Here is a 50675-nt window from a genome sequence, read left to right as displayed (position 1 = left end):
AGGCACGGCTGACCCCACGGCTCCCGCCGGCCGGCCGGTAGGCGACGGGCGATCAGACCTGCTTCAAGAACCCCGAATCGACCGCGAAGTCAGCGCCCGTGGTACTCGCCGAGCGCGGCGAGACCAGCAGGGCGATCACATCCGCGACCTCCTGCGGATCGACAAGACGCCCGGTCGACAACTTCATCATCTCCGGCGCGACGGTGTTCATCACGGTGTCACGATCGGTACCCACCTGGGCGGCGATGATGTCGGCCGCGCCGCCCTCCTCGGTCCACCACGCCGTCCGCACAGGTCCGGGAGAGACGGTGTTCACCCGGATGCCCTGTGCCGCGTACTCCTCCGACAGGGCCTTGGTCAGGTTGTTCAGTCCCGCCTTGGCCGCGTTGTAGTCGACGTTCATGGGGGCGGGCAGCCGGGCGCTGCCCGAGGACACGTTGACGATCGAACCGCCGCCCCGCTGGAGAATCGCGGGGATGGCGGCGCGGATGGCGCGCACGACCGAGAACAGGTTGAACTCGAACATCGTGCGCCAGTCGTCGTCGGTGGGGGCCAGGAACGAGAAGCGCGGCAACGCTGTCCCGGGCGGCGGTCCCCCGGCGTTGTTCACCAGAATGTCGAGCCCGCCGAACTCCTCGACGGCCCTGGCGACGACCTGGCCGGGCGCCTCGGGGTCCATCAGGTCGGCGGCCACGTGCACGAGGCCGGTACCGCTGAGCGCGTCGAGCTCCGGCGTGCTCTTGCGCGAGACGGCGACCACGCGGGCGCCCTCGGCGAGCAGCGTGCGGGTGACGGCCAGGCCGATGCCCTTGGACGCGCCGGTGACGACCGCGACCCGGCCGGAAAGCTGCAGATCCATCAAAGTCCTCTCATCGCTGCGACCCACCCGATGGACGGGCGGGATCGGTCACGTGAGAAAACTACGACCCGGCCGCCCACCAGGTCCGGCGCGATTCGGACCAGCAGTTCCAGCCGATTTCGGCAGGCGCATCCGGCGTGCACCGAGGGTGCCACGAGGCCGCGACGCGTGATCACCCTCCCCCGAAGTGGGCGGCGCGGCCACCACCCCGGCGGGATGTGCGCCCGGCCGGGGAGCCCGACGCTGATGGGACGACCCACCAGCCTGGAGGCATCCATGCCCCTTCTCCGAACGGCCGCGCTCGCGGCCGGCGTCGCGGTGGCGCTCGGCGGGCTCACCGCCTGTTCCACCGGCGGCGCCGCCACGACCGCCACCACCTCGGCATCACCTTCACCCAACGCACAGCAGGTCGCCGCGCTCTACCGGCAACTCGCCCAATGCCTCCGTGAGAACGGAGCACCCAACTTCCCCGACCCCGTGCGCGACGCCCGCACCGGCGAGTGGGTACCACCGCGCGGCACCAAGGACCCGCCGCAGCGGGCGTTCACCGCCTGCCGGTCGATCAGCGACCGGATCCCCCGGCCGAAGGGCAAAGAGGATCGTCCCCCGACCGCCGCGGAGCTGGCGAAACTGCGGCAGTTCTCCACATGCATGCGAGAGCAGGGTTCGCGGGACTGGCCCGACCCCAATTCCGACGGGCGCTTCCCACTGCCCGAACGGCTCCAGCGCCTGGGCAAGAAGGCGTTCATGAAGGAGCTCCAGGCCTGCAGACACCTCATGCCCAAGACGTATCCGGGCATCCGCGTGCAGGGCGACGCCAAGGGGAAGGGATCCAATGGGAAGTAGGCGCCGTACGGCGGTGATCGCGTGCGGAGCCGTGACGCTCGTCGCGGCCGGTGCGGTGGCGTACGCCGCGGGCGGCACCGAGGGCTCCGGCCGGCCCACCGCCCCGAACCCGCCCGGCACCACGAGCTCACCCGTCGTACGGACCGACGTCGCCCAGCGCCAGCAGGTGACGGGGTCGCTGAGCCACGCCGGCGACTTCAATGTGACGGCGTCCGGCGGGCAGGGCGTCATCACCCGGCTCCCGGCGATCGGCGCCGTCATCAAGCGCGGCCAGACCGCCTACGAGGTGAACGGCGACCCCGTACCGCTGCTGTTCGGCGAGCGCCCGGTCTGGCGGCCGTTCGCGCTCGGCATGACCGACGGCCCGGACGTACGGCAGCTCGAACGCAATCTGGCCGCCCTGGGTCACGGCGCCGGGGTGACCGTCGACGGGCACTTCTCCAGCGCGACGTACTGGGCCGTACGCCGCTGGCAGCACGCCCGCGGTCTGCCGGTCACCGGGGACGTGCCGCTCGGGCAGGTCGTCTTCCTGCCGGGTGCGCTGCGGGTCACCGCACATGACGCGAAGCCCGGAACCCCGGTCCGCGCCGGTGCCGCCGTCGAGCACGGGACCAGCGCCAATCGTACGGTCGAGGTCGATCTCGATCCCGCGATGGCCCCTGAGGTGCGCAAGGGCGACCGGGTGGTCGTCACGATGCCGGACGGCGACGAGGCCACTGGCCGGGTCACCGACATCAGCCCCGTCGCCGTGGCCGGCGAGGAGGAGACCGGCGGTGGGCCGGCCGAGCAGCTCGTCCCCATCACCATCTCGCTGACCCGCGGTGGAGGCGGTCAGCTCGATCAGGCCCAGGTGCAGGTCGACATCACCTCCGAACTGCACCGCGACGTACTGGCGGTACCGATCACGGCGCTGCTCGCCCGGCCGGGCGGCGCCTACGAGGTGGTGGTGCTCGACGGAGGTGCGCGCAGGCGGGTGCCCGTGCGGACCGGCCTGTTCGACGAGAGCGAGGGCGTCGTCGAGGTGACGGGGCAGGGCCTCACCGAGGGACAGAACGTGGAGGTGCCGGCATCGTGAGCACGGGCATCGCACTCGAACTGCGCGACGTGCGCAAGGTCTACCCGGGCGACCCGCCGGTGGAATCCGTACGTGGGGTGAACCTGGAGGTACGTGACGGGGAGATGGTCGCCGTCCGCGGGCCCTCAGGGTCGGGCAAGTCGACTCTCCTGCACCTGATGGCGGCGCTCGACCACCCGACGTCCGGGGACGTACGCCTGGCGGGGAGCGCCGTCACGGGGATGTCCGACCGACGGCTGTCCGGTCTGCGGGCGCACCGGGTCGGTGTCGTCTTCCAGCAGTTCTTCCTGCTGGAGCACCTCAGCGCACTCGACAACGTGGCGCACGGGCTTCTCTACCGGGGCGTGCCGGCGGCCGAGCGGCGGCGCCGGGCGGCCGAGGCACTCCACCGCGTCGGCCTCGGCCACCGGTCGCGGCACCGGGCCGGAAAGCTGTCCGGCGGTGAGCGGCAGCGGGTCGCCATCGCACGGGCGATCGTCGGGCGGCCCGCCGTCGTGTTCGCCGACGAGCCCACCGGCAACCTCGACTCGGCGACGGGCGCGGAGATCCTGGCGCTGCTGCGCGGCCTGAACGCCGAGGGCACGACGTTGCTGATCGTCACCCATGAGGCCGAGGTCGCCAAGGCGTGTTCCCGTTCGATCGAGATGCGCGACGGTCAGGTGGTGGCGTGATGAGCGACAGGTCGACGCGTAGCGTGCTGCGGCCGGGGGATCTGCTTCCGGTGGGCACGCTCGGGCTGCGCACGCGCCGCCTGCGGGCCGTGCTGTCCGCCCTCGGCATCGCGATCGGCATCGCCTCGGTCGTGGGCGTGCTCGGCATCACCCGCTCCAGCCAGTCGCAGCTGCTGGCGCAGATCGACGAGCTGGGGACCAATCTGCTGACCGTGGTCAACGGCAGGGATCTCAGTGATCAGGAGGCACCGCTGCCGGTCACGGCCACACCGATGGTCCGCCGGCTCGAGGGCGTGCTGCACGTCGCCCCCACGGCGCAGCTGATGGAGGCCCAGGTCTACCGCAACGACCACGTGCCGTCCGGTCAGACGGGCGGGCTGGCCGTACGGGCCGGTGACGGCTCACTCCTCGCGGCGCTCGACGGGTCCATGGCCGGGGGCCGGTTCCTCAACGCGGCCACCGCCCGCCACCCCGTCACGGTGCTCGGCGCCGAGGCGGCGCGCACGCTCGGCGTCACCCGGCCGGACCCGGGCGCCCGCGTGTGGATCGGCGGGCACTGGTTCACCGTCGCCGGTGTCCTCGAACCGCTGCCGCTCGCGCCGGAGGTCGACCGGTCGGCGATCGTGGGCTTCCCGGTGGCCGAACGGCTGCTCGGCTACAACGGTCACCCGAGCCGCATCTACGTACGAGCGGACCAGGACCGGGTCACCGAGGTCGCGAACCTGCTCAACTCCACGGCCGACCCCATGAACCCGGAGCGGGTCGACGTCCGCCGGCCGTCCGACGCGCTCACCGCCCGGACGGCCGTGGCGGAGTCGTCGGCGGCCCTGTTCCTCGGACTCGGCGGCATCGCGCTGCTCGTCGGCGGCATCGGCATCGCCAACGTCATGGTCATCTCGGTACTGGAACGGCGCTCGGAGATCGGGTTGCGCCGGGCGCTCGGGGCGACCCGCGCGCACGTTGCGGCGCAGTTCCTCACCGAGTCGCTGGTGCTGGCGGCCTGCGGCGGCGTCGCAGGCGTCCTCATCGGCGCGGCGGTGACCACCGGCTTGTCGTACACGCGGGACTGGTCGGTGCTCATTCCGGGGGTGGCCGTGTGGAGCGGGCTCGGCGTCGCGATCGTGGTGGGCGGGCTCGCCGGCCTGTACCCGGCGTCGCGGGCCGCCAGGTTGTCGCCGACGGACGCCCTCAGGAGCGTCTAGAGCGGTCCGCCGCCGGGTCGGGCGCAGTGCCCAGTGCGCTCTCCAGCGGCACGAGGCCCTGCTGAAGGCCGAAGATGGCCGCCTGCGTACGGTCGGCCAGCCGGAGCTTGGCGAGGATGCTCGACACGTGCGACTTCACCGTCTCTTCACTGAGGGACAGCTCGCGGGCGATCTGCCGGTTGGATCGTCCGCGAGCGAGGCCCGCCAGCACTTCCCGCTCGCGCGGCGAGAGGACGTCGAGCGCCTGGGGACGTTCGCCCTCGCGGATCTGCCGCACCAGCAGTGCGGCGACACCCGGCTCCAGGACGCTGCCGCCCGAGGCGGCGGCCCGTACCGCCTCGACCACCCGCTCGACGGCGGTGGTCTTGGGCAGGTAGGACAGCGCCCCGGCGCGTACGGCCTCGACCACGCGCTCGTCCTCCTGAAAGGAGGTCAGGACCACCACGGCGGGCGGCTCGTCGCGGACGGCCGCCAGGACGGCCAGGCCGTCGAGGTCCGGCATGACCATGTCGAGCAGCACCACGTCGGGCCGCAGCGCGCGGATCGCCGTGATGGCCCGCCGCCCGTTCGAGCATTCCCCGACGACCTCGATGTCGGCCTCCTGTTCGAGGACGAAGCGCAATCCCTGCCGCACCACCTCGTGGTCATCGACGATGAGCACCCCGATCACGTGGTCCTCCCAGGCCCTGTTCCGGTGGTCGCGGCCTTCGCGGTTCCCATCGCCTCGGCGCCCTTCGGCCACCGCACCCGTACGGCGGTGCCCTCACCGGGGCTGCTGACGACCTCGAACGTGCCGCCCAGGTCGATCTCGGCCCGCTCGCGCATCAGAGCGAGGCCCATCCCGTGCCGCTGACCGGCCCGGGCGACCTCGAACCCCTGACCGTCGTCGCGTATCTCGACGCTGAGCCCGCCGTCGGCCTCCGCGAGCCGTACCTGGATCGTCTCGGGCCGGGCGTGCTTCACCGCGTTTCCGAGCGACTCCTGCACCACGCGCAGCACCGCGTGCTCGACCGGGGGATGCAGCCGTACGTCGGCCAGGCTGGCCTCGACCCGGATGCCGAGACGGGTCTCGTACGCCTTGCACAGTTCCTCGAGGGCGGGCACCAGACCCGCGTCCTCGAGGGCGACCGGGCGAAGCTCGAGGAGCAGTGCCTGCATCTCGCGCATGGTGCGGCCGGCCGTACGCTCCATCGTCTCGGCCTGGGTACGAAGCGTCGGATCCTCGGCCAGGGCCCTGCGCATGCCGCCGGCGAGGAGGCTGAGTGAGAACAGGTCCTGCGAGATCGAATCGTGCAGCTCGCGGGCGATCCGCGCGCGCTCGGACCGCCGGGCACCGGCCCCGGCGAGCCGGCGCTCGGCCTCCAGCGCGGCGTCCAGCTGCTCGGTCATCCGGTTGACGCTGTGCTCAAGGCGGCCCACCTCGTCGTCTCCGGACGCCGGCACGCGCGCCCGGAAATCGCCGTCCGCGACGGCGGCGGTGACCTCCGCGAGCCGGTAGACCCGGCGGATCAGCCGGCCCGTGCTCAGCAGGCCGAACACCAGGCCGACCGGGACGACGAGGAGCAGGACGACCCCGCCCGCGATCAGGAACGGGCTCAGCATCTCGCCGGTCGTCGGCGACGCCACCGAGACCGGCACCTGCACGTAGACGGCACCGAGCAGGAAGGGGCCCTTCGAGCGTGCCTCCTCCAGCGGATCCTCGGACCCGCCGGCCCGGTCCCGATCGGCGGCGGCCTTGAGCTCGCGGACCCGCTCCGGCGAGCCGACCATCAAGATCGGGCTCGCCGCCCACGCCACCCGGCGGCCGCCGACGGTGGCGATGGCACCTCCGCTGAACGCCTGCGGGGGCTTGTACATGAGCCGCGACATGGTCTCTTCATCGACCTTGGCCGTGCTCAACACGACGGCTCCGTCGGGCGCGAGCACCGCCTCGAAGCCCACGGCCTCGGCGTCGGCGTTCGCCGGGAATCTCAGTGCCTGTGCGTCGTGATCCCCGCCGATCGTCGCGCCGCTCAGCCCCGTCCGCGGGGCGCCCTGCTTCGCCGTCGAGTTCAGCAGATCACGCGGCGTCCAGTCCTTGAGGCCATTGGCGGCCACGGTCTTGCTGGTCTGCGCGGCGACGAGGCTCAGCGCCTCGGCGTCGCGTTCCGCCTGGGAACGCACGCGATCCACCGCGCCGGACCCGGTCAGCATCCGTGGCAACAGCAGGCCGAGCAGCACCGCCTCGACGACGAGCACCGCGGCGGCAGTGACGAGCACGTACGAGACGGCCATGCGGGCCCGCAGGCCGCGCCAGCGGGCCAACCGAGTCCGCAGACCGTGCGGGCGCATCAGCGGTGGCCGCTTCGGCGGTGCCGACGCATCAGCCGTACCGCCTCATGTGCCCGACCTCCGCTCGCCCGGAATGGTCCCAGCGTAAGGCGGCCGTCCGGCGCTGTCGTCCCCCGAATCGGTGACCTGCGTTCCCCCGGACGTACCGCGGGCCGGGGATCAGAGCCGGCGGTACATGATGTGCAGCCCGACGTATCCCTCGACCGGATGGCGGAAGCCCTCCGGCAGGGTCGCCAGCACCTCGAAACCGAGCGAGCGCCACAGCGCGACCGCGCGGGTGTTCGACTGCACGACCGCGTTGAACTGCATCGCGCGGAAGCCGTCCGCCCGGGCCTGGTCCAGGATGTGCTCGCCGAGCGCCCGCCCGACGCCGCGTTTCTGGTGGTCGGGGTCGACCATGAAGCTCGCACTGGCGATGTGCGACGCCGGGCCGCGGTGGTTGCGAACGCTGTTGGCGGTGCCGAGGACGGTGCCGTCGGAGTCGACGGCGACGACCGTACGGCCAGGCGGGTCCGGGAACCACATAACGCGGGCCTGCTCCTCGCTGACGTCACGGTCCCAGGTGAAAGTCTCGCCTGCGGCCACGATGCGTCGCATGAACGCCCACATCGCCGGCCAGTCGTCCGGTGTGGCGTCTCGAATCTGCATGTGCCAAGGATGGCCGAACGGCGTGGTCGATCAGTAATCGGTCCGCCCGGCCGGACATGGTCACCGGCGCCCACACCTCACCGTGCGGCCCGGTTGAGATAGAGCACCACCGCACCTCGCTCCTCGGCGCCGGAGGCCTCGGCGGCCGCGTCTCCGGGCACGTGCCCCGTCATGCGCACCGGCCGGTTCTCGCCGGTCGGCCCGGTCGGCCCGTTCAACGCCTGCGCCTGCTCGGCCGGCTGGTAGAGCAGCCCTCGGTAGGTCGCGCCCTTCGCGGCGATGCGGAACGGGACGAAGGTGGCCGGGTCGAGCGGGCAGAAGCCACCCATGATCACATCGTCGTAGAGAGAGGCGGACACGGCCAGAGCGAGGTCCTGGTCGGGGTGCTCCGCGAGGCGGCGCCGCAGCGGCCTGCCGTCCAGCAGCCGGCTCGCCACGATCGGCGCCTGACCCGCGTAGCCGAAGGGCCCCGGAGTGAGAGTGCCGTAATGCATGGCGAGACGGAGCCTGAGCCGTTCCGGTTCCGGCCGTCCGTGGTTGAGGTCGGCGAGCGCCACCTCCATCTGCCGGGTGAACTGGCCGACGGCGTGCGCGACGTCGATGTGCACGGGCAGAACGGCGAGTTCGCCGTCGCCGCGCGACTCGGTCTTCCAGTTCCCCCGGTCGAGCCCGGCGGCGGTCGCCGCGTCGGCCAGTACCTCGCTCAGTTCCGTCTGAGCGAGCAACTGCGCACGAGTGTCCCGCCGGCTGTACTTCTCGACGTCCACCGCCCACAGGAGGCGGTAGCCGAACTGGCCGGTGCCCTCCATTGATGCGCCCCCTCCGTACACCCCACAACCCCACGGCTCCACTCGGACATCCACCCGCTGCCCGATCCCGTCCCGTGTTCCGAGATGCGTTCCCGCTACCCAACTTGGACACCCGGGGACCGGCACAGGTTCCCTTGCCGCGACAGACCACGCGTTATGGACGGTGTCGTTGACTTGCGGCGTGTCGGGGTCCCGGACGCCGTGCCGGGCCCGACACGCCACGACTCAACGCAGTCAGGCCGGGCAGCGCTGCGGCGGTGGTGATGAACGTCCTTCTCCGCATGATCTCGATGCCCTTCAGCCGTGCCCCCATCACCTCCGCCGTGATCATGCAGTTGTGCGCCGATGCGGCGTGCACAACTGCATGATCACGGCGGAGTGCGGTGGTTGGCCACGGCGACGAGGTCCACCGGGCCGACCGTGCCGCTCTGCTCGGCGACGACGGCGAGGAGGACGGCGAATGATCTTCGGGTGATACCTCTCATGGCTGTGCTCCTTCCTGCGCCCACCTCTCCTCCCCGGGCGGGGGACGGAGAGGTGGGCGGGATGGGGAGGTGGGCGGTCAGCCGGTGAGGGCGAACGAGCTGAGCCGCAGGTCGCCGCCGAAGACCAGATAGACGTCCTGGCGGCCGGCGGCTCCGGTGACCGCCGCGGTGACGTCCCGATAGGCGTACGGATCGCCCGTCGACGGCACGTTCACGGTGCCGGCGAGCCGGCCGGTCGGGCCGCCGAGCCGGATCTGGATCGACGTGTCACCGGCGCCCGCCTTCGCGACCCGCGCGGTGAAGCGCTTCGGGGCCCGGGACAGGTCGGCGTCGGCGAACTTGATCCAGTCGCCCGCGTCGGTGCGGCCGACCGAGTCACCGCGGGCCTTGCTCTCGTCGACCAGCTCGATGCCCCGCTGGTCGTCGAAGTTCACGGCACGGGTCTCCTTGCCCAGGTCGCGCGGCGGGATGGTCTCGCCGCGGACCTTCAACGTGGCGCGCCCCCGGATGTCGGCCGACGAGGCGCCGAGCATGAGGTCGTGCTCCGCCGACTCCACGACCCACTTGTCGCGGGTCACGTCCCAGTGCGCCAGGTCGGCCGCTCGCAGCGTCATCCGGACCGTCCGCCGCTCACCGGGCTGGAGGTGCACCCGCTGGAAGCCGCGCAGTCGCTTGAGCGGCTGCTCGTCCCGCGAGGTCTTCTGGTGGGTGTAGAGCTGGACCACCTCGGCCCCGGCGGCGGTACCGGTGTTGGTCACGTCGACCGACACCGTCACCTCGCCGTTCCGAGCCACCGAGCCGCTGCTCAGCCTCGGCCGGCCGTACGCGAACGTGGTGTACGAAAGCCCGTGCCCGAAGGCGTAGAGAGGGTCGCCCCGGAAGTACTGGTAGGTCCGGTCGGCCTTGATGATGTCGTACTCGAGGATGTCGGGCAGGTCGCTCGCCGACCGGTACCACGTCTGCGGCAGCCGGCCCGAGGGATTGACGTCGCCGAACAGTACGTCGGCGATGGCGTGCCCGGTCTCGGCGCCCGCGTGCGAGGTCCACAGGATCGCCGGGACGTTCGCCTGCTCCCAGTTGATCGTGGTGGGGTAGCTGTTCTCCAGGACGACGATCGTGTTGGGGTTGGCCCTGCGCACCGCCTTCACGATCTCCTGCTGGCCCTCGGCCAGGTTCATGTCCGTACGGTCGTGGTCCTCACGGCCGTTGATGAACGGCATGCTGCCGACCACGACGACCGCGGCGTCGGCACCGGTGGCCGCCTTGACCGCCTCGTCGACGCCGGTGCTGACGGTCTCCTTGGCGAACCTGGTGGCGTGCTCCGCCGTCGCGGCACCCAGGATCAGGGTGCCGTCATCGCGCACGGTGACATAGTTGTTCGGCCCCTCCCAGTCGTTGGGCGTCTCGTAACCGGCGTACCGGATGACGTACTCACCGTCGCCGGCGTCCTCGAACTTGAACATCTGCTGGACGAACCAGCCGTTCGGCTGGTCCTGGGTGTTCGAGAAGGTCGACTCCGGGCTGTAGTCGGTGCGCCCGACGACCTTGCCGTTGGCCGCGCTGCGCAGGGTGAACACGCCCTGCCCCCAGTCGAAGACGTCAAGGCCCTGAGAGGCGCCGGACGAAGTGGCGGTCGCCGTGAGCGGCCCGCCGGCGCCGCCCGGCGCCGTGACGTACCTGCCGGTCTCGACGTCCTTGAGGGCGACCCGGTCGACGGCCTCGCTGCTCGTGACGGTCCCGCCGGCGCCCAGCCGTTCCTTGACGCCGTCCAGTGGGGTGACCTTGTACGGGAGCCTGCCGGAGTACCAATCGGTGTAGAGGGTCTGGCTCAGCGGCCCCACCACCGCGATCTTCTTGTCCTCGGCGGCGTCCAGCGGCAGGGCCCCGCCCTGGTTCTTCAGCAGCACCGCCGCCTTGCCGGCGGCCTCACGGGCGAGCCTGCGGTGCTCGGGACTGTCGACGACGCTCTTGGTGATCTTGGCGTACGGCCCGCCGTCCGGATCGAACTCGCCGAGCCGGAACCGAATGCTCAGGATGCGGCGTACGGCGGTGTCGATGTCGGACTGGGCGAGCAGCCCCTGCGACAGCGCCGCCCTGATCGAGTCGATCGTGGGCGAGGAGTTGGTGTCGTCGACGGTGAAGCTCTCCACGCCGGCCTTGAGCGTCGCCGCGTTGCCCTCGGCGAGGGTGGAGTAGTACTCCTGGCTGCGCACCAGGTTGTTCGGGCCTCCGGCGTCGGTGACGTTGAACAGTTCCTTGTCGGTCCACGTCCGGATCACGTCGTTCGCGTCGGCGTGGGCCGTGGCCGGCCGCCCGTTGATCAGGTTGTAGGCCATCATGACGCCGGTCGCCGCGTCGGCCGAGATCGCCGCCTTGAAGGCCGGTTCGTCGTACTCCTTCTTCACCCTCGGCCGCAGGCTGGAGGAGGTCCGGTCGCGCAGGATCTCGTTGTTGTTGGCCAGGTAGTGCTTCAGGACGGGCGCGGCCCTGAGGTACTTGGCGTCGTCGCCCTGGATGCCCCTGCCGTAGGCGGTGGAGATCTCGCCGGTCAGGTAGGGGTCCTCGGAGTAGCCCTCCTCGTTGCGGCCCCATCGCGGGTCGCGCAGCAGGTTGACCACCGGTGCCCACAGTTGCAGGCCCCAGACCTGCGGGTTCTCCGCGTTGAAGCCGCGCGCCTCGGTACCGACGACCGAGCCGACCCGCCGCATGAGCGCCGGATCCCAGGTCGCCCCGAGGCCGACGGACTGCGGGAACACCGTGGAGGTCGCGGTGACGACGTTGCCGGGCGGGGTGGAGTTGCGGTCGGTCGACCAGGCGATGCCGTGCAGCGCCTCGGTCCCGGTCTTGAAGGGCGCGATGCCGAGCCGGGGAATGGCCGGCTGGTACTGGTGCAGCAGCGAGATCTTCTCGTCCAGCGTGAGCCGGCCGAGGAGATCGTTCACGCGCGCGTCCAGGGAGAGCCGCGGGTTCTGGAAGGGATAGGTCTCACGCGCACTCGCCGGCGCCGCCAGGCCGAGCGCCGCCAGTAGCGCGACGACCAGAAGCGGGATCAGCCGCCGGCGATGACGGCCCGGCGACCGGGCGGGTCGATGGGTGGGATGCACTGGTCCTCCTCGAGCGTTTTCACGGAAAAGTCGGCCCCATTCCCCGATGTCCCGCCGATGGTCAGCGGCGCCCTACAGCATTAATCGAAGCGTTTCGATTGCGGCCGAAAATAATCTCGATCGCCTTTCCATTCGTCATTTCTCCTTAGTTCGCCGTTGGTCGGCCGGTGTCGGTACGCGGCGCCGTGCTGGCGCGCCTGGTCAGGCGTGGGGGCAAGAGCGTCGCTGCGGGCACCTCATTCCCTTCGAGCTTTTGCATGAGCAGTTCAACGGCCCGGTCGCCCACTTCTTCGGCCGGGATGGCGACCGAGGTCAGCGGTAGTTCGGCGTGCTCGGCGAGCTCGTCGGGGCAGATCGCGACGACGGACAGGTCCTCGGGGACCCGCCGCCCGGCCCGCCGGAACGCCTCGACGATCGGGGCGACGATCGGCTCGTTGTGCACCACCACGCCGGTCAGGTCGGGGTGCTCGTCGAGCAGCGTCGCGACCATCGCCCGGGCCGCCTCGGCGGTCGCTTCGCAGGGGTGCACCGTGGAGGTCAGGCCGTAGCGGCGCGCGGCGACCGTGAAGCCGTCGGCCGTGCGCTGGGCGAACCCGGTCTCGCGTTCGTAGACCTCGGGGGGTGAGCCGATCAGCCCGACGCACCGGTGGCCCAGTTCGGCGAGATGGTCGACGCACACCTCGCCGGCCGCCCTGAAGTCCAGGTCGATGCAGGTCAGACCGGCGGGCTCCTCGGGGAACCCGATGAGCACGGCGGGGCGGCCCAGGGTGCGCAGCAACGGGATGCGCGCGTCGTGCATCTGCACGTCCATCACGATCAGCGCGTCGACCAGGGAGCTGCCGGCCACCCGGCGCAGCCCCTCTTCGCCCTCCTCCTGGGTGAGCAGCAGGACATCGTGATCATGCCGCCGGGCGGTGGTCACCACCGAGACCGCGAACCGCATCACCACCGGGACGTGGATGCCGGTGCGCAGCGGGATCACGAGCGCGAGCACGTTGGAGCGGTTGCTGGCCAGCGCCCTGGCTCCGGCGTGCGGGCGGTAGCCGAGCTCGCGGATGCTCTCCTCGACCCGGCTGCGGGTCTCGGCCGAGATCGAGCGCTTGCCGCTCAGCACATACGAGACCGTGCTCGGCGACACTCCCGCATGCCGTGCCACGTCAGTGATCTTTACCACGAACCACCCCTATTTGAAGCGTTTCGATAATTAAATGCTAAACGCGTCACACCTCCGACACAATGGCGTTGGCGGAAATGACATCGCGATACCACAGGGCACTGTCCTTCCAAGTGCGCCGCTGCGTCGCATAGTCGACGTGGATGATGCCGAAACGCTTGGAGTAGCCATAGGACCACTCGAAGTTGTCGAGCAGAGACCACGCGAAATAGCCGCGCACATCCACCCCGGCGGCGATGGCCCGCGCCACCGCCGCGAGATGGTCGCGCAGATACGCGATCCGGCGGTCGTCGTGCACGTGCCCGTCCGGCGCGACCCGGTCGTCGAACGCGGCGCCGTTCTCGGTGATCATCAACGGCAGGCCGGGGTGGTCGCGGTGCAATCGCAGCAGCAGTTCCTCCATCCCCGTCGCGTCGATGCTCCAGCCCATCTCCGTGTAGGGCCCGGGCTGGCGTACGAACTCGACGTCGTCGGCACCGGGCCACGGTGACGCCGCGCCCTGGCGGTGCCCGTCGGCGGCGGCCCGCGACCCGTCGCCGTCCCCGTTCCACATCCGTACGAGCGTCGGCGAGTAGTAGTTCACGCCCAGCACGTCGAGGGGGGCGTCCGGCGTCGCGGCGATGGCGGCCTCGTCGCCGTCGCGCACGAACGACCAGTCGGTGAGGCCGGCCGTGTCCGCGAGCAGGTCTGCCGGGTAACACCCGTCCAGCAGCGGCCCGAGAAAGATCCGGTTCGCCACCGCGTCGATCTTGCGGGCCGCCTCGGGCTCACCGCGTACGTGGTGCAGGTTCAGCGTGATCGAGTGCTGCGCGGTGGGCGACACCACGCTCCGCAGCGCGCGGGTGGCCAGGCCGTGCGCCAGGTTGAGGTGATGGGCGGCGGCCAGCGAGGCGGCCGGGTCGGTACGGCCGGGCGCGTGCACGCCGGAGGCGTAGCCGAGGAAGGCCGTGCACCAGGGCTCGTTGAGCGTGGTCCACGTGTGCACCCGGTCGCCGAGCACCGCCCCGATCCGCTCCGCGTAGTCGGCGAACCGCAGGGCGGTGTCGCGGGCCGGCCAGCCGCCGGCCTCCTCCAGGCCCTGCGGCAGATCCCAGTGGTACAGCGTCGCGACGGGCGCGATCCCGCGGTCGAGGAGGCCGTCGACGAGCCGGGAGTAGAAGTCCACGCCCTTGCCGTTGAGGCCGGGCCCGCCCTCCGGCAGCACCCTCGGCCAGGAGATCGAGAACCGGTACGCGCCCAAGCCGAGGTCGGCCATCGACCGCAGGTCCTCGGGCCACCGGTGGTAGTGGTCGGTGGCCACGTCACCGGTGTCCCCGTCGAGGACCTTGCCCGGCGTACGGCTGTAGACGTCCCAGATGGACGGGGTCCGGCCGTCCTCGTCCGCCGCGCCCTCGATCTGGTACGCGGCGGTGGCGGCACCCCACAGAAAGCCCTCGGGAAACACCGTCCTCCGGTCAGTCATGAGATCCCCCTGATGGAGAGTGTGTCCTGCTCGGCCTGGACCAGCGTGCCCTGCTCGTGCTCGGTCGCCGTTCCTCCGCCGACCGACTCGACGGAACGTACACCGACGAGCAGCACCCGCCAGCCGGGTGGCGCACCTGCCGCCTCGACCCGCACCTCGCCGCCGTGGCGGGTGGTCGTGAACGTGGCGGCGCTCTCCCCGTCCGGTCCGGGGATGGCGGTCGTGACGGTCGCGCCGTCCGTCAGTTCGTACGCTCGCAGCGTGACGCCGGCGGCGTGGTCGTAGTCCGGCCGATCGTCGACCGCGCCCACCGGAACGACCGCGCCGGGCCGTACGAGCAGTGGCAGGCTGTCGAACCCGTGCCGCTCCCGTACCCACCGCGGGCCGGTCACGCGCCGGCCGGAGAGGTAGTGCGTCCACGTGCCCTCGGGCACGTAGTAGGAGACCTCGCCGTCGGCCGAGAACACCGGGGCGACGAGCAGGTCGTCGCCGAACATGTACTGCCGGTCCAGGTGCGCGCAGGCCGGGTCGTCGGGGAACTCGACCACCATGGCCCGCATCATCGGTATCCCCTCGGCGGACGCCTGCCGGGCGGCGCCGGAGAGGTACGGCATGAGGCTGAGCTTCAGCCGGGTGAACGACCGCAGGACATCGACCGCCTCGTCGTCGAACAGCCAGGGCACCCGGTACGAGTGGCTGCCGTGCAGCCGGCTGTGCGAGCTGAGCAGCCCGAACGCGATCCACCGCTTGAACAGCGCGGCGTCCGGCGTGCCCTCGAACCCGCCGATGTCATGGCTCCAGTAGCCGAACCCGGACATGCCGAGTGAGAGCCCGCCGCGCAGGCTCTCGGCCATCGCGGCGAAGGTCGACTCGCTGTCGCCGCCCCAGTGCACCGGGAACCGCTGGGTGCCGGCGGTGGCCGACCGGGCGAACACCACCGCCTCGGCCTCGCCCCGGCGCTTACGCAGCAGGTCGAAGACCGTCTGGTTGTAGAGGTGGGTGTAGTAGTTGTGCATCCGCTCCGGGTCGGAGCCGTCGAAGTACTCCACGTCGGTCGGCACGCGCTCGCCGAAGTCGGTCTTGAAGCAGTCGACGCCCATGTCGAGCAGCGCGTCCAGCTTCGAGGCGTACCACTCGCGCGCCTCGGGATTGGTGAAGTCGACCAGGCCCATGCCGGGCTGCCACAGGTCCCACTGCCACACGTCGCCGTTCGGCCGCTTGAGCAGGTAGCCCAGGGCCTTGCCCTCGGCGAACAGCGGCGAGCGCTGCGCGATGTACGGGTTGATCCACAGCGAGATCCGCAGCCCGCCGCGGTCCCGCCCCTGGCTTTTGAGCCGGTCCAGCATCGCGCGCGGCTCCGGGAAGGTGCGCGGATCCCACTCGAAGTCGCACCAGTTGTACTCGCGCATCCAGAAGCAGTCGAAGTGGAAGACGCTGAACGGCAGGTCACGCTCGGCCATGCCGTCGATGAACTCGGTGACCGTGGCCTCGTCGTAGGAGGTGGTGAACGAGGTGGACAGCCACAAGCCGTACGACCAGGCGGGCAGCCGTGCGGGCCGGCCGGTCAGGGCCGTGTACTTGCGGAGGATCTCCTTGGGCGTGGGCCCGTAGATGAGGAAGTACTCCATCGACTGGCCCTCGACGCTGAACTGCGTCCGCGACACCGCCTCGGAGGCCACCTCGAACGACACCGCGCCGGGGTGGTTGACGAAGACGCCGTAGCCGCCGTCGGTGAGGAGGAACGGGACGTTCTTGTACGCCTGCTCGCTCGCGGTGCCGCCGTCGGCGTTCCAGATGTCGACCGTCTGGCCGTTCTTGACCAGCGGGCCGAAGCGCTCGCCGAGGCCGTACACGTGGTGATCGACGCCGAGCTCCAGTTGCTCACGGATGTAGTGGCCGCCGTCGCCGGTCTCGAGGAAGGCGACGGCCTTCGGCCCGCTCGTGGTGAGCCTGCGGTCGCCCGCGAGGAAGTCCACCCGCCATTCCTCGCCCCGGTCGACGCGTACGGACAGCGCGCCCGAGGCGAGCACCGCCGCATCGTCGCCCACGGAGATCCGCGGATCCGCCGATCCGTCCTGGAGCTGGAACTCCGGCCGCTGCGGGGCCTCCCCCGCGAAATGCGTGATCTTGACGCCGATGACGTCGGGCATCGGGCTGGAGTACGCGATCGTCACCAACGGGCCCTTGAGCAGGTCGCCGCGGTGCCGGATCCGCTTGGTCGGCGCGTGGACCACGAGAGTCCTGGAGGCGACCGTGCAGTCGAGGACCTCGACCGGGTGAGCGGCGTGCACGCCCTTCCGCAGCATCCAGTAGCCATCGGTGAACTTCATGTACCGCTCGTACCTCTCAGACTCGGGCAGGGCCGGGCCGGGGTCATTTGATCGACCCCGCCGTGAGACCACGGGTGAGTGTGCGCTGGAAGATCAGAAAGAAGATGAGCGTCGGGAGGATGCCGAGCAGGGCCGAGGCGCTCGACATCGTGGCGTCCATGAGGCGCTGGCCATGGAGCACGCCGAGGGCGACCGAGACGGTCTGGTTGTCGTTGGAGATGAGGAACACGAGCGGTATCAGGAACTCGTTCCAGGTCCAGATGAAGAAGAACACCAGCAGCACCGACAGGGTCGGCCGGGTGACCGGGACGATGATCCGCCACAGCACCTGCCACTTGCTCGCCCCGTCCATGCGCGCCGCTTCGAGGAGGGGCCTGGGGAAGGCTCCGAGCACCGATGACAGCAGGTAGGTGCCGAAGGCACTCTGGATCACCGCGAACACGATGATCACGCTGAGTCTCGTGTCGTAGATGCCGAGTTGCTTCGACAGGTAGTAGAGCGGGTAGACCAGCGCCTCCTGCGGCAGCGTGTTGGCCATGAGCAGCAGCACGAGGATCCACAGTCGACCCTTGATCCGGCCGATGCCGAGGGCATAGGCGTTCAGCACCGACAGGATCACCGCCAGCACGGCGACCGAGCCGCTGATGATGATGCTGTTCAGAAGCTTGCGGCCGAAGTCCACGCGCTCCCAGAAGTCCTTGAGCCCCTGCAGGTAGAACCCCTCGGGCGGGGCGAGCGCGCCGTTCGCGCCGTACTCCTGCGGCGTCTTCAGCGCGTTGAACACGACGATGACGAAGGGCAGCAGCATGACGGCGGCGAGCACGATCAGCGCCACCAGGACCATGTGGCTCGAGGGGTCGCGCCGCCGTCGCGTTCTCACCCGCGGCTTGATCGGTGACTGCGCGGCGGTGGCGCTCATCGCTCCTCCAGGTCCTTGCTCTGCACCCGCAGGAAGACGACGGTCAGCGCCACGATGATCAGGGTGAGCACGGTGGCGATCGCCGAGCCGTAGCCGGCGTCGGTCTTTTCGAAGAAGTTCTGGTACGAGAAGTACGACGGCACGTTGGTGGCACCTCCCGGCCCGCCCTTGGTGAGCACGTAGATCGGCGCGAAGGCCTTCAGCGAGGCGATGGTGCACCACAGTAGGCAGACGAAGATCTCCGGCCGGATCTGCGGGATCGTGATGTGCCGGAACCGCCGCCACCACGAGGCCCCGTCGATCTCCGCCGCCTCGTAGAGAGAGGGATCGACCCGCTGGAGGCCGGACATGAAGATGACCAGCGGGAAGCCGATCTGGATCCAGACCATGACCACCATGACGGCGGCCATCGCGGTCTTCGGATCGCCGAGCCAGTCATGTGCGAGCGAGTCCAGGCCGACGGCCGCGAGGAGCTCGTTGACCGCCCCGTTCTCCGGAGCGAGGATCCAGCTCCAGACGATGCCTGCGATCGCGATCGGCAGCAGTTGGGGCAGGTAGACGCACGCCCGCAGCACGCTGGCCGTACGCCCGCCGAAGTTCTTGCCGATGAAGTCGGTCAACGCCGCGGCGAGCACGAGCCCGATGGCCGTCGGGATGATCGCCATCGCGATGATGAGGGCGACGTTGTGCCGGAACGAGGCCCAGAACTCGCCGTCCGAGAACAGCGTCTTGTAGTTGTCCAGGCCCACCCACCGGGGCGTCCCGACCCCGGACCACTCGGTGAGGCTCGTGCCGACGTTCATGACGAACGGCACCAGGATGACGCCGACGAACAGCAGCAGCCCGGGGAGCAGATACAGCAGGTACGCCGCGCGGTCGTGGGAGCGCCACCCGGCGCGGATGGGCCCCGGTGCGGCGGCCGGGCGCCGCACCGCCGGTGCCTCCGGGGCCGCGCTCGCTTGTCCTGTCATGGTCGCCGGTGACCGGCCGTCACTTGGGCAGGCCGCTGTCGTAGGCCTTCTGCAGGTCGCCCAGGACCCGGTCCGGCGGTGCGCTGCCGTTGATGAGCTTCTGGGTCTGCGCCACGAACGTGTCGTAGAAGCCCGCGACCGGCCAGTCCGGGTAGAACGCCAAGGCGTCGGTGCCGACCAGCGTGCCGAAGTTCTGGATCAGTTGTTTGTTCTTGGGGGAATTGACGACGGCCTCGTCGGCCGCCACCGGCACACCGCCGTTGTTGGCGAGCGTGTTCTGGATCCCCTTCTTCATCGTGATGTCGATGAAGTCGTAGGCGAGTCGCTTGTTCTTGGAGCCCTGCGGGACGACCCAGAGGTTCCCGCTGGATCCCAGCGTCAGCTTGGTCTCAGGCCACAGGAAGGTGTCCCATTCGAAGGCCTTGATGTCGCTCGCGAACCGGCCGTACCACCAGCTGCCGGAGAACAGCATCGGGACCTTGCCGGAGATGAACGCGGCGCCCGCGTCCTCGGCCTTGACCCCGACGGAGTTCTTGGCGATGTAGCCCTTCTTCACCCAGTCGGCGAAGGTGGTGGCGCCGTAGGTCCATGCGGCGTCGTGGAAGTCGACCTTGCTCGTGTAGCGCTCGAAGCCGTCGACCCAGGCCCGGTCGGCCTTGGTCAGGGCGAGCTGGTAGAGGTACTGCTGCGCCATGTACTCGGCGCCGCCGTTGCCCAGCGGCGTGATGCCCTTCTTGACGAAGGCGTCCATCGCTGCGGTGAACTCGGCGAACGTGGTGGGCACCTTGACGTCGTTCTCGTCGAACAGGTCCTTGTTGTAATAGACCATCAGGTACTCGGCGTAGTTGGGCACGCCGAACCACTTGTCCCCGCCCATGACGCCCTTGGCGTCGTACTTCGCGGTCGTCTGGACGCTCGGGCCGAGCAGCTTGTCCCATCCCCGCTTGGTGACCTCAGAGGTCATGTCCGTCAGCAGGCCCTGCTTGGACAGCAGTCCGGCCGTGGCGTTGCCCTTGTTGTACTCCATGACGTCGGGGGCGTCCTTGGAGTTGAGGACCATGGGCGCGGTCTTCTGGATCTGTTCGAAGCCCTTCTCCTCGAACTTCACCTTCACGCCCGGGTGGGTGGACTCGAACTCCTGGATGGCCTGCTTCCAGGCCACCCCCATGGCGCTGGTGGGACCCTCGTAGTGCCAGAGCCTGAGCTCCTTGCCGGCCGAGCCGGACGTATCGTCGCCGCCGCCACAGGCGGAGAGTGCCAGCGATCCCGCGGTGAGCGCGGCGAGCAGTGCGGCGCCCTTGCCTCTCTTGAACATCGGGTTCCTCCAGGACGGGGTGGAGCCTGGGTGTCGAACCGATTCGTCGAATCGCTTCGATGCGCGCGATGCTAACTACTTGTGATCCAGCACACAATGGATACAAGCCCGGCAATCCGCCGGAAGAAAACGATCAAGCCCCGACCAGCGGGATGTGCGTGGGCACGCTCCCACAAATTTCGGAGAACCCGGATGAACCCCCCGTTGAGTCGTGGCGTGTCGGGGTCTTCTAGCGGCATGAGGGCCCGACACGCCACGACTCAACGATGTCGTGACCCCCTACTGGACGACGGTGATGCGGTCCTGGGCGGGCGGCGCCAGCGGCGACGCGGCCGAGGAGTGCGCGGCCAGGTAGGCCGTGAACAGGTCCAGATCCGAGGGGCCGACCAGCTTGTTCTTGCCCTCGTCCCTGAAGACGGGGAAGCCGTCACCCCCGCCGCCGAGGAACTCGTTCATCGCCACCCGGTAGGTCGCCGCCGGGGCGAGGGGCGCGCCGTTCAGGCGTACCGAGTCGGCGACGATCCGGTCGGCGCCGGTCTTGGTCAGGTCGAGGGTGTAGGTGAGGCCCTTCGACACCTGGAGGATCTTTATCGAGGCCGCGTTGACACCGCTGACCTGCTGCTGCAGGACGGTGAGGATCTGCGCGCCGGTGAGATCCATAACGTTCATCATGTTCGTGAACGGCTGGACCGCGAAGGCCTCGCCATAGGTCACGACCCCGTTGCCCTCGTTACCGGAGGCGGCGTGCACCAGGTCGCCGCGGATGCCGCCGGGGTTCATGAACGCCAGCTGCGCTCCGCCCTTGTCGGCGGGCGCGAGCCCCTCGAGCTGGGCATCGGCGATCACATTGCCCAGCGGCTTCTCGTACGCCGTGCTGCGCCGGCCGTCGATGTCCGCGGTGATGTAGCCGAACGGGCGGTTCGCCACCGGGTCGGCCAGCTTCTTCCAGTCGGTGAGCAGCTGGGTGAGGTCGGTGGCCGCCTGGGTGCGGACGACGACGTGGTTGGCCGCCTTGACCGACGTACGGACGATGTCACCGGTCCGCCGGTCGTAGCGCATGTCCAGGTCGGTGTAGAGCCGTCCGAAGGACGAGGCGCTGGTGACCATGCGCGGCCGGCCCGACGGGTCCGGGATGGTGCAGACGTACGCCTGGTGGGTGTGGCCGGTGATGACCGCGTCGACCTCGGGGTCGATCCCCTTGGCGATGTCGACGATCGGCCCGGAGATCCCGTTCGGGGTTCCGTCGCAGTCGTAGTTGTACGCCGACGAGGCGGGCAGGCCGCCCTCGTGCACGAGCGCGACGATGGCCTTCACGCCCTGCTTCTTGAGAGCACGCGTGTAGGTGTTGATCGTCTCGACCTCGTCGCGGAACTCCAGGCCCTTGACGCCCTCGGCCGTGACGATGTTGGGCGTGCCCTCGAGCGTCACGCCGACGAAGCCGACCTTGACGCCCTGGCGCTCCTCGATCCAGTACGGCGCCAGGATCGGGCGCTTGGTCTTCTCCGACAGGACGTTCGCGGCGAGCAGCGGGAAGTCGGCGCCCTTGAACTCGCGTCCCTCGGTGTAGCAGCCGTCGACCGGGTGACAGCCGCCCTTCTCCAGGCGGAGCAGTTCGGCCGCCCCCTCGTCGAACTCGTGGTTGCCGACGCCCGCGACGTCGAGGCCGACCTTGTTCAGCGCCTCGATGGTTGGCTCGTCGTGGAAGAGCCCGGACAGCAGCGGGCTCGCGCCGACCATGTCACCGGCCGCCACGGTGATGGAGTTCTTGTTGCCGTTGCGCGCGTTGCGCAGCGAGGTCGCGAGGTATTCGACGCCCCCCGCCTTCACGGCCTTGGTGGTACCGGTGGCCGGGTCGAGCTCGGTCACCTCACCCGAGGAGCCCTGCGGCGGCTCGAGGTTGCCGTGGAAGTCGTTGATGGCCAGGAGTTGCAGGTCGACCGTACGGTTGTCACCGCCACTGTGGTGGCGGCCCGTGTCGTTGTGAGCCGTGCCACCGCTCGCCGCGGGGGTGGAGGCGGCGAACACACCGGCGGTGAAGGCCACGGCGACGGCCGAGGCGATCAGCCCGCGGCGCGTGCTGAGGGATCTGGCGAACATGGGGTCCTCTGGAGAGAAGTCGTAGAGACCGCCAGAGCCTAAGCCGCCCGTGCCGGATTTGTCAGCATCTGATTGGTGAACTATCAGTAAGTACGCCGGTCAGGTCCGCTGCCGTCCGGCGACCGAGGACGCGGCGCGAGAAATGAAAGCGCCTCCCGGCATTCCCACCCAGGATGGGGAGGGACCGCAGGGAGGCGCTCTCCTGATCTCTACAACGGGTTTCCGGCCGTCAGTTGAGCTTCGGCGCGCTCACCTTGGCCGACGGCCCGTGGTACATCGCGTTGAACAGCATCGTGATGGTGCCGCGCGACCAGGTCCGGTACGAGACCTGGGTTCCGGCGATCACGACGTTGCCCTTGCCGACCTCGAACGAGGCGACGTCCGTGAGCCCGTGCAGCTTGTCGGAGCCGGCGCCGTAGCCGCTCTGCACGATCTCACCCGAGGACGGGTACTTCGAGACCACCTTGGTCTTCGACGGGTCGGTCACCTCGAAGGCCGCGTCGTTGGTGTGGAACCACACCGGCCACTTCTCCGGCATTCCCCACGCCACCGGGTTGGTGGTGTCGAACTCCTGGTCCACGAGGGCCCCCGGCACGAAGAAGTCGTCGCTCGGGTCGGGCAGCGTGTCCTTGACCGGCAGGTTGAGCAGGTCGCGTGCCGTCGCCGACGCGTTGCCGAGGGCGACGAGCGTGCCACCGTCCTCGACGAAGTCACGCAGCTTCGCCAGGCCCTCCTCGCCGACTCCGGCCGCCCAGTGGAACCGCTCGGGCACCTCGGCCTTGGGCAGGCCGTTGACGATGGTGTTCCGCGTGATGCCCTGGGGCAGCACGATGGTGTCGTACGCGTCGTTCAGGTCGCCCTTGAAGTCGTCGGCGACCATGTTCTTCGAGTTGACGCCGTACTGCTCGAACAGCCACCAGAGCCAGCCGCCCGGCATGTTGTTGATGCCGCGGAACAGCCCGATCTTGGTGCCGGACTTGAGCTGGAAGCCCTCGACCTTCGGAGCCTTGTCGGCACCGTGCACGAGGATCCCGGTCTGCTGTGACAGACCGGTCAGCACCGAGCGGGCCTGCTCGGTCGGCGGCACGACGAGCGAACCCGGCGCGAACTTCGTGCCGCCGGAGGTGAACTCCTCGGCGGTACGGAAGGTCGGCACCCCGGCCTTCTGCAGACCCGCCAGGAACTTGCCGACGCCGTACGAGCTCGGCTGCACCAGGTAGGCACCACCCGGGGCCGGCGGCATCGGCGCGGCGGCGGGCTCCACCTTGGCGACCCGCTGCAGCGACGCGTTGAACGGCTGGCTCAGTTTGTCGACCTTCGCACCGAACAGCATCCACAGGGTGTGGCCGGTCACGTCGTACGGCCGGGTGATGGGACACGTCTCGCATGCTCTGATCTCGGGGTAGTCCCAGATCTTGAGCAGGCTGTCGGCCCACCGGCTGTACGGCTGGGTCATCCGGATCACGTGGCTGCCGGCCGCGTACTGCTTGCCGTTCGCGGTGAACGGCTGGGTGGCGCGCTCGATCTCGATCTGCCCGGTCTGCAGGATGTTGAGCAGCTCGTACGCCGCGTAGGGGTCCCGCTGGTCGGCGGGCACCACGTAGGCGTAGGGGTCGCCCTTCCACTTCAGGTTGTCCCGGCTGACCTGGTACATGTTGTACAGCAGGTCCTCGCCCTTCTTGCCGACGTTCTCGATGTTGGCGAACGTCGCCGTCTTGGCGTACGAGACGATCTGCTCCAGCGTCCAGGTGGCGCTGTCGTACGGCTCCACGCGGTTGGTCCGCTGGTCCTGCGGTCCGAGCGGCTTTCCGTCCGCGGAGGTGTTCGGGTAGGCGAGGTCACGCACGCTGGCGATCTCTGTCAGGACGTTCGGGATGCCGTGGTACGGCTCGTAGAACACCGACGGCAGCCACCAGTCGTAGGTGTTGCTCCAGGTCACGCCCTTCTTCCCATCACGGGTGAGGGCGCCGCCCATGCCGAGGCCGAATTCGCTGGTCGTCTGCACGACCCGCGGGTCGATGCTCGGGTCGAACGGGTCCTTGTACGGCGGGACGAAGATCCGGTCGTTGTTCGCCCCCATCTGGTGGAGGATGTGCACCAGCGACGGCCGGTACTTGGCGAGCAGGCCGATGTAGTAGCGCGGCTCCACCTGGGTGAACATGAACCAGTCACGGTTGTCGTCGTGGCCGGTGTACTTGTGGTAGAGGTCCGGGTAGGTGCGCCGGTACGAGGTGCCCGCCGTCTCGTTGAAGTAGTCGTTGACCAGCTTCTGGCCGTCGGGGTTCTGCGCGGGCACCACGATCAGGACGGCCCTGTCGAGCATCCCGTTGATGGTGTCGGACTGCTCGGTGGCCAGACGGTGCACCACGTCCATCAATGCCTGCGTGTTGCCGACCTCGGTCGAGTGGATCGCCGACTGGATCATCAGGAACGGCTTGCCCTGCTTGGCGAGGCTGCGCGCCTCGTCGTCGGAGAGCCCGCGGGGGTCCGACAGCCGCCGGTTGATCGCCGCGAGCCTGTCGACGTCGCGCAGGTTGTCCGGTGAACTGACCAGCAGGTACGGGTAGTCATTGCCCATCGTGGTCTTACCGGCCACGTAGTACTTGACCCGGTTGGACTTCTGCGACGTGAGCTTCAGATAGCTCATCATCTTGTCGTGCGTGGCCAGCTGTCCGGACGTCCCCATCGCGAAGCCGAAGTAGTTCTTGGGGGTGGGGATGGACTTGGCCGAGGACGAAAGGGACTTGTCGACGTTGGGGGCCGACGCCGAGACCGCGGGGCTGAACAACCCGAGGGCGACGACCACGGCGACGAGAAGTGAGAGAAATACGGGACGCCTAGAGGTCACGCGCATCATTACTCCTGTCAAAACATCAGAGACCGTCAGAGCGCATGGATCCAGGGGCAACGCCCTCCCAGATTGCAGGAGACGGACAGACCCCGATGAAACGACGGCGCTCGAGCGGCGGGGCCACACGACACCGTCCGGTGGACGACGACAGGTCATAGACGTTCGGCAGGACCGTGAACACCCGGAACCTCATGATCAGCCGGACCGGGCGAGATGATCATCCGCATGACAGGCATGAATGTCAATAGGCTGCTGACAGCCACCACGAAGCTCCGTACGTCCCCACGGTTCCCACCAGCCGAGGTCCTCATGCCAGGGCTCGATGTCGTCGGCGAGTTCAGGCCGGCGGCGGAGCAGCTCGGCGCGGAACGCCGGGGCGCGGATGACTTGGCCGCCTACCTCAAAGTGGAGGACTGCGGATATCCCACACATCAGGTGGTGAGTGCGCGATGCGCCCGCTGCGCGGGCCGTGTCTTCGTGATCGAATTGGATGAGTCTTCAACGTGCGCGCGCCGTACCTGCATCGCATGCGAGTACGGGCCATCGCGTCACCTGCTGGGCGCGGTTCAGAGAAGCCGGAAGCGATCTGGTCATCTACCGGCCGCGGGCCTCGTCCCATCGGGACAGTGACCGCTGTCCTGCCGCCGCAGCCGGTCGGCGCTGCCGGCCGACCGGCTGCGTTCTGCCGCCGCTTTAACGGAAGAGGAGCTTGGCGTTACGAAGGGTGTGCTCGGCCACCAGGCGGCCGAGGGTGACACCGGCCTTATCGGCGGACCGAGTGTGGATCCCGGACCAGACCCGCGCGTCGATGTTCTCCTGTGTCAGGGCGTGCCAGGTGGTGTAGGTACGAGTGACGCCGGGTGCGGTGGAGCTGGTGAGGTGGAATGGCGCGGTGCGGTGGCCCGCGAGGGCGGTCAGCACCTCCTCGGCCGCGCCCGAATAGGTGTTGTGCCCGCTCGGGTAGTCGGGGTGGGCCGGGGTGGTGTGCAGTGGTGTCCAGTCCGGATCGGGCGAGGTGGTGGGGTCTCCGTCGTTGTCGGCTGAACGGATGGCCGTGACAGGCCGCCAACGCAGGTAGGCGTACTTGCTGTCGGAGGTCGCGATCTGGGTGTCCACCAGCGCGATGTGGAAGAGCGCCACGAGCTTCGCCCGGTCCGCCGGCGATCGAGGTGATCGGGTCAGTGCGACTCGGAGCGGTTCGGTGTAGAGGGTGAATGAAGAGCCGAGCCAGAATGAGGCCGTCTCGGTCTGCTTGGGCGTACGTACCGTGCTGTCGGCGGCGCCGTACGCGAGCACTTCGGACAGGTCCGCCCGGTAGCGGGCTGAACCGAGCGCAGGCGGCGGATCGAGCCGGAACTGGTCGGCCCGTTCCAGCAGGAAGGGGCGGGCATTGCGGTTTCCCGCCTGGGCGGCCGGGGCGAATGAGGGCGGCGTCGGCTGCCAGACGCCCGGTTCGGGGGCGGGTACCGGGAACGGGGCGTTCACCGAGTCCGGGTCGAGCCCGTCGCCGTCGCGGGACGCCAGCACGATGCGTGCTTGGTCAGCGCCAGTCGCGACGCCCCGGTCCTCGGCTGGGCCGTCCGGGATCCGGGCCAGTGTGCGGCGCAGGGCGGTGTCCAGCTCCTGGGTACGGGCGGGGACCAGCGCTATCAGGGCCGAGTGCACCGCTCCGGCCAGCGCGGCGTCCTCGTAGTCGCGTCGGGGCACACCCGCTGGGACGGCTCGCAGCGCGCGGGCGGCCGCCAGCCAGCTGATCGCCCACGTGCGGCTGTTGGTGACCTGCGTCGCCGATCCGGCCGTCGTGATCGTCGCGGCCGTGGTGTCGTACCACTCCAGAGCTACGTCGGGACGTTCCTCGGAAGCCGCTGCCGCCTGGGCGGTCACCGCGGACAGCGCGATCATCATCGCGGCGGCGGCTGCCACAGTACGGCGGTCAGGGGTGATCCGGGAACGACCGGGCCGGGGCGGGGCCATGAGGGGTCGGGATCTCAACGAGCGCACACTGTCTCCTTCTGAGACGGGGGGGATTGAAACAAGGCCGAATGGCCGATGGCATGCATGGCGGACACGCGGAGCCGGATGAATCGGTCCACGTGTTCCGGATGGCGGAGGAGGGGGTGGGCTGGGTTAGCCGCGTTGCCTACAGCAGGCGCTGCACACGCGTAGGAGATCGATGTAGCGGCGCGTGATGAGCGCGCTTGCCGGGCGCATGGGCACAATGCTGGCATCCCTAATCCATATTGTCCATACCGGATTAATAGGAATACCTATCGGGGTACTCGCCCTCAGGTCTCCACGGTCACCAGCGACGCGGGCGTGAACGTGTGCACCTACCGGCCGATCGCCGAGGGATAGTTCGGGTCCGGGGCGATGTCACGTGCCCACGGTGCCGTCGATGGCCTCGCGAACGAGGTCAGCGTGGCCGTTGTGCCGCGCGTACTCGTGGATCATGTGCAGCATGACGAAGCGGAGCGAGACGTCCTGGTGCCAGCGGGGCTGGTGGACGACCAGATCAAAGGACGTGGCCGCGCGCTCGATGCGGCGGGCGTGCTCCACCTCGGTCTGCCAAGCGGCGAAGGCCTCCTCGCGGGTACAGCCGGACGGGTCGTAGGCGGTCTGGTAGTCGTCGGCGTGGGACCAGACATTGGGCAGGTCACGCTCGCCGTTCACTGTCTTACGGAACCAGGTGCGCTCCACCTCGGCCATGTGGCGGATCAGCCCGAGCAGCGAGAGCGTCGAAGGATTCGACGCCTGCGCGCGCAGCTCGTCGTCGTCCAGGTCGTCGCACTTCCAGGCGAGGGTGGCGCGGTGGAAGTCGAGGTGGGCGCGGAGCATCGCACGCTCGTCGGCGATCAGCGGTAGGTCAGGACGTTCAGTGGTCACCGACGGTAGCTTATGAGCGTCGAGAAGGGGTTTTACTCGGCGGGCCGTGGTCCGGGTCGGGTGGCGTAGCCGCCGCGAGCGATGCGGCGGAGCGAACCGGACGTGAGGCGCGTTTCAACGCTCGGCGGTCGTGATTGTCGCCGAACTCTGGAATAGCGGTGGTGATTCGTTCCGGCCGTTCGTAGGGCCAGCACCTTCGACTCCCGGTAGTACGCCGCCGCCCCTGGGTGCAGCCGGACCGGGAAGGTGGCCAGGGCGGCGCGCCGGTCCAGTCGCCGCGCCTCCGCGTGCGCGGCCACCAGCGTGGGTTTGGAGGCGAAGAGCAGGGCGGTGAGCGCCCTGGCGTCAGCGTCGCTCATGCTCCGGCGCACGACCAGGACATTCGGGATGCCCACGGTCGTGACCTCCTTGGCGAGACCGTAGAGGTTCACCGGGATCGATCGGGGCAGGTAGACGTCGCCGTACCTGCGATAGAGGTCGGCGGCCAGTTCGCCCACCGGCAGGAGCCGAATCGGGAACGTCCGGGCCAGTTCGTCCACCGCCGGGGTGGGCAGGCCTCCGGTGAAGAAGAACGCGTCGATCTGTCCGCTGCGGAGCGCCTCGGCCGAGTAGACGGCTGAGAGCCGGTGCCGGCTGATCCCCGTGTCGATGTCAATGCCGGCCGCCTTCAGCACCCTGTTCGCCACGACCTCGGTGCCCGATCCCACCGATCCGGTGGAAACGCGGCGCCCCCGCAGGTCACCGACCTCGTGGAGCGGCCCGTCAGCCCGTACGACGATCTGCAGGTAGTCGTCGTAGAGACCGGCCAGCGCGACGATCGGCAACGACTCGTCGAAGGGGCCCGAGCCCTCAATGGCCAACGCCGCGGAGTCCACCGTCGCGAATCCGACGTCCGCCTGGCCGCCGGCGACCAGCCGCAGATTCTCGATGGCCGCCGCAGTGGTCATGACGTCCGTCTCGGCGGACCAGCTTTTCCTGATGGCACCGGCGAAGGCCGTCCCGAGCGCGTGATACACACCGCCGACCCCGCCGCTGGCGATGACGACATGCGCCGGCGGGGATGTGGAGGACTCGCAGGCGGTGAGGGCGCCGACCAGCAGCAGGGCGGCGGCCAAGGCGATGGCGCGCGATCCCCTCATGAGCGGATGCCACCTTCCTCAACGGCCGCGGGCGTGGGCAGCCGGACGCTTACCTCCAGGCCGCGCGGGTCGGCCGCGAGCAACTCCAGGGTGCCGCCGCAGGCCGTGACCAGCGCGTGCGCGATGGTGACCCCGAGGCCGGACCCTTCGAGGTTCTGGTCCTTGGGGTGCCGCCAGAACGGCTCAATCGCCCGGCGGAGATCCTCTTCCGGCATCCCCGGGCCGTCGTCGATGACCCGGACGGCCACCTGGTCCGGTGCCGTCGCCTCCACCGCCACCGTGACCCGGCTGCCGACGCCGGCGAACTTGACGGCGTTCTCGATGAGGGCGTCGAGAACCTGGTCGATCGTGTCGGCCGCGGCGCTCGCGGTGGCCGAACGTTCACCGGTCCGGCACAGTACGACCCCGGCCTCCTCTGCCACCTCCGCCCAGCGAGCCACCCGGGTGTCGGCGATCTCGGCCAGGTCGACCGTGCCGACCTCGACGGAGGCGGCCTCGACCGATGCGTACGTCAGGAGCGCGTCGTAGAGGCGCGCCATCCGCTCGATCTCCTCCACCACCATCTGGTGATCGTCGCATCCAGCGGGGAGGACCGCGGGAGCGAGGTTGTCCATCGACAGCCGCAGCCTCGCCAGTGGCGTGCGCAGCTGATGGCCGGCGTAGGAGACGAACGCGCGCTGCCTGTCGATGAGCACCGAGAGCTGCTCGGCCATGGCGTCGAACGACTTGGTGAGCCGGCGCAGTTCCGGCGGCCCGGAGGTGATGCCGACCCGCTCCCCGAGGCGTCCCTCGGCCAGCGCGTGCGCCGTTCTGTCGAGCTGCCGCACCGGGCGCAGCAGCCAGCGGGTGAGCGGGAAGGCGGCGCCGGCCCCGATCAGCAGCACCGCCAGTCCCTGGGCCGCGAGCACGGCCCAGCCACGCAACATCGCCCCGCGCAGCCGGGCGGTCGGGGACAACGTCATTGCGGCACCGACGACCTCGCCGCCCCGTCCGACCGGTTCGATGACCACCAGTGGTTCATCGCTCCACGGCCAGATGATGTCCGCGGTGGCCGACCGGTTGCCCGAGAGTGCGTCGTCGACCGCATCGCGTATCCACGGCGCATTGAAATCGACCGGCGCCCCGCACACCAGGAGCAGACCGCCATCCCGACCGACGATGATCACACCGATGCCGTACAGCCCCTCGTACTGGCGAAGCTCCGCCTCAAGGGCGGACGTGTGCCCGGTACGCAGCGCCGTCTCCGCGAGCGAGGCGAACCGCACCGTGTCGTTGACCCGGTCCATGAACATCGTCTGGGTGTCCCGGGAGGCCGAAGTGATCGCCAGCTGCACGGTCAGCGCCATGAGCACGACGACCAGCAACGTCAGATACGTCGCGAGCAGACGACGTCTCATCCGGGATCCATCAGGGTCACCCGTACGACGGGTACGGGTACGTGAGGTACGGACCGTTCCCTGACCAGGCGGGCTCTTCCGCCTGGTCGAGTGCCCGCAACCGGTAGCCGACGGCGTGCACGGCCTCGACCCGGGCCGCGGCCCGCACCTTCGTGCGCAACGTGGAGACATGCACGTCAAGGGCACGGGACTTGCCTCGCCAAGAGGTCTGCCAGACCTCCCGGATCAGCTGCTCGCGCCTGACCACGACGCCCGTCTCACGTACCAGGACGGCGAGGACGGTGAACTCCTTCGGGGTCAGTTTCACGAGGGCGTCGTTCACATAGGCGAGGCGACCGTCCAGGTCGACCCGGAGCCCGCCGAGCACGCGCACTCCCGCCGCCCGCGGCCGGACCCGGCGGAGCACCGCGTCGAGCCTCGCCTGCAACTCGGCGATGCCGAACGGCTTGACCAGATAGTCGTCGGCGCCGGCGCGAAGGCCGTTCACCCTGTCGCGTTCGGTGCCGCGGGCGGACACCATGATGATGGCGACGTCACTGTGGGCGCGGAGCTTCCGGCATACGTCCAGGCCGTCGCCATCGGGCAGCGTGAGATCCAGGAGGAACACATCGCACAAAGGTGCGCGCATCGCCGCAGCGACGGTCGTGACATGCTCGACCTCGTACCCGCACTGGTGCAGCGACTTCGTCAACGCGGCCGCGAAACGGCGATCGTCCTCCACGAGCAGAACTCTCATGCGGCTCCCCATGAAGGATCTGTGCCAGAGGAATGGAACACAGCGGCCGGCCAACGTAAGTGCCGCTGGGTCGCGTTTCCTCGTCTGCAGCCGCAGATTAGATCGTTCTCTCACCGCCCATCGAGCGTTCGGAGGTCACAAGTTGATCACCGATGGCCCGGCCCCCGATGGAGCCCGTCACGCGTCGGTGACTTTCATTCCATAAGGGGCGCATATTCTCTTTACGCCTGCGACGTTCCTTTTATCACTTTCGGCGTGCCCAGGGCCGGCGGGCCACGGCCTGTGCGATGAGCGCCCGCGACCGAAGTCGAACAGGCGCTCATCGCAACCGTGTGGCTACTCCCTCGATCAGCTCACGCTGGGCGACCCGCCAAGTTCCCAGGTCTTCGTCCCTAGACCATCGAGATTGATGTTGAAGTTGACGATGCCGTCACCGGTCCATCCGCCGCTCACGGAAGAGCTGACCGTTGCGGTTCTGCACGTGAGACGGCCGTTCTGGTACCTGTTCATCGAGTCAGTGAAGTCGCACCACTTCGTGGCATAGTTGCCGTCATTCCGCTCAAGACGCGCGTGGACCTTGAACAGGTCCCAGTCCGTACCGCCGTAGGCGCGGGCCCATTCGACCAGGATGTACGCATAGCGCGAGCTCCCGCTCGCCACGACACACGTCTTGACTGCGACCTGGGTGACGACGGGTCCGGTTCGGTACTGGTAACCGGAGCACTTCGTCGTCGCGGCGGAGGCCGGGGGCGCGGTGACCGCGAGGGCCGCGGCCGTCACCAGCGGCACAGTGACGGCGGCTGCGATCTTCCGAGTGGACCTGTTGAGCTTCGAGGTCTTCCGCATTAAATACACTCCTCCTGAGTGGGCCTGACGGCCACGGGATGCGGGCCGTCTCGCCGTCCCCCCGACGCGGCGAGCGCAACTCCACTGAAACCTGAATTCGGCGTGGAGCCATCTCAGCGGCGCCAACCTTGACCAATCCCTAACATCTCGCCACCAGGCGCATTCTGGCGACCGCAAGGAGTTATTGCCGCTCTACGTACTCCATCTTCGGCCGGCGACACGTGTGCACCGTTCGAGGCGACGTCGATGGTGCCCTGGTAGACCTGCCGGCGTTTGTCTGAATCCAAGGTGATCGCTGGTAGGGTTCGTGCTCACCAAATCGACTGCGCAGATCTGATGCTCACCAGCGAGGGCGGCATGGAGTACTTCGTTTATTGCCGTGATAGGCCAGATTCTGGGGAGTTGCGTTCGGAATTGGCCGAAGCTCACTGGACCTTCATGGACCGGTACGCCGAAGCGATGATCGCGCGTGGCCCCACCCTGACCCCCGACGGCGCGGCCGCGACCGGCAGTATGCACATCGTCGACCTGCCCGACGTCCAGGCCGCGCAGGCGTTCGCGTTCGACGAGCCCAACTACAAGGCCGGCGTGTACGACGAGGTGCTGGTGCGCCGCTGGAGCAACACCCTGGGGCGCACCATGTGGCAGTACAGCGGGAGCACCGCCGGCTACCACCGCTTCCTGATCATGGCGCACGGCAGGCCGGGTGTGCTTGCGATCAGCGACGCTCTGAGCCAAGCGCACCGGCACTATCTCGACGAGGGCTACCACGAGCGCCTCATCGCATGCGGACCGCTGCTGTCCGACGATGGTGCCGAATGGCGCGGAACCGCGATACTGGCCGAGTTGCCGGACCGAAGCTCCGCTGAGGCTTTGATCGCGCAGGAGCCCTACGCCCGGGCCGGGCTGTACGAGAGCGTCGAGGTCCACGACTGGCGGTTTGGCGGGCGGCCGCAGCCATAGCCTCGGCTCTCCCGTGGACTGACCGACCAACGGTTGCGGTGTTCGTTGGCGGCCTCTCGATGGCCTACCAGCGGTCCCAGTGCAGGATCTGTTCGCGGGGGATGCGTCGGGCGGGCTTGAAGTCGGTCCCGATGGTGTACGCCAGGGGGATGAACGCGGCGAGCATGACCTCGTCGTGGGGGACGCCGAGCGTCCGGGCCAGTTCGTGTTCGAGGGGGCCTTGCGCGGTCGTCCACACCGTGCCGAGGCCGCGGGCGCGGGCGGCGAGCATGAAGCTCCACGTGGCGGGCAGGATCGAGCCCCATGCTCCGGCCTGGACGGCCACGGGGGCGCGGTCGGTGCGGCCCTCCACGGCCGGGATGACGAAGGCGGGCACCCGGTGGATGTTGTCGGCCAGGTGGCGCAGGCCGTCGAAGACGCGTTCGGTCGAGCCGGGGTGGTAGTTCATGCGCCAAAGGTCGCGCTTGGTCAGCGGCTGCCCGACCGCCAGCGGCAGGGCCCGCAGGAAGATGTCGGCCACGGCCCGCCGCTGGGCGGGCTCGGTGACGACCAGGAAGTGCCAGCGCTGCCGGTTGCGGCCGGTCGGCGCCTGGACGGCCAGGTCCACGCACTCCTCGATCAGCCTGCGGGGCACCGGCCGGGTGAAGTCGAGGCGCCTGCGCACCGCGCGAGTGGTGGACAGCAGCTCGTCGGGGGTGAGGTCCAGGGTCATGAGATGTGCCTCCAAGGCAGGACGATGATCAGGCTCGGGTCGTCACGCGTGTGGGCCCGGCCGCCGGGGCGCGTAGGCCGAGGTGGGCGACGAGGGCGCCGAGCAGCGAGAAGCTCCCGGCCGTCAGGAACGCCAGCCGGTAACCGGCCAGGGTGGAGTCGCCGAGGGCCATGACGGCGGCCAGGACCGCCACGCCGATGCCGGCGCCGATCTGGACCGCGGAGGTGACCAGGCCGGAGGCCAGGCCTTGCTGGTCGTTGGGCAGTCCGCCGACGGCGGCGATGTTGAGGCTGGGAAACGACAGCCCGTTGCCCGCTCCGTGTATGAGCAGCGCGGGCAGCAACACTGTGACGTAGTCGCCTGAGGTGCCGGCCCGCAGGAACAGCAGGATGCCTGCGGCCTGCAGCAGCAAACCGGCGGCGGCGACCCGGCCGAGGCCCCAGCGGCTGATCAGCCGTCCCGCCAGGTTGGCGGTCACCACGATGGCCAGGCCCATCGGGACGATCCCCAGCCCAGTGGTGAGCGCGGTGTAGCCCAGGACCTGCTGGAGGTAGAGGACGGCGACGAACTGCCAGCCGATGGTCGCGCACGCCCAGGCCAGCGCCGCGAGGTTGGCGGCGGTCAGCCTGCGGGACCGAAACACTCCCAGCGGGACCAGCGGGGTCCGTTGCCGGCGTTCGATGAAAATGAAGGCGCCCAGCAGACCCGCGGCCACGACGCCGGCCTGCCAACTGGTCTCGGTCAGCGCGTACACCAGCAGCAGCACGCCGCCGGTGACGGCCGCGGCACCGGCGGCGTCGAAACCACCGGCGGGCGCAGTCGGCCGGTCCCCGCGTGGCAGCACCAGCGGCGCGGTGACCAGCACCAGCAGCGAGATCGGGATCGGCAGGAAGAACACCAGCCGCCAGCTGATCTCGGTGAGCAGCCCGGAGGCGATCAGTCCCGCGCTGTAGCCCGTCGCGCCTGCCAGCGCGTAGACCCCCAGCGCCCGGTTGCGGCGCGGCCCCTCGGCGAATGTGGTGGTGATGAGCGACAGCGCGGCGGGGGCCGTCAGCGCGGCCGCCACGCCCTTGATCACCCGGGTGGCGACCAGCGGCCAGCCCGACGACAGCAGGCCGCCGGCGAGGCTCGCCGCCGCGAACACCGCCAGCGACAGCAGGAACATCCTGCGCCGCCCGACCAGGTCGGCCATGCGGCCGCCTAGCAGCAGGAATCCGCCGTAGGCGACGGCGTAGCCCGACATCAGCCACTGCAAGGTGCTCTCCGGCAGCGACAGGTCCGCGCCGATGGCGGGTAGTGCCACGCCCATCAAGGACAGGTCCATCGAGTCCAGGAACACCGCCGCGCACAACAACACCAAGGCCACCCGCTCACGGCCTACGGGATGCGTCATGACCATCCTCCATCTATGTGCAGACGATCTGTGATCAGATGATTCGGACCGTATGGCCGACAATCATCTGTTGTCAAACGATCGACATGAAGACGGATTTGGTAGGCTGGTCGCACCGCATACCGAGGGGATCCGATGCCGACGACGACCGACCGGCGGCCCATCAGGCCGACCTACTTCCCGCAACTGGCGGCCGAACGGCTGGACATCGCCCTGTGCCGGGCCTCGGCCTCGGTGGCGCGGGCGGCCGACGCCCACGCAGGCGCACAAGGGCTCGGCGTCGGCCAGCACCTGGTGCTGAAGATGCTCGCCGCCGTCGGCCCCTGCTCCCAACAGACACTCAGCGAGGAACTGCGCATCGACCGCAGTGTCATGGTCAGCGTCTGTGATGACCTCGAACGCGCGGGCCTTGCCCGGCGCGAGCGCAACCCCCGCGACCGGCGCTCCTACGCGGTGACCATCACCGACTCCGGCCGGCAACGACTCGCCGAGGCAGAGGAGTCAATCCCGGCATTCCTCGACGACACCTTCCAGTCCCTCAGCCTCCAGGAGCGCGACCAACTCACCGCACTCCTCGGCAAACTCCTGGGCGCCGGCACCTGACGGCAGCGCGAGAGCGGCCACACCACGGATGGCCGCGACCAATGGCGGGTATGCGGATGTCGCGCCGTGTGGCGGGACGGCCAAAGCGGCCTGCCGCGGATCTGGCGGCCCATCCGCGCCGCAGACCCGTCCCTGTGTACGACCCAAAGTACAAACCGTGGTCGTGGAACCGACACTAACGTGGCTACCGTGAGACACAGGGATGACGCACCGTAGTCGAGGATTTGCTCAGCAGCCATGCGCCTGAAACCGTGTCATGACACGTGCCGCCAGGCGTATGAATCGCGCGGTCGTCCAAACACGTTGCCGGATGCCACTCGCCGGGTTTCGCTGAGCGGCAAGCCCAGGTAGTCAGCCTGTAACGTGCGTGACACCTTAGCGCCGTGTGAGGATCGCTCACCGGCGAGAGGTGGAATCGTCATGTACAGCTTGGACGCGAGGAAGCCGCGCGCCGACGAAACAACGTCTGCCGGCGTTGGTGCGGATGGCCCGGACATCGCCTACTCCGCGCGCGATGTGTCGAAGGTCTTCTATGCCCCGGACCGATCAGTCACCGCGCTGGACGGTGTGTCTCTCGACGTCGAGGCGGGCTCGTTCACCTGCATCGTCGGGCCGTCAGGGTGCGGTAAGTCCACGCTCCTGCGCATCCTCGGCGGGCTCGAACAGGCGACGATTGGGCAGGTGACGGCTCCTGAACGCAAGTCGGCAGTCCCCGTCTCCGCGTTCGTGTTCCAGGAGCACGGGGTCTTCCCTTGGTTCACGGTGCTGGAGAACGTCGCGTTCGGACTGCGCATGGCTGGGTTCTCGCGCGAGGAACGCAACGCCACGGCTCGCACGTGGCTCGAGTATGTGGGCCTCAGTGAGTTCGCGAACAGCTACCCCCATCAGCTTTCGGGCGGAATGAAGCAGCGGACCGCGATCGCGCGCGCGTTCGCCACCGGATCGCCCTGTCTCCTGATGGACGAACCGCTCGGCGCCTTGGATGCCCAGACGCGCCGCCTGATGCAGGAGCAGCTGATCGAGCTCTGGGAGCGGGAACGAAAGACCGTGGTGCTAGTGACCCACGCGATCGAGGAGGCGCTACTCCTCGGGGACCGGATCATTCTCATGTCCGCGCGCCCGGGCCAGATCAAGGAAGACATCAAGGTGCCTTTCGATCACCCGCGAAACATCGACATCGAAAGCACTCCGGAGTTCGCAGACATGAAACACAACATCTGGGAATCCTTGCGTGACGAGGTCCAGAAGTCGGTGGTCTTCTCATGACGACCATGTCGAAACCCGCGCCGGTTTCTGCCCGAAGCGATTCGACGCCTGATCCGATGGCGGCGGCCCTGGAGTCGGAGCGCAAACGGACCCGCAGGCTGACCCGCCGGTACGCCCTGCTCGCCCTGGCCACCCCCACCGTCCTGCTGCTGGTGTGGCAGGCGCTTGGCAGCTTGGGCATCACCGACACCAGGATCTTCCCGCCTCCCAGCGACATCGCCCGGTACGCCGTGGACATGACCGCATCCGGCCAGCTTCCCGAGGCGGTCGGCATCACTGTGGCTCGGCTGATGGTGGGTTATGTGGCGGGTGCCATCGTGGGAATCGCCATGGGACTCGTCATGGGCGTGTGGAAGCCCCTCCAAGCGGCGTTCGATCCGTTGTTCTCGGCTCTGTACGCGCTTCCGAAGATCTCCATCCTGCCGATTCTGCTGCTGATCTTCGGCTTCACGGAAACACCCAGGGTGCTCCTCGTCATGATCGGAGTCTTCTTCATTCTCCAGATCAACACGCTGGCCGGGATACGCCAGATCGATCCCCGCGTCCTGGAGGCGGCAACGGCCTACGGTGCGACCGGCTGGCGTCTCTTCCGCTACGTGGTCCTGCCCGCCGTACTACCGTCGGTGTTCACGGGGCTGCGCGTGTCCGCCGGCATGGCGGTCACGATCATCACTTCCGTCGAGTTCGTTGCCGCTGACAACGGAGTCGGGTTCTTGATCTGGAACTCCTGGCAGATCTTCCAGCCTGGTCCTATGTATGTGGGAATGGCCTCCGTCGCGTTGCTCGGAGCGATCCTCACGGCACTCGTGCTCGGCCTCGAACGGATCCTCATTCCCTGGCGGTCCGTGTCAGGACGACGGTTCACCCTCCGGCGGCGACCCAGGCCAGCGGCCTGAGGGCCGAGAGCCTGATCAGTATCCCTCCGACTGCCGCACAGCGAAGACCCCGGGTGTGTGGAAGACGTCTTGTCTTCCACACACCCGGGGTTTCTGCCGATCCCCCGGCATTCGGGACGACGTATCGCCAGCAGAGGCCGGTCTGTGGCCGGCCATGAAGAAGCAGGACAAGTCCTGGACCAGTGCCCACCTGTCGGTAGGCGAACCTCACTTGGGCCAGATCGATGTGATGAACGATGTCCGGCTCGAACACGGGCCTCAACACTCCAGACGTTACTCATTAATCAGGTGGCGCGATTCGGCAACACGCACACCACCATTGACCGACCTGTTTCTAATCGACCAGATGCTCGACTCGATTCAAGGGGGGCGCGTTCGGCACCTCATCGGCCAGTTCTTCTCCTTCAGTGGAGGCTGGGGCTGATACCAGCAGGGGCCGAAGGCGATACGCCTTCGGCCCCTGCGACTAGGCTGCGACCCTTCAGTTGGACGCCTTCTTTGCGTTCTCGGAGAACTTCGTGTCGGTGAACTCGGACGTGGGAATGGGATCTCCGTAGGTCAACTGCTTCGCATCAAGCCACGTGCGCTGCATTGCTTCCAGCTGATCGGGCAAGGGAGCCAGATCGGGACGCCAGGTGAACGTTGGAAGGTTCATGATGACCGAGGACTCGACCTTCATCACCTTCGCCACCGGGTCGATGTTCTCCGGCGCACTCCGCGCGTCGCCCTGGAGCTCTTTGGCCGCACGGGCCAGAGCGTTGAAGAACGCCTGCGCCTGACCGGTCTTCGCGAACTTCTCGGAGTAGATGACCCCGGTGCTCGAACTGCCTGCCGGCGGGACGGCCAGCGCCTTCCCCGTTCCCGCCTTCTCGATGGCCTCCGTGAACGGCGCTGACGTCAGCGCCGCGTCGACAGACCCGCTCGACAAGGCAGCCGGCATGTCGGCGTTGGTGATGTTGGTGAGGGTCACGTCCTTGATCGAGATCCCCGCCTCGCGCAGCACTAGGTCCAGCAGATAGGCGCCCGAGCCGCCCGGTCCCCCGGCCACGGCGATCCGGCGACCCTTGAGGTCGGCCGGCGTACGGACGTCGCCACGGTCAACTAGCTTCGAGGCGACCTCGAGTGCCGACGGAGGGTCCTCAGAATTGCCGTCGCTGACCGACATGCTGCCGACGACCCGCAGGTCGAGACCGGAGTCGAGAGCGCTGAAGAACCCGGCCGCGAAGCCCGCGACGATGACGTCGATCTTTCCGCTGGACGCCAGGGGAACCGCGTCCTGACCGGACCCCACCGGATGGAGCTTCACCTTGATGCCTTCGGCCTCGAAGTAGCCTTTGGCCTCGGCGACGTACAAAGGCGTGAACAAGGGGGAGGCGACATGCGCGACGTCGACCGTCCCTCCGCCTTCATCACCTCCGGCCTGGATACCGCCGCCGCAGCCGACGCACGCCAACAACATCACCAGTAGAAGGACCGAACGCCTCACCTTGTACTCCTTGTTGCAGTCGAAGGCACTCGAGCAGATGTCGGTGCAGTTACCTCAGTGTTAAGTCCGGCGCAGCCACTGGCCACCAGCAAATCCCGCTCAGTGGTAAGTTCAGCGCAACCACCCGGGGGGATCCGACCAAGGATGTGAGGATGGCAGGCAACGCCGCCGAGCCCGGCCGGAGCACAGCTTCGCGGCTGCTCACACTCCTCGAGGTCTTCACCGTCCGTAACGAAGAACTGACGTTGGTGGAGATGGCTCAACGATCGGCCATACCGGTGGCGACGACCTATCGCCTCGCGCGCGAGCTGGCGACGTGGGGAGCACTGGAGCGACTCCCCGATCGGCGCTACCGCGTAGGCCTGCGCCTGTGGGAGATCGGGTCCTTGGCGCCTCGCCAGCGATACCTCCGCGAGCTCAGCCGCCCTTATATGCAGGACTTGTACGACGCCACGAAAGAGAACGTGCAGATCGGGGTGAGGGACGGTAACGAGGTCCTGATCGTCGAGATGGTGTCGGGACGGAGCGCCATCCCCTCCGCCACCCGCGTCGGCGGTCGTCTTCCGCTGCACGCGACAGCGGTCGGGAAAGTCACGCTGGCATTCTCGGAGCCGGAACTGATGGCGCTCACGGTGGCGGAAGGCCTTCCCAAGCTGGCGCCGAGGACCATCATCACGCCCGGCCAACTCAAACAGGCCGTGGAGCAGGTCAGGTCGACCGAGCTCGGCTTCGCCTACGAAGAGATGACCAAGGGAGCCTCGTCCGTCGCCTCGCCTGTCTTCGGCCCGGACGGTCGATTCGCAGCCGCCCTCGGGCTGGTCGTCCACGCCTCCACCGACGTCACCCGGCTCGCACCTGCCGTCAGAACCGCCGCCCTGGGACTCTCGCGAGAGCTTGCTCGCTGGTCGAACCTGAAACACTGAGCTGTCCGCTGAGCAGCACATTTCACTGGGTGAATACTCAAGCTGGACCCCTGGCGTCCACTCCTGTGACCGTGAACGCGTGACTTCGGAACTCTCAACAGGCCGGCCGACGCATGCCGATGACCGCGAGGCGCACCAGGTTCGCAAGGTCGTCGAGGACTGGGCGATCTTCCGCGACGCGGGCGACTGGGACGCCTTCGCGGGCGTCTGGCACACCGACGGATGGATGACTGCGACCTGGTTCCAAGGCCCCTACCGTGAGTTCATCGACGTCAGCCGCGAGGGGTTCGAACGCGGCATACAGATCTCTCACTTCCTGGGTGGCTTCACCTGCACCATCGAAAGCACCCGGGCGGTGGCCCAGACCAAAATGAAGATCGAACAGCGCGCGAAGGTGCATGGGGTGGAGGTCGACGTCACCTGCAGCGGCCGCTTCTACGATTTCCTCGAGCACCGCGACGGCACTTGGGGCATCGTCCGACGCCAGCCCGTGTACGAGCGCGACCGTCTCGATCTCGTCGACCCCACGTCGACACTCATCCTGGACCCCAACGTACTCACCTCCTACCCGTCCGGCTATCGGCATCTGGCCTACATCCAGAAGCACCTGGGGTACGACGTGATGTCCGATCTGCCCGGCCTCCGAGGACCGGCGATCGAGCAGCTCTACTCCGAAGGGACCGCGTGGCTGGACGGAGCATCCACCCCGGGCAGGTTGATCAGAAACACCGGTCGCTGACATGAAGAACACCGAGCGGCTCACCGCTGATGTCCTCAGCAGCTTCGGCTCCACACCTGACGACCGGCTCAGGACCCTGCTGCGCGGGCTGGTCGAGCATCTGCACGCCTATTTCGTCGAAAATGCCGTCACGGGCCAGGAGTGGCAAGCGGCCATCGACTTCCTGACGCAGGTCGGTCAGGCCTGCACCGAAGTCCGGCAGGAGGTCATCCTCCTGTCCGATGTCCTGGGTGTGTCGATGCTGACCGAGATCCTCAACGAGGACCTGCAGGACTCGCACGCCACCGAGGCGACGGTGTTGGGCCCGTTCCACCTGACCGATTCCCCGCGTCGGGAGCTGGGCGACTCCATCGACGAGGTGATGGCCGGCGACCCGCTGATCATCGAGGGCCGGCTGACCTCAACCGACGGGATCCCCCTGAGCGATGGGACGATCGACGTGTGGCAGTCCGACGAGAACGGCTTCTACGACGTACAGGTGCCCGATCTCCAGCCACAAGGCAACGGGCGCGGGTTCTTCCAGGTCGACCCGGACGGCAGGTTCTGGTTTCGGACGGTTGCGCCGGCGCCCTACCCGATCCCGACCGACGGGCCGGTCGGCCGGCTGCTCGCAGCCACGAAGCGTCATCCCTTCCGGCCGGCTCACATCCACTTCATCCTCAGCGCGCCCGGACATCGCCAGCTGACGACCCACGTCTTCATGGGCGACTCCCCTTACCTTGACTCCGACGCCGTCTTCGCGGTCCGTGATTCGCTCGTCGTACACAAGTCCGTCTGCGACGACGAAGATCTGGCCGCGAAGTGCGGAGTCGCCGTCCCCTTCGAGGTGTGCCGGGTCGACGTCGTGCTCGAACGGCTCGAGACCAACCAGTCGTGAAGCGCCTGCTTTCTCTGCATCATCTGACGATGCTCGATGCGGACCCCTTCGAGCTGGTCACTGCGGCCAGGGCCAGCGGATTCGACTGTTGCGGTATCAAAGCTCGGAACATCACCGGCGAAGTGCTTCACGTCGCAGCCGGCATGCAGCTCGCGCCCGTGATCTCGATCTGACGAAGCATCTACACCGGTCCCAGGTCGCACAACCAGGACGACACGTCACTGAGGAAGCGAGCGGAATCCTCGTGGTGGAGCCAGTGTCCGGACCCGGGATAGATGATGACCCTGTCTCCGGGCTTCACTGCGAAGGCATGCCCGCCCGCTGCCCTCGCCTCATTGCGGTAGAAGGCGAGCAACGGGATCCTCCGCGAGTCCTCGTGGAAGCGATCGGTCTCCGGCCGGAAGTGAAAGCTGCCGGGGCCGAAGGCGAAGTCGTGGAAGACGGCCGTGATGGCCTCGGGAAGGGAGTTGACGACACGGCCCGCATGGGCTTGCGTGACGGCCGCCGGCGTTCGTTCACCGTCGAGTGCGCGGAAATAGCCGAGCGCCACGGCGCTCGGGTCACCGGCCGCGAGCTCGTGTGACACCTGCGCAATCCTCACTCGGTCCTCGGAGGCGAAACCGTAGGCCGGATCGACGACGATGGCGGCACTCACCCGTTGCGGTTCGAGCGCGGCAGCCATCAGAGCCACCTCGGAACCCGCCGAGTGTCCCACCATGACGGCGTGATTGACGTGGAGGTGACGCAGCAGCTGGACGACGTCACCGCTCAGGGTCGTCAGAGCGTACCCCTGCGAACTGGCGTCGGAACCGCCGTGGCCGCGCAGGTCAACGCTGACGACCCGGCCGTGGTCCTGAAGCGGGCCGACCAGGTCTGCCCAGTCACGCGAGTCGCACGGCCACCCGTGGATGAGCACGAAGACGAGAGGTGCCCGCGAAGTAGCCCGACCGGGGTGGTCCTCGAAGTGAATGCGAGAACCCGGGACGGAAAGGTAGGGCACGGCTACTGAACCTCTCTTCTGGAACATGTCACCGCTCGAGCCTCCAGCTGATTGTGCGCCACGAACAGGTAGCTGACACCCAGATCGTGCTGGAGTTGCTTGAGCAGATTGAGCACCCGCAAAACCGCCGATCAGGTCAGTCGGGCGCCGACGGCCGCGGCGGTCACCGCACCGAGCCCGCTGACGCGCCAGGCCATGATGCCTCCGGTATCCCGGACAGGACAGCTGCGTTGAACCTGAGCGTTGCGACCGGGTCCCGCTCAGTGGACAGATCTTCGAGAGACACCCACCCTGTGTATCCGTGGTCGTCCAACAGGCCCAGCACCTCGGCGACCGGAACCATGCCGGCGTCCAGCGGCGACCAGGCGTGGCCCCACTTCGCGCCAGGTGCAGATCTGGCCACGGTGGCGTTCTTCAGGTGAACGTGATGCAGGTACGGGCCCAGGATCTGGAACGCCATCCGAGGGTTCTCGTACCCCTCCCAGACGACGTTGCCCGCGTCGTAGATGACGCCGATCCTGGCCGGATCCAGCTTCGAGACCAGCGCGAAGGCGAGGGAGGCGCTCGGCGCGATGGTGTCGTGATGCATCTCGAGGACCACCCGTACACCGGTCGTCGCGGCGAGGTCCTCGGCGAACGCCAGGTACTGCCTCGTCTCCTCCGCCAGTTTCGGGTAGTCGAAAGTGCCGGACGTGGTGCGAGGGGCCTGCAGACGCACCTGTGACGCACCAAGGTCGGAGGCCAGCAGCATCATCCGTTGCAGGCCGTCTTCGTCTCCGACGGCGAGGTACGGCCCCAGGCCCACGATGGTGAGTCCCGCAGCCTCGCAGGCATCCCTGATCTCTTTCCTGTCGGTCGAGTCGGGATCGAGTGTGCACTTGTTGTTCTTCAGGAAGCTGAACGCCGACGTGCTGCTCATGGCGTGCGGGGCCTCCCCCACCTTCCACTCGACACCGCGATAGCCGGATCGGCTGAGTTCCTCGATCGCCTGGAGCGGGGTGAGGGTGGGAAGAGCGATGGTCGCGTAAGAGAAACGCATGGCTGCCCGATCGTCAAGGTGGACTTAGGCGTCGATGTGGCAGGAGGAGCTACGGAGCGGGTGCGAGCTGGGATCCCCCGCAGACATGCAGGACTTCCCCGGTGATGAAGCTCGCCTGCGGCGAGGCGAGAAAAGCCACCGCTTCGGCAACATCCTCCGGCGTCGCCATCCGCTGGATCAGTGGCAGCCGGCGATGGCGCTCGATGTGCCGCTGGAACTCTTCCTCGGTACGACCGCTCCGTACGAAGGGTGTCTCGACCGTGCTGGGAGCGACCGCGTTCACGGTCACGTTGAGAGGCGCGAGCTCCACCGCCAGAGCACGGGTAAGACCGACAAGGCCCGCCTTGGAGGAGACGTACGAGAGCGGGCCACCGGACAGCCAGGTCCGGGAGGAGATGTTGACGACAGCGCCGCCGCCGGAGGTCTTCCAGAGACCGGCCGCGGCTTGGCACAGGGATGCCGGTCCCCACAGGTTGACTTCCATGACCTGCTGCCATTCCTCGGCACCGATCTCGCCGAACCGGCTGCGCTGACTCAACGCGGCGTTGTTCACCAGCTGATCGAGGCGGCCGAACGACTCGTGGATCCGGTCGACCAGCTGTCGGTTCTGGGAGTCCGAGGAGATGTCGGACTCCCAGGCGAGGACCCGACCTGACGGCTCCTCCGCAATCGCCTTGATCGCCGACTCCGCCGCTTCTCCGTCGCGGTCGACGATGACGATGGTGCTGCCTCTTGCCGCCAAAGCTCCGGCGATCGCCACTCCGAGAACGCCCGCGCCTCCGGTGACAACCGCCACAGGCGCTGTCGCGGCAGCCTTCATGAGTTCCCCCGATCCGCTGCTGGTTTGGTCTCCGACCCGACGAAGCCGACATTCGCAAATGCGGGGTCCGCTGGCATCTTCTTCCATCCACTGAGTGGAAGGCCCTCGCAGCCACTGACGGAAGGCCGCAGATCTCAGGATGCCAAGCTCCTGTCTGAGTGACCTTTTTGCTGAGTGGCTGTCCGAGAGCCGGCCGGAGGCACGATCTGGGGCATCATCGGTGCGCCGACGAGAGGGAGGCCACAGTGAGCCTTGAGTTTGTCCACGACGCCTTGCCAGGACGAGTTGTGTTCGCCCGGGGCGCACGGCGACGACTGGTGGACGAGGTGACGAGGCTGGGTCTGCGGCGGCTCATGGTGATCACCTCGGAACGTCAGCTCGACCTTGCTCGCGCGCTGACCGACGGACTGCAGGATCGCCTTGCCGTGTCCTTCACCCGCGTCCTGCCGCACGTGCCCGACTCGGTCGCACGGGAGGCCCGCACCCTGGCCGAAGAGCACAGCGTCGACGGTCTGCTGTCCGTGGGCGGCGGCTCGATCACCGGCACCGCCAAGATCGTGGCTCTTACCAGCGGACTACCGATCGTCTCGGTCCCGACGACCTACGCGGGTTCGGAGCTGACGCCTGTCTGGGGCATGACCACCGGCGGGCGTAAAGAGACCGGTCGATCTCCGATGGTTCTGCCCAAGGTCGTGATCTACGACCCTCAGCTGGTCGAAGGCCTTCCGCGGAAGGTGGCGACATCGTCCGCTCTCAACGCGATGGCTCATTGCATCGAGGCGTTGTGGATGTCGACCGCCACGCCTGTCACGACCCTGATGGCTCTCGAAGGCGTCCGGGTGCTGCGGCAAGGACTGGACGAGCTGGTAACGGACCTCACCCCGGCCGCCTTCGAGAATCTGGTCCTCGGCGCTTACCTCGCAGGAGCATCCTTCGCGGTCGCTGGCTCGGGGCTGCACCACAAGATCTGTCATGCGCTAGGTGGCGCCTTCGACCTTCCCCATGCGGAGACGCACGCGGTTGTGCTGCCGCACGCGTTGGACTTCAACATCGTGGCGATGCGCGCGGATTCGGCTACCCGGCTGACTTCGGCCCTGGGCGGCACCGACGCGGTCGAGTCGTTGCGGGACCTGTACCGACGCGTCGGCGCGCCGGTGAGCCTGGCCGGGCTCGGCCTGACCGCAGAACAACTGAGGGTGGCGATTCAGGTCGTCATCGAGAAGTTGCCGATCGAGAATCCCCGCCCGGTCGACGCGGATGCCGTCCGAGCCATCCTGACAGCGGCCTACCGGCCGAAGCCATGACTCCGGTCGGCCGCCGACTCGCTCGCGTGCCGCATCGCGGAGATGGAGACGTCTACGTCTGTCAGGTCAGGGTCCGACCAGATCGCCCAGGTTTCGATGACAGCATTGGGTTCGGACTCGGCCAGAGGTATCCAGCGCCAGGTGGTGAAGTCCTTGGCGGCGGAGGCTTCGCTGACGAGGACGGCGTCGGCGTCCGAGGTCTCGGCGATCAACTGCCCGTGCTGCGAGAACCTCCGGAACATCCAGTGCACGTCTGAGCCGGCTGCGTCCGCGGCTGCCCTCAGGCGCACTTCTTCGCCAGGGGTCTCCGCGGCCGAGTGGGCCATGACTCGCAGGCCGGTGAGGTCGGCGAACGTGAGCGTCTTGGCGTCGCGCAGAACGTCCGGGTCGCGGATGCAGCATCCGAACTGCTGGGACATGATCAAAGCGGAGTGGATCCCCTGCGGCTCGGCGTGCACGAGGCCGACATCGATCATTCCAATCTGCACGAGCCTGCGCTGCTCGTCGCTCGTTGCCTCATGCAACGACAGCCTGACTCTCGGCTCCAACCTACGCAGCTGGGCCTCGAATCGGGAGAACCAGGCGTGCGGGATACCGGCCGGGATACCCACCTGAAGGGTCCGTTCGGCCTCGCTGCAGACCCGTAGCACCTCGGGAATCCGGTCGACATGATGGAAGATGATCTTGGCGTGCTCATGCAGCCCCTTCCCGGCCGGGGTCAGGGACGTCCCGCGTGCGCTGCGGCGAAGCAGCTCGTAGCCGAGGGTTCGTTCCAGCTGGGCGATCTGTCGGCTGAGCGTCGGCTGGGTCATGTGTAGAGCTGTCGCCGCCTTCGCGATGGAGCCGAGCTCGGCGACCGCGTTGAAGTAGCTCAGATGCCGAAGTTCAACCATCTGCCTATGCTGTCGAGGCATAGGTGGTGAGCGCAATAAGCAGTTCATGTTCAGCTGCTTTTCGAGACGGCCATGCCGAAACCACCGGCACACTGCGCGGCCGGTGCGCGACCGCCGACACCCCACGGCCGGTTGTTCTTCGCTGGTCGCCTCATACAGGGAGATCTTGGCCCGGGGCGCGGCCACGCGGAGCGACTCTCGGAATCGGTCGAAGCACTCGTGGCAGCCCGGCGGTACCCCGACGTGCACCAGCGTTTCGGCTTGGTCGAAGGTTCGAAGGACGTCCGGGATCCGGTCGACCTGCGCCAGCACCTCGCGAGCCTGCTCGCTCGGCCCCTCCCCCGCTGGAGTCAGGTGATGCCGCGCGTCGTTCGACGCATCGGCTGGTAACCGACGCTGTACTCGAGCTGGGCGATCTGACGGCTCAGCGCCGCGGTCGCTTTAGCCACTGATCCCAGCTCAGCGACCGCGCGAAAGTACGCAAGCCCAGCTCGAGCATGTATACGGGATATGCCCTGCGAGCATAACGGACTAGCCCAATGAGCATTTTGAACATCGACGATTAGGCGTGAGGATTCTCCCTGACGTCTTGGACGTCATCACTCAACGGCCTACGTCAGGAAGGGCAGGTGTTGCGTGGTGGGTGAATCGGCCGAGTTCGACGTCGTCGTCGTTGGAGGCGCCGCTGCGGGTGTGGCTGCCGCCGGCGCCGCGCGGCTCGGCGCGCGGACCTGCCTGATCGAACGGCACGGCTATCTGGGAGGAACCGCGTTTGCGGCCGGCCACGCTGCCGGGGTCGCCGCGGCACTGACCGCACACAAGGGCAGCAGCGACCGCGCTGACGTGGGGGCCGCCCTGCGCAGGCAAGGCGCGCTGCTGTGACGACCCGGGCGATCCACGGTGACGCGGCCCGCTCGGCAGGGGCGGGAGGTGACTGGTGTGTCGGGTAACGCTCGTGAACCCGGCCGGTCAACGGTCCACCGGCTACTGACCCTGCTCGACGTCTTCGACGGCACCGACCTGTCCCTGGCCGACGTCGCCGAACGCTCCCAACTTCCCCTCACCACGGCACACCGCATGCTGGCCGCACTTGAAACCTGGGGCGGCGTCGAACGCACCCCCACCGGCCGCTACCGCATCGGCCTGCACCTCTGGAAACTCGGCAACCGCGCCACCAGCGCCACCACCCTGCGCGAAACCGCCCTACCCCTCATGCAAGACCTCTACGAATCCACCCACGAAAACGTCCAACTCGCCATCCGAGACGGACACCACGCCCTCATCATCGAACGCCTCACCGGCCTACGCGCCGTCCCCACCCTCACCGAAGTCGGCGGCCACCTCCCCCTGCACGCCACCGGCGTCGGCAAGCTCCTGCTCGCCCACGTCCACCCCGAACTCCTCGCCGAACTCCACGCCCGCGGCCTACGCCGTTACACCGCCTACACCCTCACCATGCCCGGCCGCCTCGCCGCCTCCCTCGCCACCACCCGAACCACCGGAATCGCCACCGCCCGCGAAGAAATGACCCTCGGCAGCGCCAGCATCGCCGCTCCCATCACCGACGCCACCGGCACCGTCCAAGCAGCCCTCAGCATCGTCGTCCACGCCACTACCGACCTCACCCGCTACACCCCGGCCCTCCACACCGCCGCGAAGGAGATTTCGCGTCGGCTGGCTGCAACTGGTGGCAGAGTGCGTTCACGCTCTCGCCTAGACAGGCTCAGCGTGGCTTCCGGTCACATATAGGTGCTCGCGTTCTGCCCTACCCGAACCGGATTCCGTCGGGAGAACGGTCAGCTAGCGAGATTCACCATCGCCTGCGCAACACCGAGATTCTGCGCTGGATTGGACGTGCGGGCGATATCGATCCCGACCACCGATCCCGGTCCCCCACAGCCAGGATCACCACGAGCATCCTGTCGGATGCGACCTGACGGCGTAGGACAGCGACCTGATGCCAGAGCAGGAGAATCTCGGATTCCTTGCTCCGGTCTCCACGCACCAGCAGGAGCAAGAGCCGGAGAACGTGGCCGAGGACGAGGTAGGGGAAGGGCCAGAACACAACCAGTCAGGATGGCCGTTCCCCCACCACGCTCAAGCCATCAACCTGCAGGTCAGCAGCACCGACTCACTTTCCGCACCCCACAGGCGCGTGACAGCCGGGCGTTGCCTGGTGCGGCACCAGCTCTGGAGGCTTCGGCACGTATTCGGCACAGGCACCCGCCGCGGATCGACGACGGCCGGACAGAGCCGGACCGTGGCGATCAACAAAACAAGGCACCCACCTGCACGGATGCAGGTGGGTGCCGTTGCGTCTGAGTCACTCCTTGGTGGAGATGAGGGGATTCGAACCCCTGACCCCCTCGATGCGAACGAGGTGCGCTACCGGACTGCGCTACATCCCCAAGGACTCAGCAAGGTTAGCAAAGGTTGGCGGATGTTCGCGCATCGGTTTCCGCCCGGACGGCGCCGGCGGACGATCAGTCGCCGACGGCGCGTGCGACGTCGCCCTCGTCGCCCTCCCGCTTGGCATGCTGATCGAACACGTCGCGGGCCCGGGCGCGCTCGGCCAGATCGATGATCTGCGCCTGGGCGGCCTCTTGGGCGAGCCTCGCCTGCTCGGCGGCGCGCGCCTCGGCCCGGGCCTCGGCTCGGGCCCGCTGCAGCCGCTCGTTGCGTGCGGCGTCCATGCCGACGGCGACCCGCAGCAGCGCCAGGTGGAACACGAGCAGACCCACCGGTGGGAGCGACACCCACCAGGGGGCGAGGCCGCCGGCCACGATGCCGACCCCGGTGAGGTTCATCACCGTGAGCAGGAACGTACGGCGCCGGCGCCGGGCGATGACCGTGGCGCGGCGCACGCCGCGGCGGCCGGGGCCGTCCAGATCCTCGTCGAAGATCTCCTCGGACGCAGAACGATCACGCGGATAGGGCTCGTAGTGCCGGTCCGCGTCGCCGTCGGGCCGGTCACCGGCCGTCGTCTCGGTCATGGTGCTGGTCACGGTCTCGGTGAGCGTGCCGCCCGTGGCCGTGTCCATGCCCGGCTCGGCCATGCCCGACCGGCGGTGCAGCAGCCGGGAGATGCCGGCCGTGTCGTTGTCGCGCCGGAGGTACATGGGCACGAGGACGACCGCCCACACCGCGACGATGGCGAGATAGAGGAGGGTGCTGCTCACGGGCCCACCTCTTGGGCGCGCCAAGGACGCGAGTTGACCTTGGGCGCACGTAGGCTCACGTCCCGCACGGTAGGACCCGGTGTCAGCAGTTGACGAGCATAAGGGGCGGTGTGTCGCGAGATAGGGCGCAAGGTGACCCGTTGTTTACCAAATCTCTGTTGATCGCAGAAGTTCACGGAGATGAAGAGGACCGCGGAAATGCCTGCCGGGAGTCACCGAGCCAGCGTGCCCGCAGGCCGCCGGGAACGTCCTCGACGGTGAGCGCGTAACAGATGTGATCTCGCCAGGCGCCGTCGATGTGGAGCTGCCGGCGCCTAATTCCCTCTTCCCGGAACCCGAGCTTTTCCACCACGCGGCGGCTCGCGGTGTTCTCGGGCCGGATATTGGCCTCGACGCGATGCAGGCCGACGGTGAAGAAGCAGTGATCGACCG

45 protein-coding genes and 1 tRNA gene (1 of these 46 only partly in view) are annotated in these 50675 nt (G+C 68.3%); 16 read left to right on the top strand and 30 right to left on the bottom strand.

Going from position 1 to position 50675, the window contains the following annotated elements:
• Nucleotides 1-52: 52 nt before the first annotated feature.
• On the bottom strand, nucleotides 53-859 hold the full coding sequence (locus tag HKK74_RS09985) for an SDR family NAD(P)-dependent oxidoreductase (RefSeq protein WP_187242820.1): 807 nt from the start codon (nucleotides 857-859) through the stop codon (nucleotides 53-55).
• Between the two features lie 276 nt (nucleotides 860-1135).
• Between HKK74_RS09985 and HKK74_RS09980 the strand changes: the two genes are divergently transcribed.
• Genes HKK74_RS09980 through HKK74_RS09965 form a run of 4 tightly spaced genes read left to right on the top strand, consistent with a single transcriptional unit; the run spans nucleotide 1136 to nucleotide 4653 of the window.
• Nucleotides 1136-1705, top strand: coding sequence for a hypothetical protein (locus HKK74_RS09980; RefSeq protein ID WP_187242819.1), 570 nt, complete (start codon nucleotides 1136-1138; stop codon nucleotides 1703-1705).
• Nucleotides 1695-2780, top strand: coding sequence for a peptidoglycan-binding protein (locus HKK74_RS09975; protein WP_187242818.1), 1086 nt, complete (start codon nucleotides 1695-1697; stop codon nucleotides 2778-2780). The genes HKK74_RS09980 and HKK74_RS09975 overlap by 11 nt, the downstream gene beginning before the upstream one ends.
• Nucleotides 2777-3451: an ABC transporter ATP-binding protein gene (locus HKK74_RS09970; RefSeq protein WP_312881387.1), complete on the top strand. Its 675-nt coding sequence runs from the start codon at nucleotides 2777-2779 to the stop codon at nucleotides 3449-3451. The genes HKK74_RS09975 and HKK74_RS09970 overlap by 4 nt, the downstream gene beginning before the upstream one ends.
• Nucleotides 3451-4653: an ABC transporter permease gene (locus HKK74_RS09965; protein WP_187242817.1), complete on the top strand. Its 1203-nt coding sequence runs from the start codon at nucleotides 3451-3453 to the stop codon at nucleotides 4651-4653. The genes HKK74_RS09970 and HKK74_RS09965 overlap by 1 nt, the downstream gene beginning before the upstream one ends.
• On the opposite strand, the gene HKK74_RS41335 is transcribed toward HKK74_RS09965, so the two are convergent.
• From HKK74_RS41335 to HKK74_RS09870, 19 genes are all read right to left on the bottom strand, one after another.
• Nucleotides 4640-5323: a response regulator gene (locus HKK74_RS41335; protein ID WP_312881386.1), complete on the bottom strand. Its 684-nt coding sequence runs from the start codon at nucleotides 5321-5323 to the stop codon at nucleotides 4640-4642. The two genes, HKK74_RS09965 and HKK74_RS41335, sit on opposite strands and share 14 nt — an antisense overlap.
• On the bottom strand, nucleotides 5320-6957 hold the full coding sequence (locus HKK74_RS09955; protein ID WP_187242816.1) for a HAMP domain-containing sensor histidine kinase: 1638 nt from the start codon (nucleotides 6955-6957) through the stop codon (nucleotides 5320-5322). Before HKK74_RS09955 ends, HKK74_RS41335 begins: the two co-directional genes overlap by 4 nt.
• 186 nt (nucleotides 6958-7143) lie before the next feature.
• The gene (locus HKK74_RS09950) at nucleotides 7144-7632 is read right to left on the bottom strand and encodes a GNAT family N-acetyltransferase (RefSeq protein WP_187242815.1); all 489 of its coding nucleotides are present in this window, start codon (nucleotides 7630-7632) and stop codon (nucleotides 7144-7146) included.
• A 77-nt stretch (nucleotides 7633-7709) separates the two neighbouring features.
• Nucleotides 7710-8441, bottom strand: a complete 732-nt coding sequence (locus tag HKK74_RS09945) for a hypothetical protein (protein WP_187242814.1) — start codon at nucleotides 8439-8441, stop codon at nucleotides 7710-7712.
• 562 nt (nucleotides 8442-9003) lie between these two features.
• Nucleotides 9004-12030 carry a glycoside hydrolase family 3 C-terminal domain-containing protein gene (locus tag HKK74_RS09940; protein ID WP_312881385.1) on the bottom strand — a complete coding sequence of 1009 codons (3027 nt, stop codon included), beginning with the start codon at nucleotides 12028-12030 and terminating at the stop codon, nucleotides 9004-9006.
• A gap of 145 nt (nucleotides 12031-12175) precedes the next feature.
• Nucleotides 12176-13204 (bottom strand): LacI family DNA-binding transcriptional regulator, encoded by a 1029-nt coding sequence (locus HKK74_RS09935; protein WP_187242813.1) that lies wholly within the window; start codon nucleotides 13202-13204, stop codon nucleotides 12176-12178.
• A 46-nt stretch (nucleotides 13205-13250) separates the two neighbouring features.
• A complete protein-coding gene (locus tag HKK74_RS09930; protein WP_187242812.1) occupies nucleotides 13251-14666 on the bottom strand; it encodes a GH1 family beta-glucosidase in 1416 nt (471 codons plus the stop codon).
• On the bottom strand, nucleotides 14663-16996 hold the full coding sequence (gene yicI / locus HKK74_RS09925; RefSeq protein WP_187242811.1) for an alpha-xylosidase: 2334 nt from the start codon (nucleotides 16994-16996) through the stop codon (nucleotides 14663-14665). The genes HKK74_RS09930 and yicI overlap by 4 nt, the downstream gene beginning before the upstream one ends.
• A 43-nt stretch (nucleotides 16997-17039) precedes the next feature.
• Nucleotides 17040-17915 carry a carbohydrate ABC transporter permease gene (locus tag HKK74_RS09920; protein WP_187242810.1) on the bottom strand — a complete coding sequence of 292 codons (876 nt, stop codon included), beginning with the start codon at nucleotides 17913-17915 and terminating at the stop codon, nucleotides 17040-17042.
• Entirely contained in the window at nucleotides 17912-18886 is a 975-nt protein-coding gene (locus tag HKK74_RS09915; protein ID WP_187242809.1) for a carbohydrate ABC transporter permease, read from the bottom strand. The genes HKK74_RS09920 and HKK74_RS09915 overlap by 4 nt, the downstream gene beginning before the upstream one ends.
• A 19-nt stretch (nucleotides 18887-18905) precedes the next feature.
• On the bottom strand, nucleotides 18906-20201 hold the full coding sequence (locus HKK74_RS09910) for an ABC transporter substrate-binding protein (RefSeq protein WP_187242808.1): 1296 nt from the start codon (nucleotides 20199-20201) through the stop codon (nucleotides 18906-18908).
• 279 nt (nucleotides 20202-20480) lie between these two features.
• The gene (locus HKK74_RS09905) at nucleotides 20481-22298 is read right to left on the bottom strand and encodes a bifunctional metallophosphatase/5'-nucleotidase (protein WP_222722076.1); all 1818 of its coding nucleotides are present in this window, start codon (nucleotides 22296-22298) and stop codon (nucleotides 20481-20483) included.
• A 229-nt stretch (nucleotides 22299-22527) separates the two neighbouring features.
• Nucleotides 22528-25146, bottom strand: coding sequence for a M14 family zinc carboxypeptidase (locus HKK74_RS09900; RefSeq protein ID WP_187242807.1), 2619 nt, complete (start codon nucleotides 25144-25146; stop codon nucleotides 22528-22530).
• A 696-nt stretch (nucleotides 25147-25842) separates the two neighbouring features.
• Complete coding sequence (locus HKK74_RS09895) at nucleotides 25843-27072, bottom strand: vanadium-dependent haloperoxidase (RefSeq protein WP_222722075.1); 1230 nt, start codon at nucleotides 27070-27072, stop codon at nucleotides 25843-25845.
• 450 nt (nucleotides 27073-27522) lie between these two features.
• Nucleotides 27523-28032: a DinB family protein gene (locus tag HKK74_RS09890; RefSeq protein ID WP_187242806.1), complete on the bottom strand. Its 510-nt coding sequence runs from the start codon at nucleotides 28030-28032 to the stop codon at nucleotides 27523-27525.
• Nucleotides 28033-28064: 32 nt separating this feature from the next.
• Nucleotides 28065-29171: a TAXI family TRAP transporter solute-binding subunit gene (locus HKK74_RS09885; protein WP_187242805.1), complete on the bottom strand. Its 1107-nt coding sequence runs from the start codon at nucleotides 29169-29171 to the stop codon at nucleotides 28065-28067.
• On the bottom strand, nucleotides 29168-30568 hold the full coding sequence (locus HKK74_RS09880; protein WP_187242804.1) for a sensor histidine kinase: 1401 nt from the start codon (nucleotides 30566-30568) through the stop codon (nucleotides 29168-29170). The genes HKK74_RS09885 and HKK74_RS09880 overlap by 4 nt, the downstream gene beginning before the upstream one ends.
• A 16-nt stretch (nucleotides 30569-30584) precedes the next feature.
• Nucleotides 30585-31304 carry a response regulator transcription factor gene (locus tag HKK74_RS09875; RefSeq protein WP_187242803.1) on the bottom strand — a complete coding sequence of 240 codons (720 nt, stop codon included), beginning with the start codon at nucleotides 31302-31304 and terminating at the stop codon, nucleotides 30585-30587.
• Between the two features lie 348 nt (nucleotides 31305-31652).
• On the bottom strand, nucleotides 31653-32150 hold the full coding sequence (locus tag HKK74_RS09870) for a hypothetical protein (RefSeq protein WP_187242802.1): 498 nt from the start codon (nucleotides 32148-32150) through the stop codon (nucleotides 31653-31655).
• Between the two features lie 336 nt (nucleotides 32151-32486).
• Between HKK74_RS09870 and HKK74_RS09865 the strand changes: the two genes are divergently transcribed.
• Complete coding sequence (locus HKK74_RS09865) at nucleotides 32487-33113, top strand: YciI family protein (RefSeq protein WP_312881384.1); 627 nt, start codon at nucleotides 32487-32489, stop codon at nucleotides 33111-33113.
• A 64-nt stretch (nucleotides 33114-33177) separates the two neighbouring features.
• Here the strand turns inward: HKK74_RS09865 and HKK74_RS09860 are convergent, their stop codons facing one another.
• Together HKK74_RS09860 and HKK74_RS09855 are read right to left on the bottom strand one after the other, a co-directional pair.
• Entirely contained in the window at nucleotides 33178-33840 is a 663-nt protein-coding gene (locus HKK74_RS09860) for a nitroreductase family protein (RefSeq protein ID WP_246491376.1), read from the bottom strand.
• A gap of 13 nt (nucleotides 33841-33853) precedes the next feature.
• A complete protein-coding gene (locus HKK74_RS09855) occupies nucleotides 33854-35218 on the bottom strand; it encodes an MFS transporter (protein WP_187242801.1) in 1365 nt (454 codons plus the stop codon).
• A 135-nt stretch (nucleotides 35219-35353) separates the two neighbouring features.
• On the opposite strand from HKK74_RS09855, the gene HKK74_RS09850 reads away from it, so the two are divergent.
• The 4 genes from HKK74_RS09850 (at nucleotide 35354) to HKK74_RS09835 (ending at nucleotide 38407) form a co-directional block, all read left to right on the top strand.
• Complete coding sequence (locus HKK74_RS09850) at nucleotides 35354-35821, top strand: MarR family winged helix-turn-helix transcriptional regulator (RefSeq protein ID WP_187242800.1); 468 nt, start codon at nucleotides 35354-35356, stop codon at nucleotides 35819-35821.
• 420 nt (nucleotides 35822-36241) lie between these two features.
• Complete coding sequence (locus HKK74_RS09845) at nucleotides 36242-37087, top strand: ABC transporter ATP-binding protein (protein WP_187242799.1); 846 nt, start codon at nucleotides 36242-36244, stop codon at nucleotides 37085-37087.
• Between the two features lie 56 nt (nucleotides 37088-37143).
• Nucleotides 37144-37983, top strand: coding sequence for an ABC transporter permease (locus tag HKK74_RS09840; RefSeq protein ID WP_187242798.1), 840 nt, complete (start codon nucleotides 37144-37146; stop codon nucleotides 37981-37983).
• Nucleotides 37984-38137: 154 nt separating this feature from the next.
• Nucleotides 38138-38407, top strand: a complete 270-nt coding sequence (locus HKK74_RS09835; RefSeq protein WP_187242797.1) for a hypothetical protein — start codon at nucleotides 38138-38140, stop codon at nucleotides 38405-38407.
• 57 nt (nucleotides 38408-38464) lie between these two features.
• Here HKK74_RS09835 and HKK74_RS09830 read toward each other — a convergent pair whose 3' ends face one another.
• Nucleotides 38465-39469 carry an ABC transporter substrate-binding protein gene (locus tag HKK74_RS09830; protein WP_187242796.1) on the bottom strand — a complete coding sequence of 335 codons (1005 nt, stop codon included), beginning with the start codon at nucleotides 39467-39469 and terminating at the stop codon, nucleotides 38465-38467.
• Nucleotides 39470-39621: 152 nt separating this feature from the next.
• On the opposite strand from HKK74_RS09830, the gene HKK74_RS09825 reads away from it, so the two are divergent.
• The 4 genes from HKK74_RS09825 to HKK74_RS09810 all read left to right on the top strand — a co-directional run bounded on the left by HKK74_RS09825 (nucleotide 39622) and on the right by HKK74_RS09810 (nucleotide 42181).
• Nucleotides 39622-40392 (top strand): IclR family transcriptional regulator, encoded by a 771-nt coding sequence (locus HKK74_RS09825; RefSeq protein WP_187242795.1) that lies wholly within the window; start codon nucleotides 39622-39624, stop codon nucleotides 40390-40392.
• Between the two features lie 79 nt (nucleotides 40393-40471).
• The gene (locus HKK74_RS09820; protein WP_187242794.1) at nucleotides 40472-41131 is read left to right on the top strand and encodes a nuclear transport factor 2 family protein; all 660 of its coding nucleotides are present in this window, start codon (nucleotides 40472-40474) and stop codon (nucleotides 41129-41131) included.
• 1 nt (nucleotide 41132) lies between these two features.
• On the top strand, nucleotides 41133-42008 hold the full coding sequence (locus HKK74_RS09815) for a dioxygenase family protein (protein WP_187242793.1): 876 nt from the start codon (nucleotides 41133-41135) through the stop codon (nucleotides 42006-42008).
• Nucleotides 42005-42181 carry a hypothetical protein gene (locus HKK74_RS09810; protein ID WP_187242792.1) on the top strand — a complete coding sequence of 59 codons (177 nt, stop codon included), beginning with the start codon at nucleotides 42005-42007 and terminating at the stop codon, nucleotides 42179-42181. The genes HKK74_RS09815 and HKK74_RS09810 overlap by 4 nt, the downstream gene beginning before the upstream one ends.
• An 8-nt stretch (nucleotides 42182-42189) precedes the next feature.
• Here HKK74_RS09810 and HKK74_RS09805 read toward each other — a convergent pair whose 3' ends face one another.
• The 3 genes from HKK74_RS09805 to HKK74_RS09795 all read right to left on the bottom strand — a co-directional run bounded on the left by HKK74_RS09805 (nucleotide 42190) and on the right by HKK74_RS09795 (nucleotide 44867).
• On the bottom strand, nucleotides 42190-42924 hold the full coding sequence (locus HKK74_RS09805; RefSeq protein WP_187242791.1) for an alpha/beta fold hydrolase: 735 nt from the start codon (nucleotides 42922-42924) through the stop codon (nucleotides 42190-42192).
• Nucleotides 42925-43171: 247 nt separating this feature from the next.
• On the bottom strand, nucleotides 43172-44047 hold the full coding sequence (locus tag HKK74_RS09800) for a sugar phosphate isomerase/epimerase family protein (protein ID WP_187242790.1): 876 nt from the start codon (nucleotides 44045-44047) through the stop codon (nucleotides 43172-43174).
• A gap of 49 nt (nucleotides 44048-44096) precedes the next feature.
• Nucleotides 44097-44867 carry an SDR family NAD(P)-dependent oxidoreductase gene (locus tag HKK74_RS09795; protein ID WP_187242789.1) on the bottom strand — a complete coding sequence of 257 codons (771 nt, stop codon included), beginning with the start codon at nucleotides 44865-44867 and terminating at the stop codon, nucleotides 44097-44099.
• Between the two features lie 245 nt (nucleotides 44868-45112).
• Here HKK74_RS09795 and HKK74_RS09790 point away from each other — a divergent pair, with 245 nt between their 5' ends.
• Nucleotides 45113-46171, top strand: a complete 1059-nt coding sequence (locus tag HKK74_RS09790; RefSeq protein ID WP_187242788.1) for a maleylacetate reductase — start codon at nucleotides 45113-45115, stop codon at nucleotides 46169-46171.
• On the opposite strand, the gene HKK74_RS09785 is transcribed toward HKK74_RS09790, so the two are convergent.
• On the bottom strand, nucleotides 46153-47064 hold the full coding sequence (locus HKK74_RS09785) for a LysR family transcriptional regulator (RefSeq protein WP_187242787.1): 912 nt from the start codon (nucleotides 47062-47064) through the stop codon (nucleotides 46153-46155). The genes HKK74_RS09790 and HKK74_RS09785 overlap by 19 nt on opposite strands.
• Before the next feature lie 639 nt (nucleotides 47065-47703).
• Here HKK74_RS09785 and HKK74_RS09780 point away from each other — a divergent pair.
• The gene (locus HKK74_RS09780) at nucleotides 47704-47946 is read left to right on the top strand and encodes an FAD-dependent oxidoreductase (protein ID WP_312881383.1); all 243 of its coding nucleotides are present in this window, start codon (nucleotides 47704-47706) and stop codon (nucleotides 47944-47946) included.
• 57 nt (nucleotides 47947-48003) lie between these two features.
• Entirely contained in the window at nucleotides 48004-48813 is an 810-nt protein-coding gene (locus HKK74_RS09775) for an IclR family transcriptional regulator (RefSeq protein WP_187242785.1), read from the top strand.
• A gap of 582 nt (nucleotides 48814-49395) precedes the next feature.
• Here the strand turns inward: HKK74_RS09775 and HKK74_RS09770 are convergent.
• The 3 genes from HKK74_RS09770 to HKK74_RS09760 form a co-directional block, all read right to left on the bottom strand.
• Nucleotides 49396-49472, bottom strand: a tRNA-Ala gene (locus HKK74_RS09770).
• Nucleotides 49473-49547: 75 nt separating this feature from the next.
• Nucleotides 49548-50243 (bottom strand): divisome protein SepX/GlpR, encoded by a 696-nt coding sequence (sepX, locus tag HKK74_RS09765; protein ID WP_187242784.1) that lies wholly within the window; start codon nucleotides 50241-50243, stop codon nucleotides 49548-49550.
• 172 nt (nucleotides 50244-50415) lie between these two features.
• Nucleotides 50416-50675: the 3' end of a GNAT family N-acetyltransferase gene (locus tag HKK74_RS09760; RefSeq protein ID WP_187242783.1), read on the bottom strand. It continues 370 nt past the right edge of the window; the window shows 260 of its 630 coding nt (coding positions 371-630); its start codon lies beyond the right edge, outside the window; its stop codon occupies nucleotides 50416-50418.

It is taken from the genome of Actinomadura alba (assembly GCF_014323705.1).
In the GTDB taxonomy this organism is placed as follows: domain Bacteria; phylum Actinomycetota; class Actinomycetes; order Streptosporangiales; family Streptosporangiaceae; genus Actinomadura_C; species Actinomadura_C alba.
The sequence above is the reverse complement of the archived record's forward strand: the minus strand, read 5'-3'. Positions and strand labels throughout refer to the sequence as shown.

Bases quoted from the DNA above. Each gene is read 5' to 3' on its own strand.
- HKK74_RS09920 (WP_187242810.1), bottom strand. From the start codon at position 17,915: ATGAGCGCCACCGCCGCGCAGTCACCGATCAAGCCGCGGGTGAGAACG.
- HKK74_RS09865 (WP_312881384.1), top strand. From the start codon at position 32,487: ATGCTCACCAGCGAGGGCGGCATGGAGTACTTCGTTTATTGCCGTGAT.
- HKK74_RS09795 (WP_187242789.1), bottom strand. From the start codon at position 44,867: ATGAAGGCTGCCGCGACAGCGCCTGTGGCGGTTGTCACCGGAGGCGCG.
- HKK74_RS09980 (WP_187242819.1), top strand. From the start codon at position 1,136: ATGCCCCTTCTCCGAACGGCCGCGCTCGCGGCCGGCGTCGCGGTGGCG.
- HKK74_RS09880 (WP_187242804.1), bottom strand. From the start codon at position 30,568: ATGAGACGTCGTCTGCTCGCGACGTATCTGACGTTGCTGGTCGTCGTG.
- HKK74_RS09855 (WP_187242801.1), bottom strand. From the start codon at position 35,218: ATGACGCATCCCGTAGGCCGTGAGCGGGTGGCCTTGGTGTTGTTGTGC.
- HKK74_RS09870 (WP_187242802.1), bottom strand. From the start codon at position 32,150: ATGCGGAAGACCTCGAAGCTCAACAGGTCCACTCGGAAGATCGCAGCC.
- yicI (WP_187242811.1), bottom strand. From the start codon at position 16,996: ATGAAGTTCACCGATGGCTACTGGATGCTGCGGAAGGGCGTGCACGCC.
- HKK74_RS09975 (WP_187242818.1), top strand. From the start codon at position 1,695: ATGGGAAGTAGGCGCCGTACGGCGGTGATCGCGTGCGGAGCCGTGACG.
- HKK74_RS09885 (WP_187242805.1), bottom strand. From the start codon at position 29,171: ATGAGGGGATCGCGCGCCATCGCCTTGGCCGCCGCCCTGCTGCTGGTC.
- HKK74_RS09785 (WP_187242787.1), bottom strand. From the start codon at position 47,064: ATGGTTGAACTTCGGCATCTGAGCTACTTCAACGCGGTCGCCGAGCTC.
- HKK74_RS09815 (WP_187242793.1), top strand. From the start codon at position 41,133: ATGAAGAACACCGAGCGGCTCACCGCTGATGTCCTCAGCAGCTTCGGC.
- HKK74_RS09965 (WP_187242817.1), top strand. From the start codon at position 3,451: ATGAGCGACAGGTCGACGCGTAGCGTGCTGCGGCCGGGGGATCTGCTT.
- HKK74_RS09930 (WP_187242812.1), bottom strand. From the start codon at position 14,666: ATGACTGACCGGAGGACGGTGTTTCCCGAGGGCTTTCTGTGGGGTGCC.
- HKK74_RS09905 (WP_222722076.1), bottom strand. From the start codon at position 22,298: ATGTTCGCCAGATCCCTCAGCACGCGCCGCGGGCTGATCGCCTCGGCC.
- HKK74_RS09800 (WP_187242790.1), bottom strand. From the start codon at position 44,047: ATGCGTTTCTCTTACGCGACCATCGCTCTTCCCACCCTCACCCCGCTC.
- HKK74_RS09875 (WP_187242803.1), bottom strand. From the start codon at position 31,304: ATGAGAGTTCTGCTCGTGGAGGACGATCGCCGTTTCGCGGCCGCGTTG.
- HKK74_RS09825 (WP_187242795.1), top strand. From the start codon at position 39,622: ATGGCAGGCAACGCCGCCGAGCCCGGCCGGAGCACAGCTTCGCGGCTG.
- HKK74_RS09985 (WP_187242820.1), bottom strand. From the start codon at position 859: ATGGATCTGCAGCTTTCCGGCCGGGTCGCGGTCGTCACCGGCGCGTCC.
- HKK74_RS09835 (WP_187242797.1), top strand. From the start codon at position 38,138: ATGAAGAAGCAGGACAAGTCCTGGACCAGTGCCCACCTGTCGGTAGGC.
- HKK74_RS09840 (WP_187242798.1), top strand. From the start codon at position 37,144: ATGGCGGCGGCCCTGGAGTCGGAGCGCAAACGGACCCGCAGGCTGACC.
- HKK74_RS09850 (WP_187242800.1), top strand. From the start codon at position 35,354: ATGCCGACGACGACCGACCGGCGGCCCATCAGGCCGACCTACTTCCCG.
- HKK74_RS09910 (WP_187242808.1), bottom strand. From the start codon at position 20,201: ATGTTCAAGAGAGGCAAGGGCGCCGCACTGCTCGCCGCGCTCACCGCG.
- HKK74_RS09945 (WP_187242814.1), bottom strand. From the start codon at position 8,441: ATGGAGGGCACCGGCCAGTTCGGCTACCGCCTCCTGTGGGCGGTGGAC.
- HKK74_RS09845 (WP_187242799.1), top strand. From the start codon at position 36,242: ATGTACAGCTTGGACGCGAGGAAGCCGCGCGCCGACGAAACAACGTCT.
- HKK74_RS09950 (WP_187242815.1), bottom strand. From the start codon at position 7,632: ATGCAGATTCGAGACGCCACACCGGACGACTGGCCGGCGATGTGGGCG.
- HKK74_RS09915 (WP_187242809.1), bottom strand. From the start codon at position 18,886: ATGACAGGACAAGCGAGCGCGGCCCCGGAGGCACCGGCGGTGCGGCGC.